This is a genomic window from Actinomadura gamaensis (assembly GCF_042652125.1).
GTDB lineage: Bacteria > Actinomycetota > Actinomycetes > Streptosporangiales > Streptosporangiaceae > Spirillospora > Spirillospora gamaensis.
Genome location: NZ_JBHSIT010000001.1, coordinates 901,604 through 959,274 on the forward strand (window position 1 = coordinate 901,604; position 57,671 = coordinate 959,274).

Annotated in this window: 49 protein-coding genes and 1 pseudogene (2 of these 50 running past the window's edge); 30 read left to right on the plus strand and 20 right to left on the minus strand. The window is 73.2% G+C overall.

Annotated features, from left to right (window positions below):
- Together ACFPCY_RS04185 and ACFPCY_RS04190 are read left to right on the plus strand one after the other, a co-directional pair.
- Positions 1–1,243 carry the 3' portion of a dipeptide ABC transporter ATP-binding protein gene (locus ACFPCY_RS04185; protein ID WP_378252203.1) on the plus strand. 803 nt of this gene lie to the left of the window's left edge, so only the last 1,243 of its 2,046 coding nucleotides appear in the window; its start codon lies off the left edge, out of view; the stop codon is at positions 1,241–1,243.
- Positions 1,244–1,419: 176 nt separating this feature from the next.
- Positions 1,420–3,072, plus strand: coding sequence for an ABC transporter family substrate-binding protein (locus ACFPCY_RS04190; protein WP_378252204.1), 1,653 nt, complete (start codon positions 1,420–1,422; stop codon positions 3,070–3,072).
- 15 nt (positions 3,073–3,087) lie between these two features.
- Here ACFPCY_RS04190 and ACFPCY_RS04195 read toward each other — a convergent pair whose 3' ends face one another.
- The 5 genes from ACFPCY_RS04195 to aceB form a co-directional block, all read right to left on the minus strand.
- On the minus strand, positions 3,088–3,819 hold the full coding sequence (locus ACFPCY_RS04195; RefSeq protein WP_378252205.1) for a hypothetical protein: 732 nt from the start codon (positions 3,817–3,819) through the stop codon (positions 3,088–3,090).
- 156 nt (positions 3,820–3,975) lie between these two features.
- Positions 3,976–5,280, minus strand: a complete 1,305-nt coding sequence (locus tag ACFPCY_RS04200; protein WP_378252206.1) for a (Fe-S)-binding protein — start codon at positions 5,278–5,280, stop codon at positions 3,976–3,978.
- 2 nt (positions 5,281–5,282) lie between these two features.
- Positions 5,283–6,437 carry an FAD-binding oxidoreductase gene (locus ACFPCY_RS04205; RefSeq protein WP_378252207.1) on the minus strand — a complete coding sequence of 385 codons (1,155 nt, stop codon included), beginning with the start codon at positions 6,435–6,437 and terminating at the stop codon, positions 5,283–5,285.
- A complete protein-coding gene (locus ACFPCY_RS04210) occupies positions 6,437–7,933 on the minus strand; it encodes an FAD-linked oxidase C-terminal domain-containing protein (RefSeq protein ID WP_378252208.1) in 1,497 nt (498 codons plus the stop codon). Before ACFPCY_RS04210 ends, ACFPCY_RS04205 begins: the two co-directional genes overlap by 1 nt.
- An 84-nt stretch (positions 7,934–8,017) precedes the next feature.
- A complete protein-coding gene (gene aceB, locus ACFPCY_RS04215) occupies positions 8,018–9,619 on the minus strand; it encodes a malate synthase A (RefSeq protein ID WP_378252209.1) in 1,602 nt (533 codons plus the stop codon).
- Positions 9,620–9,953: 334 nt separating this feature from the next.
- Between aceB and hflX the strand changes: the two genes are divergently transcribed.
- From hflX to ACFPCY_RS04260, 9 genes are all read left to right on the plus strand, one after another.
- Positions 9,954–11,417 (plus strand): GTPase HflX, encoded by a 1,464-nt coding sequence (gene hflX / locus ACFPCY_RS04220; RefSeq protein ID WP_378252210.1) that lies wholly within the window; start codon positions 9,954–9,956, stop codon positions 11,415–11,417.
- A gap of 1,110 nt (positions 11,418–12,527) precedes the next feature.
- Positions 12,528–13,742, plus strand: coding sequence for an imidazolonepropionase (gene hutI / locus ACFPCY_RS04225; protein WP_253877910.1), 1,215 nt, complete (start codon positions 12,528–12,530; stop codon positions 13,740–13,742).
- A 234-nt stretch (positions 13,743–13,976) separates the two neighbouring features.
- A complete protein-coding gene (locus ACFPCY_RS04230; RefSeq protein ID WP_378252211.1) occupies positions 13,977–14,822 on the plus strand; it encodes a DegV family protein in 846 nt (281 codons plus the stop codon).
- 590 nt (positions 14,823–15,412) lie between these two features.
- Positions 15,413–16,090, plus strand: a complete 678-nt coding sequence (locus ACFPCY_RS04235; protein ID WP_378252212.1) for a ComEA family DNA-binding protein — start codon at positions 15,413–15,415, stop codon at positions 16,088–16,090.
- Positions 16,091–16,897: 807 nt separating this feature from the next.
- Complete coding sequence (locus ACFPCY_RS04240; protein WP_378252213.1) at positions 16,898–18,724, plus strand: DNA internalization-related competence protein ComEC/Rec2; 1,827 nt, start codon at positions 16,898–16,900, stop codon at positions 18,722–18,724.
- A gap of 505 nt (positions 18,725–19,229) precedes the next feature.
- Positions 19,230–19,718: a toxin-antitoxin system HicB family antitoxin gene (locus tag ACFPCY_RS04245; protein WP_378252214.1), complete on the plus strand. Its 489-nt coding sequence runs from the start codon at positions 19,230–19,232 to the stop codon at positions 19,716–19,718.
- Between the two features lie 60 nt (positions 19,719–19,778).
- Positions 19,779–20,624: a DUF4097 family beta strand repeat-containing protein gene (locus tag ACFPCY_RS04250; protein ID WP_378252215.1), complete on the plus strand. Its 846-nt coding sequence runs from the start codon at positions 19,779–19,781 to the stop codon at positions 20,622–20,624.
- 21 nt (positions 20,625–20,645) lie between these two features.
- The gene (locus ACFPCY_RS04255; protein WP_378252216.1) at positions 20,646–21,620 is read left to right on the plus strand and encodes an ATP-binding cassette domain-containing protein; all 975 of its coding nucleotides are present in this window, start codon (positions 20,646–20,648) and stop codon (positions 21,618–21,620) included.
- Positions 21,617–22,420 (plus strand): ABC transporter permease, encoded by an 804-nt coding sequence (locus tag ACFPCY_RS04260; RefSeq protein ID WP_378252217.1) that lies wholly within the window; start codon positions 21,617–21,619, stop codon positions 22,418–22,420. The genes ACFPCY_RS04255 and ACFPCY_RS04260 overlap by 4 nt, the downstream gene beginning before the upstream one ends.
- Before the next feature lie 85 nt (positions 22,421–22,505).
- Here ACFPCY_RS04260 and holA read toward each other — a convergent pair whose 3' ends face one another.
- Complete coding sequence (gene holA, locus ACFPCY_RS04265; protein ID WP_378252218.1) at positions 22,506–23,465, minus strand: DNA polymerase III subunit delta; 960 nt, start codon at positions 23,463–23,465, stop codon at positions 22,506–22,508.
- A 53-nt stretch (positions 23,466–23,518) separates the two neighbouring features.
- Positions 23,519–24,382, minus strand: a complete 864-nt coding sequence (locus ACFPCY_RS04270) for a LysR family transcriptional regulator (RefSeq protein WP_378252219.1) — start codon at positions 24,380–24,382, stop codon at positions 23,519–23,521.
- 70 nt (positions 24,383–24,452) lie between these two features.
- Between ACFPCY_RS04270 and ACFPCY_RS04275 the strand changes: the two genes are divergently transcribed.
- Positions 24,453–25,034, plus strand: coding sequence for a hypothetical protein (locus tag ACFPCY_RS04275; protein WP_378252220.1), 582 nt, complete (start codon positions 24,453–24,455; stop codon positions 25,032–25,034).
- On the opposite strand, the pseudogene ACFPCY_RS04280 reads toward ACFPCY_RS04275, so the two are convergent.
- Positions 24,973–25,511 (minus strand): annotated as a pseudogene (locus ACFPCY_RS04280) (RNA 2'-phosphotransferase). The gene ACFPCY_RS04275 and the pseudogene ACFPCY_RS04280 overlap by 62 nt on opposite strands.
- A 124-nt stretch (positions 25,512–25,635) precedes the next feature.
- On the minus strand, positions 25,636–25,902 hold the full coding sequence (rpsT, locus tag ACFPCY_RS04285) for a 30S ribosomal protein S20 (RefSeq protein ID WP_378252221.1): 267 nt from the start codon (positions 25,900–25,902) through the stop codon (positions 25,636–25,638).
- Positions 25,903–26,242: 340 nt separating this feature from the next.
- Between rpsT and lepA the strand changes: the two genes are divergently transcribed.
- Positions 26,243–28,093, plus strand: coding sequence for a translation elongation factor 4 (lepA, locus tag ACFPCY_RS04290; RefSeq protein ID WP_378252222.1), 1,851 nt, complete (start codon positions 26,243–26,245; stop codon positions 28,091–28,093).
- Positions 28,094–28,304: 211 nt separating this feature from the next.
- On the plus strand, positions 28,305–29,225 hold the full coding sequence (locus tag ACFPCY_RS04295; RefSeq protein ID WP_378252223.1) for a Uma2 family endonuclease: 921 nt from the start codon (positions 28,305–28,307) through the stop codon (positions 29,223–29,225).
- On the opposite strand, the gene ACFPCY_RS04300 is transcribed toward ACFPCY_RS04295, so the two are convergent.
- The 3 genes from ACFPCY_RS04300 to ACFPCY_RS04310 form a co-directional block, all read right to left on the minus strand.
- Positions 29,218–29,850 (minus strand): DUF4870 domain-containing protein, encoded by a 633-nt coding sequence (locus tag ACFPCY_RS04300; protein WP_378252224.1) that lies wholly within the window; start codon positions 29,848–29,850, stop codon positions 29,218–29,220. The two genes, ACFPCY_RS04295 and ACFPCY_RS04300, sit on opposite strands and share 8 nt — an antisense overlap.
- Before the next feature lie 128 nt (positions 29,851–29,978).
- Complete coding sequence (locus ACFPCY_RS04305; protein ID WP_378252225.1) at positions 29,979–31,385, minus strand: hypothetical protein; 1,407 nt, start codon at positions 31,383–31,385, stop codon at positions 29,979–29,981.
- A gap of 219 nt (positions 31,386–31,604) precedes the next feature.
- Positions 31,605–32,474, minus strand: coding sequence for a hypothetical protein (locus ACFPCY_RS04310; protein WP_378252226.1), 870 nt, complete (start codon positions 32,472–32,474; stop codon positions 31,605–31,607).
- A gap of 305 nt (positions 32,475–32,779) precedes the next feature.
- Here ACFPCY_RS04310 and ACFPCY_RS04315 point away from each other — a divergent pair, with 305 nt between their 5' ends.
- Positions 32,780–33,235, plus strand: coding sequence for an antitoxin YezG family protein (locus ACFPCY_RS04315; RefSeq protein ID WP_378252227.1), 456 nt, complete (start codon positions 32,780–32,782; stop codon positions 33,233–33,235).
- 68 nt (positions 33,236–33,303) lie between these two features.
- Positions 33,304–34,506, plus strand: a complete 1,203-nt coding sequence (gene hemW / locus ACFPCY_RS04320) for a radical SAM family heme chaperone HemW (RefSeq protein ID WP_378252228.1) — start codon at positions 33,304–33,306, stop codon at positions 34,504–34,506.
- Positions 34,507–34,575: 69 nt separating this feature from the next.
- On the opposite strand, the gene ACFPCY_RS04325 is transcribed toward hemW, so the two are convergent.
- Positions 34,576–35,139 carry a DUF4870 domain-containing protein gene (locus ACFPCY_RS04325; RefSeq protein ID WP_378252229.1) on the minus strand — a complete coding sequence of 188 codons (564 nt, stop codon included), beginning with the start codon at positions 35,137–35,139 and terminating at the stop codon, positions 34,576–34,578.
- Positions 35,140–35,283: 144 nt separating this feature from the next.
- Complete coding sequence (locus ACFPCY_RS04330; RefSeq protein ID WP_378252230.1) at positions 35,284–36,102, minus strand: DUF3097 domain-containing protein; 819 nt, start codon at positions 36,100–36,102, stop codon at positions 35,284–35,286.
- Positions 36,103–36,274: 172 nt separating this feature from the next.
- Here ACFPCY_RS04330 and hrcA point away from each other — a divergent pair, with 172 nt between their 5' ends.
- From hrcA to ACFPCY_RS04345, 3 genes are all read left to right on the plus strand, one after another.
- Entirely contained in the window at positions 36,275–37,288 is a 1,014-nt protein-coding gene (gene hrcA, locus ACFPCY_RS04335; protein WP_378252231.1) for a heat-inducible transcriptional repressor HrcA, read from the plus strand.
- Positions 37,289–38,425 carry a molecular chaperone DnaJ gene (gene dnaJ / locus ACFPCY_RS04340; RefSeq protein WP_378252232.1) on the plus strand — a complete coding sequence of 379 codons (1,137 nt, stop codon included), beginning with the start codon at positions 37,289–37,291 and terminating at the stop codon, positions 38,423–38,425. It abuts the gene before it with no gap.
- Between the two features lie 85 nt (positions 38,426–38,510).
- Positions 38,511–39,242 (plus strand): 16S rRNA (uracil(1498)-N(3))-methyltransferase, encoded by a 732-nt coding sequence (locus tag ACFPCY_RS04345; protein ID WP_378252233.1) that lies wholly within the window; start codon positions 38,511–38,513, stop codon positions 39,240–39,242.
- 226 nt (positions 39,243–39,468) lie between these two features.
- Here ACFPCY_RS04345 and ACFPCY_RS04350 read toward each other — a convergent pair whose 3' ends face one another.
- Together ACFPCY_RS04350 and ACFPCY_RS04355 are read right to left on the minus strand one after the other, a co-directional pair.
- Positions 39,469–40,149 carry a hypothetical protein gene (locus tag ACFPCY_RS04350; protein WP_378252234.1) on the minus strand — a complete coding sequence of 227 codons (681 nt, stop codon included), beginning with the start codon at positions 40,147–40,149 and terminating at the stop codon, positions 39,469–39,471.
- Positions 40,146–40,733, minus strand: coding sequence for a SigE family RNA polymerase sigma factor (locus ACFPCY_RS04355; RefSeq protein ID WP_301323450.1), 588 nt, complete (start codon positions 40,731–40,733; stop codon positions 40,146–40,148). The genes ACFPCY_RS04350 and ACFPCY_RS04355 overlap by 4 nt, the downstream gene beginning before the upstream one ends.
- A gap of 342 nt (positions 40,734–41,075) precedes the next feature.
- On the opposite strand from ACFPCY_RS04355, the gene ACFPCY_RS04360 reads away from it, so the two are divergent.
- From ACFPCY_RS04360 to ACFPCY_RS04380, 5 genes are all read left to right on the plus strand, one after another.
- On the plus strand, positions 41,076–41,432 hold the full coding sequence (locus ACFPCY_RS04360; RefSeq protein WP_378252235.1) for a histidine triad nucleotide-binding protein: 357 nt from the start codon (positions 41,076–41,078) through the stop codon (positions 41,430–41,432).
- A 145-nt stretch (positions 41,433–41,577) separates the two neighbouring features.
- Positions 41,578–42,639 carry a PhoH family protein gene (locus ACFPCY_RS04365; RefSeq protein WP_378252236.1) on the plus strand — a complete coding sequence of 354 codons (1,062 nt, stop codon included), beginning with the start codon at positions 41,578–41,580 and terminating at the stop codon, positions 42,637–42,639.
- 6 nt (positions 42,640–42,645) lie between these two features.
- A complete protein-coding gene (ybeY, locus tag ACFPCY_RS04370; RefSeq protein WP_378252237.1) occupies positions 42,646–43,125 on the plus strand; it encodes an rRNA maturation RNase YbeY in 480 nt (159 codons plus the stop codon).
- A complete protein-coding gene (locus ACFPCY_RS04375) occupies positions 43,122–44,414 on the plus strand; it encodes a hemolysin family protein (RefSeq protein WP_378252238.1) in 1,293 nt (430 codons plus the stop codon). Before ybeY ends, ACFPCY_RS04375 begins: the two co-directional genes overlap by 4 nt.
- Positions 44,415–44,581: 167 nt before the next feature.
- Positions 44,582–45,340, plus strand: coding sequence for a hypothetical protein (locus tag ACFPCY_RS04380; RefSeq protein WP_378252239.1), 759 nt, complete (start codon positions 44,582–44,584; stop codon positions 45,338–45,340).
- 27 nt (positions 45,341–45,367) lie between these two features.
- Here ACFPCY_RS04380 and ACFPCY_RS04385 read toward each other — a convergent pair whose 3' ends face one another.
- A complete protein-coding gene (locus tag ACFPCY_RS04385) occupies positions 45,368–45,700 on the minus strand; it encodes a cytidine deaminase (RefSeq protein WP_378252240.1) in 333 nt (110 codons plus the stop codon).
- Positions 45,701–45,852: 152 nt separating this feature from the next.
- Here ACFPCY_RS04385 and ACFPCY_RS04390 point away from each other — a divergent pair, with 152 nt between their 5' ends.
- The 3 genes from ACFPCY_RS04390 to era all read left to right on the plus strand — a co-directional run bounded on the left by ACFPCY_RS04390 (position 45,853) and on the right by era (position 52,853).
- Positions 45,853–47,970 (plus strand): MMPL family transporter, encoded by a 2,118-nt coding sequence (locus ACFPCY_RS04390; RefSeq protein WP_378252241.1) that lies wholly within the window; start codon positions 45,853–45,855, stop codon positions 47,968–47,970.
- A 138-nt stretch (positions 47,971–48,108) separates the two neighbouring features.
- A complete protein-coding gene (locus ACFPCY_RS04395; protein ID WP_378252242.1) occupies positions 48,109–51,477 on the plus strand; it encodes a BTAD domain-containing putative transcriptional regulator in 3,369 nt (1,122 codons plus the stop codon).
- A 440-nt stretch (positions 51,478–51,917) separates the two neighbouring features.
- Entirely contained in the window at positions 51,918–52,853 is a 936-nt protein-coding gene (gene era / locus ACFPCY_RS04400; protein WP_378252243.1) for a GTPase Era, read from the plus strand.
- A gap of 21 nt (positions 52,854–52,874) precedes the next feature.
- Here the strand turns inward: era and ACFPCY_RS04405 are convergent, their stop codons facing one another.
- On the minus strand, positions 52,875–53,504 hold the full coding sequence (locus ACFPCY_RS04405; protein ID WP_378252244.1) for a hypothetical protein: 630 nt from the start codon (positions 53,502–53,504) through the stop codon (positions 52,875–52,877).
- 99 nt (positions 53,505–53,603) lie between these two features.
- On the opposite strand from ACFPCY_RS04405, the gene ACFPCY_RS04410 reads away from it, so the two are divergent.
- The 3 genes from ACFPCY_RS04410 (at position 53,604) to leuA (ending at position 56,992) form a co-directional block, all read left to right on the plus strand.
- Positions 53,604–54,215: a TerB family tellurite resistance protein gene (locus ACFPCY_RS04410; RefSeq protein ID WP_378252245.1), complete on the plus strand. Its 612-nt coding sequence runs from the start codon at positions 53,604–53,606 to the stop codon at positions 54,213–54,215.
- 59 nt (positions 54,216–54,274) lie between these two features.
- Positions 54,275–55,045: a dimethylargininase gene (gene ddaH / locus ACFPCY_RS04415; RefSeq protein WP_378252246.1), complete on the plus strand. Its 771-nt coding sequence runs from the start codon at positions 54,275–54,277 to the stop codon at positions 55,043–55,045.
- Positions 55,046–55,267: 222 nt separating this feature from the next.
- Positions 55,268–56,992, plus strand: a complete 1,725-nt coding sequence (gene leuA / locus ACFPCY_RS04420; protein ID WP_378252581.1) for a 2-isopropylmalate synthase — start codon at positions 55,268–55,270, stop codon at positions 56,990–56,992.
- A 323-nt stretch (positions 56,993–57,315) separates the two neighbouring features.
- On the opposite strand, the gene ACFPCY_RS04425 is transcribed toward leuA, so the two are convergent.
- The gene (locus ACFPCY_RS04425) at positions 57,316–57,567 is read right to left on the minus strand and encodes a protealysin inhibitor emfourin (protein ID WP_378252247.1); all 252 of its coding nucleotides are present in this window, start codon (positions 57,565–57,567) and stop codon (positions 57,316–57,318) included.
- 62 nt (positions 57,568–57,629) lie between these two features.
- Positions 57,630–57,671: the 3' portion of a M4 family metallopeptidase gene (locus tag ACFPCY_RS04430; RefSeq protein WP_378252248.1), read on the minus strand. The gene runs 987 nt beyond the window's last position; the window shows 42 of its 1,029 coding nt (coding positions 988–1,029); its start codon lies off the right edge, out of view — the gene reads right to left on this strand; the stop codon is at positions 57,630–57,632.

A 57,671-nucleotide genomic window follows, 5' to 3' on the forward strand; every position in this document is an offset into this window, starting at 1 on the left:
GGCGCCGCCGTCGCTCGGCGCGCTCCCGCCCGGCTGCCCGTTCACGCCGCGCTGCCCGATCGCCGTCACCGCCTGCGAGGACGGCGAACCGCCGCTGCTCCCGGTCGGCCGTTCGGGGCACGCGGCGGCCTGCATCAACACTCCGGCTACACGCGATCCCGACGCGGTCTTCCCGATGGCCTCCGCCGAACGTTCCCCGTCGGCCGATCGCGATATGGGCGCGCGCACGAGCCGTCCGGCCGTCCTGGACGTCTCGGATTTGCGCCGCTTCCACGTGGAGCGTCGCGGCCTGCTCGGACGGACGTCCGGCACGCTCCGCGCGGTGGACGGCGTCACGTTCGACGTCCGCGCCGGGGAGACGCTGGGCCTGGTCGGCGAGTCGGGCTGCGGGAAGACGACCGTGCTCATGGAGGTCCTCGCGATGACGCGGCCTCGCAACGGCGGGCGGATCGAGATCCTCGGCCACGACACGGCCGGGCTCAACGCGGCCCGGCGCAAGGCGCTGCGCCGCAACGTCCAGGTCGTGTTCCAGGACCCGTTCAGCTCGCTCGACCCCAGGATGCGCGTCTCGGCCATCCTCGCCGAACCGCTCCGCACGCACGGCTTTCCGGAAGAGCACATCTCGGAGCGCGTCAAGGAACTGCTGGATCTGGTCGGGCTGGAACCCGCGCACGCCGGACGCCACCCGTACGGCCTGTCCGGTGGGCAGAGGCAGCGCGTGGGGATTGCGCGTGCGCTCGCGTTGGAGCCGAGCCTCGTCCTGCTGGACGAGCCCGTCGCCGCACTGGACGTGTCCGTCCAGGCCGGAATCATCGATCTGCTAGAGGAACTCAGGACGCGCCTAGGGCTGGCGTACCTGTTCGTCGCCCATGACCTCGCGGTCGTGCGCCGCGTAGCGGACCGGGTCGCCGTCATGCACCGGGGACGCATCGTCGAGATCGGCGGGGTCGAGCAGATCTACGACGATCCCGCGCACCCGTACACGCGCGCGCTGCTGGACGCCGTCCCGATCCCCGATCCGGTGCTCGAACGGCGGCGGGCCCGCGTCCGCCTGCCGGACGTCCCGCCCGACGCGCCCCGCCTGGAGGGTGGCTGCCGTTTCCGGCAGCGCTGCCCGCGCTTCCTGGCCCTCCCCGAGCAGACGCGGGCCCGCTGCGAGCGGGACGATCCTGTGCCCCGGTCCGCCGCCGGAGGGCCGGGCCGCCTGGTCACCTGCCACTTTCCCCTGGGCGCGAGCGCATGACCGTCCGCCCCCGCAGCGCCCTCGTCCACCCCCGCAACGCGCTCGGGCGGTCTCGGGGACGGTTCGCGGAGGCTCCGGGACGGTTCGCAGAGGCTCGGGGAGGGTTCGCAGAGGCTCGGGGAGGGTTCGCGCAGGCTCGGAAGGCTCGCCTGCGCAGGCGAATCGCGCTCGCGGTCGTGCTGGTGTGCGCGGCGTCGGGATGCAGCGCGCCCGAACTGTCGTCGTCGGTCACGGAGTCCGGCGACGGGCGTCCGCCCGCGTACGACGTGAATCCGCAGCCGCGCGACCGTATCCGCGTAGGCGGGACGTTGCGCTGGCCGCTGCCGGAGTTCCCCGCCCAGTGGAACTTCCATCACGTCAACGGTGGCAAAGGCGTCGTGGACCTCGTCCTCCAGGGCGTGTTGCCGTTCCTCATGCGCGCGGACGAGAAGGCCGTCCCACAGCCGGTGCCCGAATTCGTGACATCGGCGCGCGTCACGGAGACCGAGCCGCACCAGGTCGTCACCTACCGGCTCAACCCGAGCGCCCGCTGGTCGGACGGGAAACGCATCGGGTACGCCGACTTCGTCGCGCAGGCGCGCGCGCTCTCGGGCCGCGATCCGCGGTTCCAGGTGGCGACCGTGACCGGGTACCGGGACATCGCCAAGGTCCGGCGCGGCGCGAGCGACCAGGAGATCAAGGTCACCTTCGCCCGTCCCTACGCGGACTGGCGCAGCCTGTTCAGCCCGCTGTACCCGGCGTCCACCAGCGGGAACCCGCGGATGTTCAACGACGGCTGGGTGAACCGGGTGCCGGTGACGGCGGGGCCGTTCCGGATCCGCCGGATCGACGAGACGGCCAAGACCGTCGAGCTCGTCCGCGACCCGAACTGGTGGGGACGGCCCGCCCGGCTCGACCGGATCGTGTTCCGCGCGATGGACCCGGGCGCGATGCCCGGCGCGTTCGCCAACGGTGAGATCGACCTGATGGACGTCGGCACCGATCCGGCCGCGCTGCGGCGCGCCGCCGACGTCCGGGGCGCGCGGATCCGCCGCGCGGGCGGCCCCGACTGGCGGCACCTGACGTTCAACGCGGCCTCCCCGATGCTCTCGGACGTGCGCGTGCGGCGCGCGCTGTTCATGGCCGTGGACCGGGACGTGATCGTCCGGTCGGACCTGGCCGGGCTCGGCCGCCCGCCGCGCCCGCTCGGGAACCACTTCTACGTCACCACCCAGGCCGGATACCAGGACGACTCGGGCGAGCTCGGCCACTACGACCCCGTCCGCGCCGGGCGGCTGCTGGACGAGGCGGGCTGGAGGCGGCACGGCCGCTACCGGACGAAGGACGGCCGGACGCTCGTGCTGCGCTTCGTCGTGCCGTCGGGTGTGGCGACGAGCAGGCGCGAGGGCGAGCTGACGCGGGCGCTCCTCGCGCGTGTGGGCGTACGCGTCAACATCGTGCCCGTCCCCACCGACGACCTGTTCGACGAGTACGTCACGCCCGGAGATTTCGACATCGTGCCGTTCTCATGGCTCGGCACGGCGTTCCCGCTCTCGCCGCTCCGCTCGGTCTTCGCGCGCCCGCGCGGGGACCACATCCAGCAGAACTACGCGCGCGTGGGCTCCGAAGAAATCGACACGGCGATGGACAGGGCCATAGGCGCGGTGGACACGGCTCGTGCGCGCGGGCTCATCAACGCGGCGGACAAGCTCATCTGGGACGAGGCGACGGTGTTGCCCCTGTACCAGCGTCCGCAGGTCGTCGCCGTCCGGGCGGGTCTCGCCAATCTCGGCGCGTGCGGGTTCTGGGAGCCGGCGTTCGAGGACATCGGGTTCAGCGGAGACGGCTGATCCGGCGCCCGATGGCTAAGGGAGCGGGATCTGCACGCCCTTGCGGTCGCTGGTGAAGCGGGCGTCCCACACGTAGAGGCGCAGGTCGTGCGGCGGGGTGTCGGCGCTCACGGGAAGGTCGGACGCGACGCGCACGATGTAGGAGCCGCCCGCGGGCAGGACGGTGTCGCCGTCCTGCGAGTAGGGCGCCTTGGCGTTGCCGATGCGGGCGGTGACCTCGCTGTGGTTCGGCAGGGTGCACATGCTGTCGGGGATGCCGGGCTGGGGCATGCACCGTTCGCGCGCGGACGAGGGGACCGAGTCGAGCGGCATGAACAGGTCGGCCGGGAAGTCGAGCGGTACGGGACGTCGCTGGTTGTTGGTCAGGACGTAGTCCGCGTAGGCGTAGGTCTCGCCGTCCTTGGGAGGCGTGCTGTTCGACAGGGGCCGCTTGTCGGTGCCCGAGCGGACGGCGGCGAGCGTGTAGCCGTAGCCCTCGGGCGTGGTGAAGCTCAGTTCGTGGCCGGTCTTGGGCTCCGGCGCCGGAGAGGGGCCGCCGGACGGCACGCCGGTGACCGCCGGAGCGCTCCCGGCCGCCTCGCCGCCCGTCCCGCTCATCGAGGGCGAGCCCTGGTGGTCGGGGCGCAGCGCGACGATCGCGACCGCGACCGCGCCGATGCCGAGGGCGCCGGTGAGCGCGCCCGCGAGCCCTAGCTTGCCGGTGCTCGTCTTCTTGCGGCGCCGGTGGGATCGGTAGCTGTTGGACATCTGCCAGCCTCGGGGGATCCGTCCTGGGTTCGGGGGCGAGTCACGATACCGGACGCCCGGTCGTGGGTGACTGGCCGGTCATGCCTCTGACATGGAGCGATACAAGCGGGGGTGATACCTAGCAAGCGTTTGTCATCGAATGAGCACGGCTCAGCGTCACCGGGTGAGCAGCGTTCCGGCGGGGTGACCGCGCAGCGACGCGTCCAGGACTTGGGCGGTGTGCGCGACCGGCAGCGGCGCTCCCCGGCGCTCCAGCGCCTGGGCGATCTGGAGCGAACATCCAGGATTGGCCGCGACGAGGAGGTTTGCGTCGGTGGCCGCGACGTTGGCGGCCTTGCGATCGCCGAGATCGGCCGCCGCACGAGGCTGGAGCAGGTTGTAGGTACCGGCGGAGCCGCAGCAGACGTCCGGATCGGCGATCTCCCTGACGGTCAGCTCGGGAATGCCGTCCAGCAGGGCGCGCGGCTGTGACCGCACCCCCTGCGCGTGCGCGAGGTGGCAGGCGTCGTGGTAAGCGACCGTGAGCGGAAGTGGATGCCGTTCGGCGCGCGGCCCCAACTCGACCAGGTACTCGGCCAGGTCGCGGGTCTTCTCCGCGAGCGCGCGAGCGCGGTCCGCCCAGAGGGGGTCGTCCGCCAGCAGGGTCTCGTACTCCTTCATCGCCGAGCCGCAGCCGGCCGAGTTGACCACGATGACGTCGACGCCCTCGAACGTCTCGACCGTCCGGCGGGCGAACGCGCGGGCCTCGTCGGCGCGTCCGGAGTGCAGCGACAGCGCGCCGCAGCAGCCCTGCCGCCTCGGGATCAGCACGTCGCAGCCCTCCAGGGCCAGCACGCGCGCCGTCGCGGCGTTCACGCCGGGGAAGAACTCCCGCTGGACGCAGCCCGTGAGCATCCCGACCGTCGCCCGGCGTCCGCCGCGCGCCGCGACCCGCTCGGGCAGCTTCGGCGCCTTCTGCGAGGGCGGCGCGAGCCGTTCCATCGCGGCCAGCGTCGGGGACAGCCGCTCCAGGACGCCGGTGCGCCTGACCAGGGCGGGCAGCCCGGAGCGCTGATAGGCGCGTAGCGGGCCGCGCAGGGCGCGGAGGCGGCCCGGGTAGGGGAACAGCCGGAAAATCGCCTCACGGACCGCTCGCTCCGCCGGCGAGCGCGGGTGCTCGGCCTCGACCTCGGCTCGGGTGATCTCGATGAGCTTGTCGTACTGAACTCCGGACGGGCAGGCCGTCACGCACGCCATGCAGCCCAGGCAGGCGTCGAAGTGCTGCACCATCGCGCCGTCGAGCGGCGCGCCGTCCTGGTGCTGCTGCATGAGATGGATGCGTCCGCGCGGCGAGTCCATCTCCTCACCCCAGAGCACGTACGTCGGGCAGGTCGGCAGGCAGAACCCGCAGTGGACGCAGTCGTTCAGCAGGTTCTCGATGCGCGCGCTGGAGCGGTCGGGTAGTTCGTCCGGCCGGGTCACGGTCACACTCCTTCGGCGAACCGACCGGGCGAGAGCCGGTGGTCGGGGTCGAACTGGTCCTTCACGCGCCGCATGATCGGCAGGGTGGGCATCGGGCCCCAGACGTCCACGGATTCCCGGACGGCCTGACGCGCGCGCACGAGGACGACCCGCGCGCCGAGCGGTTTCATGGCCTCGCGTAGCGCTTCGAGGTCGTCGGGCGTGGTGTAGAGGCGTCCGGCACCGGCCGAACCGCGCAGCGGCAGGCCCTTGGCGGCGTCGAGGACGTCCGGGAACCGCGCCGGAAGGCCGCGGATCTCGGCGAGGATCTCGCCTTCGGGGAGCCGGTTCCACCATTCGGGGTCGGGCGCCGGCGTGCCTCCGAGCAGCTCGTGCAGGCGCGCGGACGTCTCGTCCGGGGTTTCGGTCTCCGCCTCCACGGCGACGGTCGTCTCGTCCGATCCGGCCGGACGGTCGATCTCGATCGCGCGCGGGACGACCTGCGAATGCAGGACCGCCTGGACGGCCCGTCCGGGATCGTCGGTGGTCGCGGCCACGCGCACGACGCGCGCGAGCGGATGCATCCGGAAGGTCGCGTCCACGATGAGGCCGAGCGTGCCGAGTGATCCGGTGTAGAGCTTGCCGAGGTCGTATCCGGCGACGTTCTTGACGACCTTGCCGCCCGACCGGGCGATCGTCCCGTCCGCGCGGACGGCGGTGACCCCGATCAGCAGGTCGCGCGCCGTACCGTGCAGCAGGCGGCCCGGACCGGCGACGTCGGCGGCGATCGCACCGCCGATCGTGCCGTCCGTGGGCGGGTGCAGCGCGAGATGCTGCCCCCAGCCGTCCGCCTCGGCGGCGCGAAGCGCTCCGAACGTCAACCCGGCCTCGACGTGCAGGGTCAGGTCGCCCGGCGAGTGCTTGACGATCCGGTCGAGGTTGCGGGTGGTGACGAGCACGTCGCAGCGCTCGACCGGACGGCCGCGGTCGAGCTTCGACCCCGTTCCGGACGGCACGACGGCCAGCCCGTGCTCGGCGGCCGTCCGCATGACCGCCGAAGCCTCCGCCAGGTCGGCGGGCGCGGCGACGACGGCGGGCGTGAGGCCGTCCACGTGATCGGTGTCCTCACCAGGGCGGACGTCGGCGCAGACCTTGGCGAACGCGTCCAAAGGGAGCATCAGAACAGGTCCGCCTTTCCCTCGGCGACCAGCGGGTGCGGGCCTTTCCGGACGCCCGGAACCTCACCGCACAGCCGCGGCGTCGGGAACACCTTGCCCGGATTGCACAATCCGGCCGGGTCGAAGCCGCACCGGACCCTCTGCATCGTGTCGAGGTCCTCGTCGCTGAACATGCGCGGCATGTAGCGCGCCTTGTCCACGCCCACGCCGTGCTCGCCCGTGATGGACCCGCCGTGCTCGATGCACAGATCCAGGATCGCGCCGGAGACCTCTTCGGCGCGCTCGTGCGCGCCCGGTACGGAATCGTCGAAGAGCACCAGCGGATGGAGATTGCCGTCCCCGGCGTGGAAGACGTTCGCGACGCGCACGCCCGACTCGCGGCTCAACGCGTCGATGCGTCCGAGCACCTCGCCCAGGGCGGTGCGCGGGATCACGCCGTCCTGGACGATGTACGCCGGGCTGATCCGGCCCATCGCGGCGAACGCGGACTTGCGGCCCTTCCAGATCAGCGCGCGCTCCGCGTCGTCCGCCGCCACCCGCACCTCGAACGCGCCCGCCTCCCGGCACAACCGTCCGACCTGCGCGAACTGGTGCTCGACGGTCGCCTCCGGGCCGTCCAGCTCGACCACCAGCACCGCGCCGGCGCCGGCCGGATAGCCGCAGGCCACGGCCGCCTCGGCGGCCTCGATCGACAGCGCGTCCATCATCTCGATCGCGGCGGGCACCACCCCGGCCGCGATGATCGCCGACACCGCCTCGCCGCCCTGCCCGATCGTGCCGAACGCGGCCAGCAGCGTCCGCACGGTCTCCGGCAGCCGGGTCAGCCGCACCGTGACGGCGGTGGCGATGCCCAGCGTGCCCTCCGAGCCGACGAACACGCCCAGCAGGTCGAAGCCCGGATCGTCCCGGGTCAGCTCGGTGATCTCGCCGTCCGGCGTGACGATCTCGCAGGCCAGGACGTGGTGCGCGGTGAACCCGTACTTCAGGCAGTGCGCGCCGCCCGAGTTCTCCGCCACGTTCCCGCCGACCGAGCAGATCTGCTGGCTGGACGGGTCGGGCGCGAAGTAGTACCCGTGCGGACGCGCGGCGCGCGACACGTCCAGGTTGATGACGCCCGGCTCGACGGTCGCGCGCTGGTTCGGGATGTCGATGTCCAGGATGCGGCGCATCTTCGACGTCACGATGAGGACGCCGTCCGTCCGGGGAAGCGCGCCACCGGACAGGCCCGTCCCCGAGCCCCGCGCCACGTACGGAATCCCCGCCTCCCCGCACGCGCGCACGATGGCCGCGATCTGCTCGGCGTTCTCCGGTAGGACGACCAGACCGGGAGAGGCCCGGTGGGACGTCAGTCCATCGCACTCGTACGTGCGCAATCGGACGGGATCGGTGATGACCGACTCGGAGCCGAGCAGGCGGACACAGCGCTCGGCCAACGCTCCGAGAGCGCCAGCCGAAGCCGTGGGGGAGTTTGCCGGGGCCGGGACGGTGTCTGCCATGCCGTCTCCCTAGGACGGGGGCGCGGCGGCCCTGCCGAAGCCGCCGCGCCCATGGTGACGCGGGAGTTCCTACGGGACGTGGGCCTACGGGAAGCGGACGTACGCCGGGGTGGTCAGGAACTCGGAGTACTCGTCGGCCAGGGTGACCTGCTTGAACAGGGCCACGGCCTCGTTGTAGCGGGGCTCGTTGTAGGCGTCGCCCAGCTCGGTGCGGATGTTGGCCAGCTCCTCCTCCAGGATGCGCTCGACCAGCTCGCGGGTGACGGTCTCCCCCTCCTTGAGCTTCACGCCGTTGCGGATCCACTGCCACACCTGCGAGCGGGAGATCTCGGCGGTCGCCGCGTCCTCCATGAGGTTGTGGATGGCGACGGCGCCGGCGCCGTCGAGCCAGGTGGCCAGGTAGCGCAGGGCCACATCGATGTTGTTGCGCAGCCCGGCCTCGGTGATGTCGCCGGGGGTGGCCTTGAAGTTCAGCAGGTCGGCGGCGGAGACCTTGACGTCCTCGCGGAGCCGGTCGCGCTGGTTGGGCTTGTCGCCCAGCACCCCGTCGAACACCTCCCGGCAGACCGGGACCAGGTCGGGGTGGGCGACCCAGGACCCGTCGAACCCGTCGGTGGACTCGCGGGTCTTGTCGGCCCGGACCTTCTCCAACGCGACCTTGTTGACCTCGGGGTCCTTGCGCGAGGGGATGAACGCGGCCATGCCGCCGATGGCGTGCGCGCCGCGCTTGTGGCAGGTGCGCACCAACAGCTCGGTGTAGGCGCGCATGAACGGCGCGGTCATGGTGATCGCGTTGCGCTCGGGCAGCACATAGTCGGCGCCCCGGTCGCGGAACTTCTTGATCACGCTGAACAGGTAGTCCCACCGGCCGGCGTTCAACCCCGCCGAGTGATCACGCAGCTCATACAGGATCTCCTCCATCTCGAACGCCGCCGGAATGGTCTCGATCAGCACCGTGGCGCGGATGGTGCCGCGCGGGATCTCCAGAATGTCCTGGGCCAGGTTGAAGGCGTCGTTCCAGAGCCGAGCCTCCCGGTGCGACTCCATCTTGGGCAGGTAGAAGTAGGGGCCCTTGCCCTTGGCCAGCTGCCGGCGCGCCGAGTGGAACATGTACAGCCCGAAGTCGAACAGCGACCCCGACATCGGCTCACCGTCCACCAGCAGGTGCTTCTCCTCCATGTGCCAGCCGCGCGGGCGCACCACGATGGTGGCCAGCTGCGCATCGTCCTTGAGCGCATAGGACTTGCCCGACCTGGGGTCGGTGAAGTCGATGGTGCGGTCCAGCGCGTCGCGCAGGTTCAGCTGCCCCTCGATCATGTTGGCCCACAGCGGGGTGTTGGCGTCCTCGAAATCGGCCAGCCACACCTTGGCGCCCGAGTTCAGCGCGTTGATGGTCATCTTCCGGTCGGTCGGGCCGGTGATCTCCACCCGCCGGTCCTCCAGCCCCGGCGCCGGATCGGCCACCCGCCAGGAGTCATCGGTGCGGATCTCGGCCGTCTCGGGCAGAAAATCCAGCGTCCCGCCCGCCGACAGCCTCTCCTGCCTCTCCTGCCGCGCCCGCAGCAACTCCTTGCGGCGCGCCCCGAACTCACGCTGCAAAGCGGCGAGCAAACCGAGAGCCTCGGGGGTGAGGATCTCGTCGTAGCGCTCGCCCAGAGGTCCCCGGACCTCGACACCGTCGGTCATGGTGCCCGCCCTTTCGTTCGTACGAGAATTTCGCCTGGTGAAATTCCGGTTCTGTTGTGTGGAGAACGCTACTCGCCGGTACGGAGCCGGGTCAAAGCGGGGGCCGTCGCTGGAGACCTCCCCGCGCGCCGCCGGGATAATCGGGTGACCTGCCAGGGCGGCGCATGGGACGATCGCCTCACCCGTCCGGACACATCGCGCGACGTCGCGCGACGGATCGCGGCCTGTGGCGTTCGTGGGAGTGTGGCGGATCCCGCGGGTGCCGCGGCGCGGCGCGGGTACGACGCGGTCGTGGGGAATCGACCGGGCCTCCACGGCGTTTGACAGAGGGCATATGACTGAACCTTTCGCAGAAGACCGCACCGACGACGTCCTGAACGGCCTCGGCGGCCTCGACGCTCACGACGGGGACGAGCCCATGACGGGGGACCTCGACCTCGAGGAGCGCCGTGCGCTGCGCCGCGTCGCGGGACTGTCCACCGAACTCGACGACGTCAGCGAGGTCGAGTACCGCCGGCTCCGGCTGGAACGGGTCGTCCTCGTGGGCGTCTGGACCGAGGGCACCGCCCAGGACGCCGAGAACTCGCTCCGCGAGCTGGCGCTGCTCGCCGAGACCGCCGGATCCCAGGTCCTGGAGGGCCTGACCCAGCGCCGCTCCCGGCCGGACGCCGCCACCTACATCGGCTCCGGCAAGGCCGAGGAGCTGCGCGACGTGGTGATCGCCACCGGCGCCGACACCGTCATCTGCGACGGTGAGCTCGCGCCGAGCCAGCTCCGCCACCTGGAGGAGATCGTCAAGGTCAAGGTCATCGACCGGACGGCCCTGATCCTCGACATCTTCGCCCAGCACGCCAAGAGCCGCGAGGGCAAGGCCCAGGTCGAACTCGCCCAGCTCAACTACCTCCTGCCGCGCCTGCGCGGCTGGGGCGGCAACCTGTCCCGGCAGGTCGGCGGGCGCGCCGCGGGCGGCGTCGGCATCGGCGGCCGCGGCCCCGGCGAGACCAAGATCGAGCTGGACCGGCGCCGGATCCGCACCCGGATGGCCAAGCTGCGCCGCCAGATCGCCGAGATGGGCAAGGCCCGGGACACCAAGCGCGGCGAGCGCCGCCGGAACATGGTCCCCGCCGTCGCCATCGCCGGCTACACCAACGCGGGCAAGTCGTCCCTGCTCAACCGGCTGACCGGCGCGGGCGTGCTGGTGGAGGACGCGCTGTTCGCCACCCTGGACCCGACCGTCCGGCGCGCCACCACCCCGTCCGGGCGGGCCTACACCCTCGCCGACACCGTCGGGTTCGTCCGGCACCTGCCGCACCAGCTCGTCGAGGCGTTCCGGTCCACCCTGGAGGAGGTCACCGACGCGCACCTGGTCGTGCACGTCGTGGACGGCTCCGACCCCGAACCCGAACGGCAGATCGACTCGGTCCGCGAGGTGTTCCGCGAGATCGGCGCGGACTCGCTGCCCGAGCTGATCGTGATCAACAAGGCGGACGCCGCGGACCCGCTGGCCATCGCCCGGCTCCAGCGCCGCGAACCGCACAGCGTCGTCGTCTCCGCCCGCACCGGGCAGGGCCTCGACGAGCTGCGCGCCGCGATCGAGCGCGACCTGCCCACGCTCGCGCGCGAGGTCCGCGTCCTGCTCCCGTACGAGCGCGGCGACCTGGTGACCGCCGTCCACGACCGGGGCGAGGTGCTCAAGCAGGAGCACGAGGCCGCCGGAACCGTCCTGCTGGCCCGCGTGCCGGAGGACCTGGCGGGCGAGCTCGCCAGGTACGAGGACCCGATTCCGGCCGCGTCCTAACCCTTACGGGCACTCGAACCGCCGCGGCAGCCACTTCCGGCTGCCGCGGCGGTTCTGCTTTCCGTCCGCGTCGTCACGAACGAAGCAACCCCGCGTGCGCGCGCGGGCGGCCCGTCCCACTGCCGAGGGTCCTCGCCGCAGCGGGACAGGCTTCCGCAGCGAAGCGCCGCCGCAGCGAAACGTGCCGCCGCAGCGGCAGCCTCCCGCAACGGGACGGGCGCCCGCAGCGAAGGGCCGCCGCAGTGGAACGTGCTGCCGCAGCGAAGAGACGCCGTGCTGCGGCGGGCCACCACAGCGGGAGGCTGCCGCTGCCCCTAGCGAAAGGCCACCGGCAGCGGGACGGGCGCCTGCAGCGAAGGGTTCTTGCTACGAGCAGCGGGGGCCTCGGCGCGTTGCTGCGGGCCGGAGGCGGGGCTGACAGGCGGGGTCAGGTGGGGAGTTGCTGAAGGTTGCGGGAGATAGCTGAACGTTTCCTGGACGTACCAGGAGCTCTCCGGGCTGGTCCGGGCGATGGCGCGGCGACGCGCGGGCGCGCGTCATTGCGACTCGGCGTGCGGCGCGCGAAGCTTTCAGCAGCGACTTTCGGTCAGCGCGGACCTCGGAGGAGAACGGGTGCGGTCGCCATGTGCGCGTCCGCACCCGTTCTCTGATCGTTTCCGGAGGTGCGGTGGTCGCCGTAAGGTGACAGCTTCTCCATTCCGCTTGACGGGTCTGCCGGAATCCGTACGGTCATAGGACTAAGGGTGGGGTGATGGCGTCGATGGGGTGCGTCCCGGTATTCGGTGGTTTATTGGATGTGAGGCGGGTTCTGCCTGCTCGTCGGGTGCGTATGACCTGTGCCGACATCCGTGCCCGCCGTGGCCACCGGGGAACTTTCCGGCGGCGCGCGGCGTTGGGCGGGCGAAGGTTGTCCGCCGGGCCTTCAGTGCACTACCGTGACGAAACCGATATCTCCGGTCTCGTTGCTCAAGGTGATCTTTCGATCATCCCTTCCCCCAGTGGTGGACCGCCGGCACCCAGTCGGCGTCCCGTATCGAGAGCAGGTGGCCCAGTCCATGCCGTCAGGTCGCACGCCGCGCGGCGTTCCCGCCCCCACCGGGCGGTGACCCCGTGACGGTCAGGCTGCTCACCAACATCGGACGTCTCTGGACGGGCACCGACGTCTGCAGCAACGCCGCCGTCCTGATCCACGACGACCGCATCGTGTGGGCGGGCCCGGCCTCCGACCTGCCGCAGAGCGTGCCCGGCATCATCGACGACATCGTCGACGTCGACCACGTGGAGAACCTCGGCGGCGGCCTGGTCACGCCCGGCCTCATCGACGCCCACGCGCACCCGGTCTACGCGGGCAACCGCTGGGCCGAGCTCGCGATGCGCACCAGCGGCTCGTCCCACTCGGCCATCGCGGCGGCCGGCGGCGGCGTGAACTCCACCGTCACCGTGACCCGCGGCACCGATCCCTGGACGCTGTGCAACGGCGTCCGCGAACGGCTCCGCCAGTGGATCCTCGCGGGCACCACCACCGTCGAGGCGAAGACCGGCTACCACCTCACCCGCGACGGCGAGCTCGCCGACATCCGGATGCTGCGGTCGCTGGAGTCCGAGCCGTCCATGCCGCGCATCCACGCGACCTTCCTCGCCGCGCACATCCTGCCGCCCGAGTACTTCGGCCGCCGCCGCGACTACATCGAGGCCGTCCGGCAGTGGGCCGGAGACGCCGCCGTCGCGGGCGCCGACTCGATCGACGTCTACTGCGACGAGGGCCACTTCACCGCCGAAGAGGCGCGCATCCTGCTGCTGACCGGCAAGCGCAGCGGCCTCAAGGCGCGCATGCACGCCTGCGCCAACGAGCGCGTCGGCGCGGCACAGGTCGCCGCCGAGGTCGGCTGCGCGTCCGCCGACCTGCTCACCCAGGCGAACGACGACGACGTGAAGGCCCTCGCGCACGCGGGCGTCACGGCGACGGTCTGCCCGGGCAGCGCCCTGAACTCCTCGCGTCCGGCGGCCCCGGTGCGCTCGATGCTCGACCGCGGCGTCACCGTCGCCCTCGGCACCGACCACAACCCCGGCCAGTGCGGCATCACGTCCATGCCGCTCGTCATCGGCCTCGCCGTCGCGATGTACGGCCTGTCGGTCACCGAGGCCCTCCGCGCCGCCACCCTCGGCGGAGCCGCCGCCCTGCGCGTCGGCGACCGCGGCTCCCTCGCCCCCGGCATGCTCGCCGACATCGTCCTCTGGGACGCCGACCACGAGGGCGCGTTCGCCTGGGCCTTCGGCCTGCGCGCCCTTCGTGTCTGGCGGGGCGGCGTCCCCGTCCAGCCCTGACCGCTCCACCCGCTCTCGCGCGCCTCGGACTGCCCCCGAGGCCGTAGGCGGGTCGCCCGTCGCGCTCGCCGTCGAGCCGCGCGCGGATGTCGTACCGGAGAACGTCGTACCGGAGAACGTCGTACGCGCGACCGCGCGGGGCTGCGAAGGGCTGGCGTGAGGCTTCACGCGCTCGTTACGGATTGACACAACATGGTCACGAATGTTCCGTGCGGGCGGGGTAGCCTCACCCTCATGGGCAGCGCGGTAGCGGTCGTCACGGACTCCACCTCCTACCTTCCCCCGGATCTCGCCGACCGGCACCGGATCACGATCGTCCCGCTGCAACTCGTGGTCGGCGGCGACGTCCGCGACGAGGACGCGATCACCACCGCCGAGACGGCCCGCGCGCTGCGCGAGTGGCATCCGGTGACGACGTCCCGTCCCTCTCCCGAACGCTTCGCCGCCACCTACGCGTGCGCCGCCGACGCCGGCGCGTCGGCCGTCGTCTCGGTGCACCTGTCGGGCTCGATGTCCGGGACGGTCGAGGCGGCGCGCTTCGCCGCCGAGGACTCGCCCGTCCCCGTCCACGTGGTCGACTCCGGCACGATCGGGATGGGCCTGGGTTTCGCCGCGCTGTCGGCCGCCGCAAGGGCCATGGACGGCGCTCCGTTCACCGAAGTGGTCGCCGCCGCGGAGCGCCGGGCCGCGCTGACGCGGTCGCTGTTCTACGTCGACAATCTCGAACATCTCCGGCGCGGCGGACGCATCGGAGCCGCCGCCAACCTCCTCGGCACCGCGCTCTTGGTGAAGCCCTTGCTGGGCATCTCGTCCGGACGCGTCAAGCCCCTCGAAAAGGTGCGCACCGCGTCGCGCGCGCTCGCCCGGCTGGCGGACCTGGCCGTGGCGGAGGCCGCCGACCGGCCGGTGGACCTGGGCGTCCAGCACCTCGCGGCCTCGTCGCGGGCCCAGGCCCTGGCCGCGGATCTCCGCGCCCGCATTCCCACCGTGAAGGACGTCTACGTGGGCGAAGTCGGCCCCGTCATCGGCGCGCACGTGGGACCGGGAATGCTGGGCGTGGTGGTGGCTCCGCAGCTCTGAGCCGCTGCGGCCCGGCGAAGCGGACCGACCGAGAGAATCTCGTTTACTCGCCGTATGTCGGGCAATTCATCGGCAATCGCTGCTGATCTTGATCTGCCTCCGGCAGAATCCTGCTTCACCTGCGGAAACGAGAGTTATCCACAGTTGGCGCCTGCGCTTTCGGATGCGGTACCGACTCTTCTAGCGTCCATTGCATGGACATTCTCAGCGCAGCGGCACCACCGTCCGCTCACCTGCACTCGACTCCCGTGGGTCCCACCTTTCCCACTTTCACCCCCGAACCGGACGGCGGAAACGCCGCTCCGCTTTCCGAAGAGTCGCCACGGAGCGGTCCCTGGGGCCACGATGGCTCGCGTCCTACTCCGGATGTGAGACCGCCTCCCCGCCTCGAACGGCCTTTGGGGGCCACCTTCACGCCGACCCCGCCCTCGAACCAGCGCCGTCCCCGAGCCGAAGGCCTGGGAGAGGTCGGTGTGGTGGAAGGAGCCTCGACACCGAGCCCTGGCCGCGGCGCCAAGCCCGGCGAGCGCGGTTCGCCCCGCTCGGCACTCCCGATCAGCGCGCGCCTCCGCGCCCACGCCCGGAGCCTGGTGGAACGAGACCGGCTGGATCCCGGCATGGGCGGCGCGCGGGCACTGCTGATCGTCGGGGCCATCGCCGTCCTGGTGGCGGTCGGCTACCTCTGGATGGCCCGTCCACGCCCCGAAGCGGTGACGGCATCGGCGGCCACGACACCGTCACTCGCAGCCTCCTTGTCCTCCTCGTCCTCCTCGTCCGGCCGGAGCGCCACGTCGGCCGTGCCGTCCGCCGCGTCGCAACTCGTCGTCCAGGTGATCGGCAAGGTCCGTCGGCCCGGCGTGCTGACCCTGGCCTCCGGTGCCCGAGTGGCGGACGCCCTGAACGCCGCCGGCGGTGTCCGCCCGGGCGCGGACACCGGCGCGCTGAACCTGGCCCGCAAGCTCATGGACGGCGAGCAGATCGCCGTGGGCGTCCACCCACCCGCGCCGCCTCCGGGGCAGAGCCCGGCCCCGCCCTCCAGTACCGTCCCCGGCGCGGCCACGCCACCGGGCACACCGCTGGACCTGAACAGCGCGACGGCCGAGCAACTGGACCAACTCCCCGGAGTCGGCCCCGTCCTGGCCCGCCGTATCACCGACTACCGCACCCAACACGGCGCGTTCCGCACTGTCGATCAACTCCAGGACGTCCCGGGCATAGGAGCCCGCCGCCTGACCGACCTGAAACCCCTCCTCACAACCTCACCCTGAGGCCGCCAGGCCCACTGCCCGGCGCGTCCCCACCCCGGAGACCGAAGGTGCGGTTCCGCGCCGCGTGCGCCGTCACGCACCTCCCGCCCCAGCTAGCCCTACCGAGGAGCGCGCGGCATGAAAGCCCGGCGACCGAGGGGTGGCGACCGAGGGCGTGGCGACTGAGGAGGTGCTCCTGGAGCGGTGCGGTGCTGGATAGGCGCGGTGATGGATGAGGTGCTGATGAGTGGAACGGATGCGAAGGAGCGAGAGATGGAGGTGGGGCCTGCGGACGGACGTCGTGAGGCGGTGGGGGACGTGCGCGAGGAGGGTGGGCATGACCTGCGGTTGGTCGGGCCGGCGTTGGGGGCTTGGGCTGGTGCTTTCGTCTGCTTGGGGCTGGACGCGTGGGTCTGTGGGTTGGTGGGCGGAGCGTGCCTGCTCGGGGCGTGCGTGCTTCTGACCTGGGTCTGGCGCCGTGGCGCGACTGCTTCGTCGTTGGCGCGGCTGAGTGAGCGGAACGGAGGCGGGTGGCTGATGGTCGGGGGAGTCGCGTTGGTGTGCGCCGGGGCTTCGGGCATCGGGGTCGGGGTGCGGACTGCGGCGGTGCGGTCGGGCCCGGTCTACGCGGCGGGACGGGCGCATGGGATTGCGGCGGTCGTGGTCGTCGTCACGGGAGATCCGAAGGTCAAGCAGGTCGGTGGACGGGCGTTGGTGATCCTTCGGGCGCGGGCGGAGCGGTTCGAGGGGCGCGGCCGAGGGGTGCGGACGCGGGTGCCGGTCTTGCTGCTCGCATCGGGGCGGGCGTGGAGCGGGCTGGTCCCGAGCATGAAGGTGCGATGTTCCGGACGCTTCGTCTCCGCGAAGCGGGCGGAACTGCTCGCAGCAGTCGTGCTCGTGCGTGGGCCGCCGTCACGGGTGGACGGGCCGTCCGGAGTGCAGCGGGTCGCGGAGACTGTCCGGGCGAAGCTTCGGCAGGCAGCGGGCGTCCTGCCCTCGGACGCGCGCGGCGTCCTCCCGGCCATGGTCGTCGGTGACACCTCCCGTCTCGACCCGGATCTCGCGGACGACTTCACGACGGCCGGGCTGAGCCATCTGCTCGTCGTTTCGGGGGCGAACCTGGCGATCGTTGTCGGGGCCGTCCTGGCGCTGTGCCGGGTGGCGGGAATCGGCAGGCGCGGCGCGCCGTTGATCGCCGGGCTCGCGGTGGTGGGATTCGTGGTCGTCGCGCGTCCGGACCCGAGCGTTCTCCGGGCGGCGGTCATGGCCGCGGTCAGCCTGCTCGCCCTCTTCAGCGGACGCCCTCGACAGGGCGTGCCCGCGCTGACCGGGGCGGTGCTCCTGCTCGTCCTCGTCGATCCGGAGCTGAGCCGGTCCTACGGGTTCGCGCTCTCGGCCGCCGCGACAGCGGGACTGCTCGTGCTCGCTCCGGCGTGGCGCGAGCGGCTGCGGCGACGGTTGCCCCATCACCTCGCGGACGGCCTCGCCGTCGCCCTCGCCGCGGAGCTGGCGGTGGCGCCGATCCTGGTGATGATGTCAGGGGAGCTCGGCGTCGTCTCGATCGCCGCCAACCTGCTCGCGGATCCGGCCGTGGCGCCCGCGACGCTGTTCGGGGCGGCGGCTGCGGTCACGGCGCCGCTCTCCACCGGGCTGGCACGGCTCATCCTGTGGCCGGCGCAGTACCCCGTCCGGTGGATCATCTGGGTCGCCAGGACAGCCGCGACCTTGCCCTACGCCACCCTGCCCTGGGCCGGCGGCGCGCTGGGCGCGGTCGGGCTGCTCGCGGCGGGCGGGGTCACCGCCGGGATGCTGCGCTCGTCCCGCCTGCGGTGGCTGTTCGCGGCGGCGGTCGTGGGCGTCCTGGCCGGGGTCGTGTGCATGCACGTCCTCGCGCCCGGGTGGCCGCCGCCGGGGTGGCAACTCGTGGCCTGCGACGTCGGCCAGGGGGACGGGCTCGTGCTGTCGGCGGGCTCCGGGCGCGCGGTCGTCGTGGACGCGGGGCCGGACCCGAACGTCATGGACGGTTGCCTGAGCCGACTGCACGTCCGGGAGGTGCCGCTGCTGGTCCTGACGCATCCGCACGCCGACCACATCGACGGGGTTCCGGGAGTCCGCCATGGCCGGCGCGTGGACATGGCGATGGTGACGCCTCTGGGATTCGGACGCGAGGCGCGCTTCACCGGCAGCGTCCCGATCCGTCCGGCGCTGGCGGGGGAGACGTGGCGAGTCGGCGACCTGACCTTGAGCGTCCTCGCGCCTGCCCCGTCCAAGCCACATCTCACCGCGGGCGACGACGGGACGACGATGAACAACGCGAGCGTCGTCCTCGTGGTGACCCGGCCCGGCTTCAGCGCGCTCCTGCCGGGTGACGTGGAGACCGAGGCGCAGCAGGCGCTCGTCTCGGCCGTCCCGCACGTCCAGGTGCTCAAGGTTCCCCATCACGGTTCACGCAGCCAGCACCGCCCCTTCCTGGCCGCCGCTCATGCCTCGATCGCGTTGATCTCGGTGGGCAAGAACAACGACTACGGCCATCCGTCCCCACACACGGTGACGCTGCTCCAGCACCTGGGCCTCCGCGTCCTCCGAACCGACCAGGAAGGAGACATAGCAGTCGTCCGCACCCGCACCGGCCTAGCCACCGTCTCCCGCCACTGACCCGCCCGAGACGCGGCGCGAGACGCGGCAAGAGACACGGCGCGAGACATGGCGCGAGACATGGCGCGAGACATGGCGCGAGACATGGCGCGAGACATGGCGCGAGACACAGCGCGAGACACAGCGCGAGAGACGGCAAGAGACACGGTGCGGGACATGACGCTGGACAGGCCGCGAGACACGGTGCCGGACGAGTCGCGCTCCTTTCTGTGCGTCCCCGCTCACCCAAGCCGAGCCTGCCTCCGCCGGGAGGTTCGGTCGCGCTCTCGCTTGAATGGCGTCCTGTGGCGTCTAGATGACGTCATGCGGGTCAGGGCTGGTCGAGACGTGGGAAGGCGGATTGGGGCTGAAAGGAAGCTTGGTTACGGGAGGGGCCTTGGCCTGGGGCGTTCGGGCGGGTGCGGAGGTCTCGCGGCTCGGCTTGGGAGCAGGTGTGACGGCATGAGAAAAAGTGGTGACGTCATTTCGGGTTGACTTGACGTCATCGTGGCGTCATAGTGGGGGCATGGAGCTTGGGGCGTACGTGGAGAATCTCCGGCGGGAGCTCGTCCTGGCGGCTGAGGCCGGTGGGGACGAGGGGCGGGTGCTGGCCGAGCGGCTTTCGGGGGCGCTGGAGGCGGCTGCTCGGTTGACGCTGCTGGAGGCGCTGTCGGCGGCGGCGGACGAGATCACTCGGGATCTCGCGCCGGGGTCGGTCGATGTGCGCCTGCGGGGTGGGGAGCCCGCGTTCGTGGTGACGCCACCGGACGCCCCGGGCAGCGGCGGCGGGGCGAGTCTCGCGCAGGTCGCCCCCATGGAGGACGGCGGGACGGCCCGGATGACGTTGCGGCTGCCCGAGCAGCTCAAGGCGCGGGTCGAGGACGCCGCGGGCAGGCAGGGAATCTCGGTCAACGCCTGGCTCGTGCGGGCCGTCGCCGGCGCGGCCGAGCCGGGTCCCGGCCAGGTCGCCCTCCGGACCCAGAGCGGACGGGACCACACCGGCTGGGCGCGCTGACCCTCATCATCCGGCCGCCGGGCCGGGAACCGTCACGGACACATCAGGAAGGGCTTTGCCATGCCGACTTTCGAGACGCCTGAAGCGATCACCGCCGACATCCAGATCTACGTCGGGCAGGTCCGCGTCCATGCGAGCGAGCGCGCCGACACCGTGGTGGAGGTGCGGCCGAGCAATCCGTCCGCCGAGGCCGGTGTGCAGGCCGCCGAGCAGACGGTCGTCGAGTTCTCCGGCGGACGGCTGCTGGTCCGCGGGCCGCGTCCCCGGGCGCTGGGGTATCTGCGGCCGTGGCGCGGGTCCGTCGAGGTGAACGTCGAGCTGCCCGCGGGGTCCCGGATCGAGGCCGAGGGCTACGCGGACCTCATCGCCACCGGACGGCTCGGGCAGACCGTCCTGCGCGGGTCGAACGGGGAGATCCGGGTCGAGGAGACCGGGGCGCTGGAGGTCAAGACGTCCGTCGGGGACGTCTCGGTCGAGCGCGTGACCGGGCCGCTCGAAGCGGTCAGCTCCACCGGGACGATCCGGATCGGCGTCCTCGACGGCTCCGGGACGGTCAAGGCGTCCACCGGGTCCATCAGCGTCGGCGAGGTGACCGGCGCGCTGGAGTTGAAGACCGGCACCGGTGACATCACCGTCGACCGCGTGTACGCGGACGTCAGCGCCAAGTCGGCGCACGGGCGGATCCGGATCGGCTCGGCGGTCAGCGGGACCGTCCGGCTGCAGAACGGCCACGGCAAGGTCGGCGTCGGCATCGCCGAGGGCACGGCCGCCTGGCTGGACCTCCACAGCAAGAACGGCGTGGTGCGCAACGCGCTGACCACCGCCGAGAACCCCGACGGCGCCGAGTCGATCGTCGAGCTGTACGCGAACACCGACTACGGGGACATCGAAGTCCACCGTTCCTGACACGCGAGGAGAAAACCCCCCATGAGCGACGCGATCACAGCCGACGGGCTGGTCAAGAGATACGGCGACGTCACCGCGCTGGACGGGCTGAGCTTCTCGGTCCCGGCGGGGACGGTGCTCGCCCTGCTCGGTCCGAACGGCGCCGGGAAGACCACGACCGTCCGCGTCCTGACGACGCTGCTGCGCCCCGACGAGGGCCGCGCCACCGTCGCCGGATGCGACGTCGTCCGCGAGGCCGCGCGGCTGCGCGCGCTGATCGGACTCTCCGGGCAGTATGCCGCCGTCGACGAGCACCTCACGGGCACCGAGAACCTGGAGATGGTCGGGCGCCTGTACCACCTGGGCGCCAGGCGCAGCAAGGCCCGCGCTCGCGAGCTGCTGGAACGGTTCGATCTCGCCGACGCCGCGGACCGTCCGGTGAAGGGCTACTCGGGCGGGATGCGCCGCCGCATCGACCTGGCCGGCGCGCTCGTCGCCGACCCGCCCGTCCTGTTCCTGGACGAGCCGAGCACGGGCCTGGACCCGCGCGCCCGCGCCGCGCTGTGGGACACCGTCTCCGAGATCGTCGCGGGCGGCACCACCCTGCTGCTCACCACGCAGTACATGGAGGAGGCCGACCGCCTCGCCGACCGCGTCCTGGTGGTCGATCACGGCCGCGCCATCGCCGAGGGCACCGCCGACGAGCTCAAGGACCGGGTCGGCGGCAACCGCATCGAGCTGACCGTCGCGGACGCCGCGCAACTGGACGCCGCCGAGGAGGCGCTCGCGTGGGTCGCGGTCGGCGCGCTGCGGACCGCGCCGGAGTCGCAGCGGATCACGGTTCCGGTGACGGACGGCCCGGAGGCGCTCCGCCAGGCCCTCGACCGGCTCGCCGCCGCCGGCGTCCGGGTGCGGGACATCGGCCTGCGCCGCCCCACCCTCGACGACGTCTACCTCACCCTGACCGGACGCCGCGCGTCCGGCGCCGAACGACCGGTCGCGGAGGCCACCCGATGAACGCGCTCACCCTCTCCGTCGTGGACGGCTGGACGATCACCAAGCGCAACGCCCTGAAGATCAGGCGGTCGCCGGACCTGCTCGGCGCCGCGGTCATGTTCCCGATCGTGTTCGTGCTGATGTTCGTCTACGTCTTCGGCAGCGTGATCCACGTGCCGGGGATGTCCTACCGGGAGTTCCTGATCCCCGGGATCTTCGTCCAGGCCGTGATCATGGGCGCGCAGACCACCGGCTACACGCTGACCCTGGACCTGCAGAAGGGCATCTACGACCGGTTCCGCTCGCTGCCCATGGCGCGCTCCGCGGTGCTGATCGGCCAGACGGTCAGCGACCTGCTGATGAACCTCGCCGGACTGGTCGTCATGGCGGTGGTGGGGCTGGTCGTCGGCTGGCGCGTGCACTCCTCGCCCGTCGAGGCCGTCCTCGGGTTCGGGCTGCTGTTGCTGTTCGCCTACGCGTTCTCGTGGGTCACCGCGTCCGTCGCGCTGTCCCTGCGCACGCCCGAGAGCTTCAGCAACATCGCGACAATGGTCTCGTTCCCGCTCATGTTCATCTCCAACGCCTACCTCGACAGCTCGAAGCTGCCGACGCCGCTGCGGGTCGTCGCCGAGTGGAACCCGATCTCGACCTTCACCCAGGCCGCGCGCGAGCTCTTCGGCAACACCAGCCCGGCGCTGAAGACGTCGGACGCGTGGCCCATGCGACACGCCGTCCCGGCTTCGATGCTCTGGATCGCCGTGATCCTGGTCGTGTTCGTCCCGCTGGCGACCCGCCTCTACAAGAAGGCCGTCAGCTCCTGACGGGACGGGGCGGGGACGGGACGCGGGACGGGGCGGGCGCGAGCGTGTCAGCCGGACGGGACGAGATGGGGCGGGCGCGAGCGTGTCAGCGGGACGAGCGGGCCGACACGATCTCCGAGACGGCCTTCTCCAGGGCGTACGCGGGATCGGCGGCGCCGCCCTTCACCTGGGCGTCGGCCTGCGCGACCACGGTCAGCGCGCGGGCCACGCCGTCGCCGGACCAGCCGCGCAGCTGGCGCTGGACGCGGTCGATCTTCCAGGGCGGCATGCCGAGCTCCTTGGCCAGCGAGGCCCCGCGGGCGCCGCGGGGCGCGCCGCCGACCTTGGCCAGGCCGCGGACGCCCTGGGCGAGCGCGCTGACGATCAGGACGGGCGCGACGCCGGTCGCCAGCGCCCAGCGCAGCTGCTCCAGCGCGTCGGCGAGGTGGCCCTCGATGGCCTTGTCCGCGACGGTGAAGCCGCTGACCTCGGCCCGGCCCCGGTAGTAGCGGGCGATCGCGGCGTCGTCCACCTTGCCGCCGGTGTCGGCGACGAGCTGGCTGCAGGCGGCGGCCAGCTCGCGCAGGTCGGTGCCGACCGCGTCCACCAGGGTGCGGGCGCCGTCGGCGGAGATCTTGCCGCCGTGCCGCCGGATCTCGGCGCGGACGAAGTCGATCCGCTCCCCGGCCTTGGTGACCTTCGGGCAGGCGATCTTGCGCGCGCCGGCCTTGGCCAGGCCGTCCGCGACGGCCTTGCCCTTCGCCCCGCCCGCGTGGACGGCGACCAGCGCGACGTCGGGCGCGGGGTTCTTCACGTAGCCGAGGACCTCGGCGGCGAGGTCCTTGTTGAGGTCCTGCGCGGCGCGGAGCACGAGCACCTTGGCGCCGCCGAAGAGCGAGGGGGAGGTGAGCTCGGCCAGGCGTCCCGGCTCCATCCCGGCGGGGACGAGGTCGATCACCTCGGTCTCCGGGTCGTCCGCCCGGGCGGCGGCGACGATGTCGCCCACCGTCCGCTCGATGAGCAGCTCCTCGTCTCCGACGATCAGGGTGATGGCGTCCACTGGCACCCCCCAACAATGCCACACCGTCCTCGCCGTCCCGACCGGGCCGAGCCGGCGCGTCAGGCCCGCACGGCGGCGAGCGCGGCGAGCAGGGCGGTCACGGCCGGTTCGGACGAACGGTCCGGATGGTGGACGGTGTGGTACGCCACGGCGGGAAGGTCGGTGATCTCGCGGTGGACCAGTCCGGCGGGCGCGGGCACGCAGCCGTTCACGACCGCGAGTCCCGCGCCCAGCGCGACCAGGTGCAGGATCAGCGGCCAGCCGGACGCCTCGACCGCGACGGTCCACGGGATCTCGGCGGCGCGGAGGGTCCGTTCCAGGAAGGCGCGGTGGGGGCCGTGCGGCGGCGGGACGATCAGCTCCGTCCCGGCGAGGTCGGCCAGGGTGAGGGACGGGCGCGCCGCCAGCGGATGATCGGCGGGCATCGACAGGACCTGCGGGAACGTCGCCAGCGGGGTGGCCGCGAGGTCACCGGGCAGGACGTCCAGCACGGCGACCCCGACGTCCGCCGCGCCGCTCCGGACGGCCGCGAGCACGCGCGTCCGGTCGCCGTTGACGAGCCGCACGCCCGTGGTCGCGTGCAGGCGGCGGATCGCCGGTCCCAGCAGGTGGAGGTAGGCGCCCTCGCCCGCCGCGAGCGCCGGGACGCGGGGCCGCGCCGACCCGTCGAGGCCGGCCAGGAAGGCCGCCATCCGGTCGTCCAGTTCCCGCGCGAACCGGGCGAGGCGCTCGCCGTCGGGCGTGAGGACGAGCGTCCGGCCCCGCCGCAGGTAGAGCGGGCGGCCCAGGTCGTCCGCGAGCTTGCGGATCTTGGTGTGCAGGGCGGGCTGCGAGATGTGCAGTTTCTCGGCGGCGCGCGTGAAGTTCAGGTGGGCGGCGAACACCGCGAACGACGCGAGCGCGTCCGTCGACAGCCGTTCCATAGCAAGAGGCTATAGGTCGGCGCAGTAATAATAGTTCTGCTGGATCTCTCGGGTTGCGACGCTGCTGGGCATGGAACCGAGACTGGGCGTCGATTTCGGACGCGTCATCCAGGGCGGACCGCTGTCGCCGGGGAACGCCGACACCGCGTTCCTCGGCGGGACACTGCGCGACGCCCTCGCCTCCCCGCCCAACGACGGGGCGTTCGAGGCGCTCGCGGAGCTCGTCGCGCTGTTCGGCGGACGGGTGTGGATCATCTCCAAGTGCGGCGAGCGGGTCGAGCGGAAGACGCGCGCGTGGCTCGACCACCACCGCGTCCCCGCCCGCACCGGGCTGCCGCGCGCCAACGTCCGCTTCTGCCGGAAACGGGCGCAGAAGGCCGTCCACTGCGCCGACCTCGGCATCACCCACATGATCGACGACCGGCCGGCGGTGCATCGGGCGCTGGCGGGCGTCGTCCCGCACCGCTACCTCTTCGGCCCCCGGGACGCCCCGGCGCCCGAAGGGCTGCCCAACCCGCTGAGCTGGGCGGAGACCCTCAGCATGATCAAGGCGGACGTCCTCGCGGCCCCGGTCGGCGGCGCGACTCCGGTCACGGACGCGACAGGTAGCGCGGCGGGACGTGCGGGACGAGCCACACGCCGTTCTCGCTGAGACGGAACTCATGGCCGTCCGCGGCCATCTCGGCGGCGGCCACGGTCAGCACGACCGGGACGCCGCGCCGCGCGCCGACGCGCTCGGCCGTCGCGCGGTCAGGGGAGAGGTGGACGGCGTGCCGCCGCATCGGCAGCAGCCCCTCCGCCATGATCGCGTCCAGCGCCGTCCGGACCGTGCGTGGAAGAGGACGGCGGGCGGCGTCGCGGGCGCCAGGCCGAGGTCGACCGGCACCGAGTGCCCCTGGCTGGCGCGGATCCGGCGGCCGTCGTAGGCGTAGCGCCGCTTGTCGTTGGCGGCGACGACGTGCTCCAGCTCGGCGCGCGTGATCGGGAAGCCGTGCCGCCGCGCCGCCGCGAGCAGCTCGTCCACGTCGGCCCAGCCGTCCTCGGTGAGGGTCAGGCCGATCCGCTCCGGACGGTGCCGCAGGTGCTTGGCGAGGTACTTCGAGATCTTCACCAGGCGCCGCTCGTCCATGAGCGCCACCGTAGCCGCCCGGCGTCGGCCGCCCCCGGGCAGGCAGAGGGCGCTGAACGCACAACGACGAGGCCGCGTCCCCCGAGAGGGACGGCGGCCTCGTCGTGGATGCCGGGAAGTGGCCTTACTTGGCCAGCTCGGCGGCGCGCTTCGCGATGGCCGACTTGCGGTTGGCGGCCTGGTTCTTGTGGATGACGCCCTTGCTGACGGCCTTGTCGAGCTTGCGGGCGGCGTCGCGCTGCGCGGCGATCGCGGCGTCGGTGTCGCCGTTCTCGGCGGCCTCGCGGAACTTGCGGATCGCCGTCTTCAGCTCGGACTTGACGGCCTTGTTCCGCAGGCGAGCCTTCTCGTTCTGCTTGTTCCGCTTGATCTGGGACTTGATGTTAGCCACGTCGTAGTGCCTCAGCCTTGGTTGCGATCCTGGTTCCCGGCGCGCGACGGCCGCGCGCTCGAGATCGTACGAACGTTGAACGGGGCGGACGGTGCCCCTAGGCACGACGCTACGCCACACGCAGTCGCACAGCTTACCAATCCACCGCCACCGCCCAAAACCGAGGCGCCCGAACCCGGGCCGAGAGGCGAACGCCGGCGCCGGAACGCGCGGCCCTCAGGGTGCGCGAACAGGGCCCCGCGACCCGTGCACCGAGCATCCCCGGGGACATGGGACCATGGAGGACGGTAGAGGAAGTCTGCCATGCCCTGTCCACCAGTGAGTTTGCGAACGGATCCCGGTGCCCGCACCTGAGCCTGACAAGACCGACCCCGCGATCATCCGCAACTTCTGCATCATCGCGCACATCGACCACGGCAAGTCGACGCTGGCCGACCGGATGCTGCAGCTCACCGGGGTGGTCGAGGAACGCCAGATGCGCGCGCAGTACCTCGACCGCATGGACATCGAGCGCGAGCGCGGCATCACCATCAAGTCGCAGGCGGTCCGGCTGCCCTGGCGCGGGCCGGACGGCACCGACTACGTCCTGAACCTGATCGACACCCCCGGCCACGTGGACTTCTCCTACGAGGTGTCCCGGTCGCTGGCGGCGTGCGAGGGCGCGATCCTGCTGGTGGACGCGGCGCAGGGCATCGAGGCGCAGACGCTCGCCAACCTGTACCTGGCGCTGGACGCCGACCTGCACCTCATCCCGGTGCTGAACAAGATCGACCTGCCCGCCGCGCAGCCGGAGAAGTACGCCGAGGAGCTGGCCGGGATCATCGGCTGCGACCCGTCCGACGTGCTGAAGGTCTCCGGCAAGACCGGCGAGGGCGTCGCCGAGCTGCTGAACCGGGTGGTCGAGACCGTCCCGGCGCCGGTCGGCGACCCGGACGGCCCGGCCCGCGCGCTGATCTTCGACTCGGTGTACGACACCTACCGCGGCGTGGTCACCTACGTCCGGATCGTGGACGGCCACCTGTCCCGGCGCGAGAAGTCGCTGATGATGTCGACCGGCGCGGCGCACGAGACGCTGGAGGTCGGGGTCATCTCGCCGGAGCCGAAGCCGGTCGGCGGGCTCGGCGTCGGCGAGGTCGGCTACCTGATCACCGGCGTGAAGGACGTCCGGCAGGCGCGCGTCGGCGACACCGTCACGGGCGCGTCGCGGCCCGCCGGCCAGGCGCTCGGCGGCTACCAGGACCCCAAGCCCATGGTGTTCTCGGGCCTCTACCCGGTGGACGGCGACCAGTACCCCGACCTGCGCGACGCGCTGGACAAGCTGCGGCTGAACGACGCGGCGCTGATCTACGAGCCGGAGACGTCGGCGGCGCTCGGCTTCGGGTTCCGCTGCGGCTTCCTCGGCCTGCTGCACATGGAGATCGTCCGGGAGCGGCTGGAGCGCGAGTTCAACCTCTCGCTGATCTCCACCGCGCCGAACGTGGTCTACCGGGTCGTCATGGAGGACGGGAGCGAGCACACCGTCACCAACCCCAGCGAGTTCCCCGAGGGCAAGCTCGACTCGGTGTACGAGCCGGTGGTGAAGGCGACCCTGCTCAGCCCGTCGGACCACATCGGCGCGATCATGGAGCTGTGCCAGTCCCGCCGCGGCGTGCTGCTCGGCATGGACTACCTGTCGGAGGACCGGGTCGAGATCCGGTACACGCTGCCGCTCGCCGAGATCATCTTCGACTTCTTCGACCAGCTGAAGTCGCGGACCCGCGGCTACGCCTCGCTCGACTACGAGCCCGCGGGCGAGCAGGAGGCCGACCTCGTCAAGGTCGACATCCTGCTGCAGGGCGAGTCGGTCGACGCGTTCAGCCAGATCGTCCACAAGGACAAGGCCCGCGAGTACGGCCTGATGATGACCTCCAAGCTGAAGGAGCTCATCCCGAGGCAGCAGTACGAGGTGCCCATCCAGGCCGCGATCGGCGCGCGCATCATCGCGCGCGAGAACATCCGCGCCATCCGCAAGGACGTCCTCGCCAAGTGCTACGGCGGCGACATCTCCCGTAAGCGGAAGCTGCTGGAGAAGCAGAAGGAGGGCAAGAAGCGGATGAAGACGATCGGCCGGGTCGACGTCCCGCAGGAGGCCTTCGTCGCTGCGCTGTCCACCGGGGAGACCTCGTCCACCGACAAGGGCGGCAAGAAGTAGCGGTCGCACGTCCGAGGCCCGGGCCCGCCGAAAGGCGACGCCCGGGCTTCGCCGTTTCGGGGGCGGGGCGGCGTCCGCTCAGGGGGTGGACGGTCGTAATGCTCGTGGCGGACGGACCGTATCCGGCCGGGACGGGGGAGCTGGCCGCCGAGTCAGGCGGTTTTGGCCAATGCGGTGGTAACGCACCGCCGCGAGAGCGACACTGTCCGTCGTGACACACACCCTCCTGCACCAGGTTCTGGTGTCCGATCTGGTGGTCCCGGTCGGCCTGGCCCAGCTCGGCGGCCAGGAGTCCCTCACCGGCTTCGGCGCCCGCCTCTCCGACGCGACCTGGCTGCGCAGCGACCTGATGGTGTTCCGCAAGGAGCAGGCCGAGGGCGACCTGTGGTTCATCCGCGGCGCGCCGCTGCTGGCCGTCGAGGTCGCCTCCGCCGCGTCCCGCGCGGCCGACCTCGGACCCAAGCGCGACCTGTACGAGCGCGCCGGGGTCGCCGCCTACTGGGTCGTCGACCTGCGCGGCGACGAGCCGGAGTTCCAGGTGTTCGAGCTGGACGGGACCGGCCGGTACGCCGAGCGCGCCCTGGTCACCTGGGGCCGCTCGGCCAAGCTGACCGTCCCGTTCGACATCGAGCTCGCCCCCGACCAGATCTTCGACCGGCTGCCCCGCCGGACCGCCCCCCGAAGGAGCCCCGCCGTGCCCGACCCGGCGTCCGCGACCCACGACCCCGCCGCCGCCCGGCGCGTCGGCCCCGACCTCCCGCACGGCGAGGACCCGATCCTCATCGACGCGTTCGGCCACCGCTGGCCGACCGGCGCGGAGAAGGTCGAGCTGTGGGACGGCTGCCCCGTGTTCTACGGCGAGTGGGACGACCGGGACGTCGAGATCGCGCGCCGCGCCTACCCCGACCGGGTCGTCCGGCTGGACCAGGACGCCGGCGAGCCGGGCACGATGACCATCCTCCCCGCCCCGACGGCGGGCGACGACCCGGACGCCGGCCTCGACCTCGGCCGTGCCTCCGACGGCGTCCCGGACGCTGCCCTGAACGGCGGCCTGAACGGCGGCCTGAACGGCGTCCCGGACGGCGGTTTCGGTCCCGCCCGGGACGGCGAGCACGGCCCGGCCGCTACTTGATGAGGGGCCAGGCGATGAACGGCGGCACCTTGCGGAACTCGCCGCGGTTGGCGGCGCGGGCGGCGTAGACGAGGAAGACCATCACGACCGCCGAGAACAGCACGAGCAGCCACAGGATCGCCGGGAGCGCCAGCGAGATCAGGCCCCCGACCGCCCAGACCGCGACGGCCGCGATGCCCATGTTGAGCCCCTGCGCCGCGTGCCGCCGGACGAACGGGTGCCGTGCCCTGCCGAGGTACACGACGGCGGGCGCGATGACGGTGACCAGGAACTGCCCGATGTAGGCCATCAGCGCCCAGGTCATCTCGTCGTAGCTGACGTCCCCGTAGTGCGCGGGTTCGGGAGCGGAGGCGGGTGGGGCGGCGGGCGGAGCGCCCTGCCAGCCGCCCTGCCCGGACCCGGCGGGCGGCTGCTGCCACCCCTGCCCGGCGGGCTGCTGGTAGCCCGGGTTCGGCGGCTGCTGGTACCCGGGGCCGCCCGGAGGCTGGTGGCCCTGCCCGCCGGGCGGCTGCTGCCAGCTCTGCGGGGACGGCTGCTGCCAGTCGCGTCCGCCCTGCTGCCACTGCTGGGCGGGCCGCGGCTGCTGCCAGGGGCCGGGTTGCTGCGGAGGAGGCCCGTAGGCCATGCGGTGCGTCCTCTCCGGGGTGCGGCGAAGGGGTGAGCGAGAAGTGTACGACCCTTACGACGCCGCCGCCCGCGCCCGGGTTCCGGCCGGGCCGTCCGCACGCCCCTCCCGGCCGGACCGTAATCGCGCTAGGGGCGCCAGAGGACGGCGGACGGCGCGGACGGCGAGACGGTCACCGAACCCGTCCACGTGATGCTGGAGTTCTCCTGCGGCAGGTAGTTCCGGTCGAGGAAGAAGCCGCGCCGGATCGCGGTCACGGTCGCGGACGCGCCGTTGTCGCCGGGGCCGGTCGGCTGGCGGAGCGCCTCGACGGACGCGATGTCGGCGAGCGTCGTCCCCGCCGGGAGCTCGACGGTCGTGGCGGGGGAGCCGTCCCGGCTGATCGACCACGACGGCTCGGAGTGGTCGGACCGGTACAGCCGCGACGGGTCCTTCTTCAGCCGGACGCCGATGCTCACGCCCGGCGCGGACCCGGTGCCCGTGGCCGCGCCCGTGGCCTTGGCGAACTCCAGGTAGAGGTAGGTGCGCAGGTCGCCGACCGCCGGGGTGTCCGGCGACGACGGCTTCTCGATCTTGCCCTCGCGGTCCATCTCCTGGGCGGTGATCCGGTACGTCCAGGGGGTGCGGTCCATGAGGTACTCGCGGGCGCGGTCGTCGGGGCGGGTGGCCGTGGTGTCGAGCAGGAACCGCAGCCTGGCGTCCGGCGTGACCGTGTCGCACATGTTGTTGTTCAGCGTGCAGGTCTGCATGACCGGGTGATCGCCCTCGTAGCGTCCGGTGAACTTCAGCGTCTGGTGCTCGGGGGCCTGGTAGACGGCGGTGCCGGCGACGCGCTTCCCCGCGGCGTCGACCTCGACGCGGTACACCCACTCGATGTCGGTGGTGCGGCCCCAGCGCGCCATGAGCGCGGGCGTGTCGGTGCCGCCGTCCTCGTTGCTCCAGATGACCGAGTACTCGAGGACCTTGTGGCCGGGCGTCGCGGCGGGCCGCGTCTCGTGCCAGGCGATCAGCGGGGCGTCGGTGTAGGCGTTCTGGTACGGATCGCCGCCGGGCTTGCCGGACGCGTCGAGCGTGCGCCCCACCACGACGGGCGCGTGCCGCAGCACGAGCTGGTCGTCCTTCGGCTGGCGGACCTTCGGCTTCGCCAGCACGACGCGCCGCGCGGCGGGCGCGGATCCCTTGGCGAACCGGAAGGTCAGTTTGTGCCGGCCGTGCCGGACGGCGCCGAGCCCGAGCGTGCGGGGCGTCGGCTCGGCGGCGGGGACGAGCAGGTCGGTGACGTGCCGTCCGTCCACCGAGACCGCTACCAGGGCGGCCTCCGCGCCCTTGCGCGCCCAGGACACGCCGGGCGCGGCGACGGTGAGGCCGAGCACCGCCTCGCCGTCGCGGGCGGCGGTGAAGGAGACCGAGCGGGCCGGGCCGGACCGCTCGACGACCGGCCCGGCGGTCGCGGACGCCGGGAGCGCGGTGACGAGGGGGACGGCGGCGAGGCCGGCCGCGAGGCCGAGGGTGAGGGGGCGCAGGCGAGTGTCCATGAGCGGCGAAGCTAGGCGCGGCTGATTGCGGGCCGGTGAAAGAAAGGTCCCCGAAGCGTGTCGGGTTCGTGGGGAACCGGAGAATGACCACCCGGTCAGCCGAGCCTGTCGCCGGTGCGGCGGAGCCTGCCGCCCGGTCAGCGGGGCCCGTGGCCCAGGGGGGAGCCTGTGGCTCGGTCGGCAGGGCCTGTCGCCGGGTCAGTGGAACCTGGCGGTCGGTCAGCGGAGCCCGTCGGCGAGGAGCCGGGGGAACTGGAGGGTCGCGCGGCTGAACGCGAACGACTCCGGCGCGTCGTCCGGGCGGGACAGGGTGAGGCCCATCGCGGGCACCTGGACGAACGGCCCGTGCTCGACGACCTCGTGCCCGAGCTCGCGGAACAGGCCGGTGACGTCGTCGGCGGGCTCGTCGAGCAGGTCGATGCCGTCCAGCCGGGGACGCAGCTCGGGGTTGCCGCCCCAGCCGGGCGCGCGCCCGGTGTAGACCTCGCCGAGCCGCTCCACGCCGTCCGAGCCGATCTCGGTGGACACCGCGAGGACGCCGCGTCCGACCTGGATGCTGCGGTGCGCGGACCATCCGCACAGGAAGGAGGCGCGCGGCGCGGCGGTCCCGACGCGCGCGGCGACGGCGGCGAGCGTCGTCCAGGCGTCGGCGGCCTCGGTGGAGAACAGCAGGTGGTCGTCCGGCAGCACGGCGCCGCGGCCCGGCTGGAAGGTGACCACGAACGGCGGGACCTCGCCGGGGAACCGCGCCGGGTCGGGGTCGCGCAGCGTGACCAGGCCCTCCCACTCGACCGGGTCGCGCACCGCGAACCAGGTGATCTCGGTCTCCACGCCCAGCTCGGTGAAGGTCCGGTCGGTGAGGCGGCGGCCGACGATCTCGCGCAGCCCGTCGGCGACCTCGGCGAGGTGCCCGGACCACCACGGCGGCTCGCGGTCCCGGCGCCGGACGCCGGTCTGCCACCGCACGCCGGGGCCGGCGAGCCGCTCGTGGCTCGCCGTCCCGCACTCGGAGACGACCGTGTAGCCCCAGCCGTCCTCGTCGCCGCGCAGCGTCACGCGCGCGGGCACCAGCCCCCGTTCCCGTCCCACGCCGCCGACCCTATCCGCCTCCGCCCCCGTCCCGCCCCCGAGCCGGGACGGTCCTGCGGGCGGTCCCGCGGGCGCGCGGTCGCGGGGCGGGGGAGCCTTCGCGGTGATCAAGGTGGGATGTCCGGGGTGTCCGGCGGGCGGACGGCCCGGGTTGGCCGCGACACGGCGGCCGGAGCTTGGCCTGCGCCGATATGTCGGTACCGTCATGAGGGACGGCTTCGTCGCAGGCCCCGGCCGTCCCGGGGCGACGGTCCGCGTCCGCCACACCGTGCCCGCCGCTCCGTCTCTCGTCCGGAGGTTCCACCGTGACCGACTCCGAGCAGGTTCTCCGCACCCCGCGCGAGCGGGAGGCGGTGAACGCCGCCGTCCGCGCGCTGCGCTCGGCGGCGCCGGAGGGATGGGAGCGGCTGGGCCTGGAGTTCCGCGCGACGATCGGCATCGACAGCGCCACCTTCGAGATCGTCGAGCCGGACGGCCTGACCCGCACCGCGATGCCGCCCGGCCAGGCCGTCGGCCGCATGGACGAGCTGCGCCGCGCGATGTACCGGCGCGACAAGGGCGCGTGGTTCACCGCGAGGCTGTCGGTCGAGCGGTCCGGCCGGTTCAGCGCGGAGTTCGACTACGACGGCGAGCCCGACTTCACCCCGCCGCTCGGGCCGTCCGCCTACCGCGTCGACTTCGACCGCTTCCCCCGCACCGAGGAGCACATTCCGGAGTGGCTCCGCGCCAAGCTCCGCCAGGCCGGCCCGTCCGTGCACTGATTTTGCGCAGGGCGCGGGGCGCGGGCCGGGCGTTCCGAGCAGGCGGACGGGCCGGGCAGACTTGAGGGGTGCCCTCGACCCTTCCCGACGGAGATCCCGTCCCCGCCGACGGGACGCTGCCATGCGGCGCCCTCGCGGGGCTCGGCGAGCGTCCGTTCGCCTTCTACGTCCACGTGCCGTTCTGCGTGACGCGCTGCGGCTACTGCGACTTCAACACCTACACGGCCACCGAGCTGGGCCCCGGCGCGAGCCGCGACTCCTACGCGGAGACGGCGGTCGCCGAGGTCCGGATGGCGCGGCGGGTGCTGGGCGACGCGGACCTGCCCGTCGAGACGGTCTTCGTGGGCGGCGGCACGCCGACGCTGCTCTCGCCGGACGACCTGGGCCGCGTGCTGGAGGCGATCGACAAGGAGTTCGGCCTCGCGCCGGGCGCCGAGGTCACGACCGAGGCCAATCCCGAGTCGGTGGACGAGGCGTACCTCGCGCGCCTGCGCGAGGTCGGTTTCACGCGCGTCTCCTACGGCATGCAAAGCGCGCGCGAGCACGTCCTGAAGGTCCTCGACCGGACGCACACGCCCGGACGCGTCCCGCAGGTCGTCGGGTGGACGCGCGCCGCCGGGTTCGAGCACGTCAACCTGGACCTGATCTACGGGACGCCGGGGGAGAGCGACGACGACTGGCGCGCGTCCCTGGAGGCGGCCCTCGCCTGTGAGCCCGACCACGTCTCGGCGTACGCGCTGATCGTGGAGGACGGCACGCGCCTGGCCGCGCAGGTCAGGCGCGGCGAGCTGGCCGCCCCGGACGACGACGCGATGGCCGACCGGTACCTCATGGCCGACGAGATGCTGTCCGGGAACGGCCTGAACTGGTACGAGATCTCCAACTGGGCGCGCGACGCCGGCGCCGAGTGCCGCCACAACGTCCTGTACTGGACGGGCGCGGACTGGTGGGGCGTCGGGCCGGGCGCGCACAGCCACGTCGGCGGGACGCGCTGGTGGAACGTCAAGCACCCGGCCGCGTACGCGTCGCGCCTCGCCGAGGGCGTCACGCCCGCGCACGCGCGCGAGATCCTCACCGACGACGACCGGCGCATCGAGCGGATCATGCTGGAGCTGCGCCTCGCGGACGGCTGCCCCGTGGACCTGCTGGACGAGCGGACCGTCCGGACCCTCGTCGCGGACGGCCTGCTGGAACCCGTTCGCGACGGCCGCGCCGTCCTGACCCTGCGCGGCCGTCTCCTCGCGGACGCCGTCGTCCGCGACCTCACCTGATCCCGGCCGAGCCCAGCGGCTCGGCCGACACCCCCCGACAGCGGGGCGTGGGATCGGAACAGCGCCGGATCAGCGGACGATCGGCCAGGCCAGGAAGGCCGGGATCGCGTACCAGTCGCCCTCCTCGGCGCGCGTGGTGGCGCGGACCGTGTAGGCGAACTGCGCGAGCCAGAAGATCCCCGTGATCGGGGCCGCGAGCGTCAGGCCCACGCCGAGCGTGGCGGCCGAGAGCGCGATCGCGGTCAGGCCGACCACCAGGCCGGAGATCTGGACGTTGAGCGCCTGCGCGGCGTGGTAGCGGACGAACGCCGAGCGGCCCTTGAACGTCGTGTGGAACACGAGCGGCGCGATCCAGGTCACCAGGCCGAGGGCGCCGAACGTGACGGCGGAGAGGCAGAAGGCGGCGGCCATGCCGACCAGGCCGCTCAGCTCGGCCCAGCCCGCCTTGTCCCGCTCGAAGCGGGTGACGGGCGGCGGGAGCGGCATGCCGGGCTCGTCCCCGGTCAGGGCGGCCGGGTCGGCGCGGTAGGCCGACGGGACGCGCGTCCACGGCTCGTACTCCGCCGCGGGACCGGCCTGGCGTGCGAGAACGGGAGCGCGCTCCCTCGTAGGCGTGCCGGCGCGGTCAGTCATGGTCTCCCCCTCTGGCGCGTGCACGGAAAGCCTCTCGCAACGAGTAACGAACCGGTTGCAGGCTGATATTCCGCCAGCTAAGGAAGAAATGCGTAGCGTCAGTGGCCGGTCACGAAATGCTTCCCACCGCGGTCATGTCCAGGGTCAAGGGACGGTCACGAAGTCGATGAGTTCCTCGACGCGGCCGAGCAGTCCGGGCTCCAGGTCGGCGTAGGAGTTCACTTTGCCGAGGATGCGCCTCCACGCCTCGCCGGTCTCCATCCGCCAGCCCAGGGCGTCCAGCACGCCCTCCTTCCAGGGGATCCCGCGCGGCACGCGCGGCCACTCCCGGATGCCGACCACCGAGGGCTTGACCGCCTCCCAGATGTCGATGAACGGATGGCCCGTGACGAGCACGTGCGGCGACGACACCTGCGCGGCGATCCGGCTCTCCTTGGAGCCCGCCACCAGGTGGTCGACCAGCACGCCCAGCTTCCGGCCCTCGTCCGGGGCGAACTCCTCGACGATCGCGGGCAGGTCGTCCACGCCCTCCAGGAACTCCACGACGACGCCCTCGACGCGCAGGTCGTGCCCCCAGATCTTCTCGACGAGCTCGGCGTCGTGCGCGCCCTCGACGTAGATCCGCGACTCCTTGGCCACCCGCGCCTTCAGGCCCCGCACCGCGATCGAGCCGGACGCCGACCGCACCGGTCCCGCCGGCGCGGCCCGTTCCGGCCGCACCAGCGTCACCGGCCTGCCGTCGATGAGGAAGCCGGCCTTGGCGAGCGGGAAGATCCGCCGCCTGCCGTGCCGGTCCTCCAGCGTCACGCCGAACTTGTCGCAGCCGACGACCGCGCCGCAGAACCCGCTGGCGGGATCCTCGGCGACCAGGCCCGGCTCGGCCGGGACCTCCGGGATGGTGCCCTTCAGGGGCCGTCGCCAGTCGCCCGCCAGAACGTCGTCACCGTAGTCCTTGCTCCGCACGGTGGACGACAATAACGATTCACGGAGCGCGGCAGAACGCCCCGCCGGGCGCGGCGGCGCGCGGCGCGGGGGCCGAACCGGGCTCGGGGCGTATCCGCGACGGCCCCGCCGGGCCGTACACTTGGCACTCGTAAGTATGGAGTGCCAGTACGGGGGCAGGGGAGGTGACCACGTGCTCGACGACCGGAAACTCGCGGTCCTGCGCGCCATAGTCGAGGACTACGTCTCCACCAATGAGCCGGTCGGCTCCAAGGCCTTGGTGGACCGGCACAACCTCGGCGTGTCGCCGGCGACCATCCGCAACGACATGGCCGTCCTGGAGGAGCAGGGTTACATCGCGCAGCCGCACACCAGCGCCGGCCGGATCCCCACCGACAAGGGGTACCGGCTGTTCGTCGACCGGCTGTCCACGATCAAGCCGCTGTCCAAGGCGGAGCGGCGGGCCATCGAGACGTTCCTGTCCGGGGCCTACGACCTCGACGACGTGGTCGGCCGCACCGTCCGGCTGCTCGCCCAGCTCACCCGGCAGGTCGCGGTCGTGCAGTACCCGTCGCTGACCCGCTCGTCGGTCCGGCACGTGGAGCTGGTGCCGGTCGCGACCGGGCGGGTGCTGCTCGTCCTGATCACCAACACCGGGCGGGTGGAGCAGCGGGTGATCGAGACGCCCGCCGAGCTGCCCGAGGAATCGATCGGCCACCTGCGGGCGTTGCTCAACACGTGCCTGGACGGTCTCGCCTTCGGCGACGTCCCGGGCGCGGTCTCGGAACTTCCCGAGCAGGTCTCCCCGGAGGAGCGTCCCGTCGCCGCGGCGGTGCTGTCGGTCCTCCTGGAGACCCTGGTCGAGAAGCACGAGGAGAAGGTCGTCTTCGCGGGCGCCGCCAATCTCGCCGCGATGGACTTCTCGCGCAGCCTCCGGGACGTCCTGGAGGCGCTGGAGGAGCAGGTGGTGCTGATGAGGCTGCTCGGCGAGTCCGCCGACTCCTCTACTGTTACGGTTCGGATCGGCACGGAGAACCCCGACGAGGGGCTCCGTTCGACCTCCGTGGTCGCCGCCGGCTACGGCGTCGGCGACCTCACCCTGGCCCGCCTCGGTGTACTCGGGCCTACTCGGATGGACTACCCCGGCACGATGGGAGCGGTACGGGCAGTGGCACGCTACGTCGGACAGATCCTGGCGGGGTCGTAGGTGGCCAACGACTACTACGCGACCCTCGGCGTCCGCCGCGACGCCGGCGCGGACGAGATCAAGAAGGCGTACCGGAGGCTCGCGCGCGAGCTGCATCCCGACGTCAACCCCGATCCGGAGACGCAGGAGCGGTTCAAGGAGATCACCCAGGCGTACGAGGTGCTCTCCGACCCGAAGAAGCGCGAGATGTACGACCTCGGCGCCGATCCGTTCGCCCCGGGCGGCGGCGCGGGCGCGGGGGCCGGCGGCTTCGGCGCGGGCTTCCCGTTCAGCGACATCATGGACGCCTTCTTCGGCACCGCGTCCGCGCGCGGACCCCGCTCGCGCGCGCGGCGCGGCCGCAACGCCACCCTCCGGGTCGAGCTCGACCTGAACGAGACGGCGTTCGGCACCACCCGCGAGCTGTCGATCGACACCGCGGTGGTCTGCGACACCTGCCACGGCGAGGGCACCGCCCCCGGCTCCCACCCCGAGACCTGCGACATGTGCCAGGGCCGGGGCGAGGTGCAGCAGGTCCAGCGGTCCTTCCTCGGGCAGGTCATGACGTCCCGCCCATGCCCGCAGTGCGGGGGCTTCGGCTCGGTCATCCGGCACCCGTGCCCCGAGTGCTCCGGCGACGGCCGGGTCCGCACCCGGCGGACGGTCAAGGTCAAGATCCCCGCGGGCGTGGAGAACGGCATCCACATCCAGCTCGCGGGCGAGGGCGAGGTCGGCCCCGGCGGCGGCCCGCCCGGCGACCTGTTCCTGGAGATCGTGGAGAAGCCGCACCCGATCTTCGAGCGGGAGGGCGACGACCTGCACTGCACGGTCGGCATCCCGATGACCGCCGCCGCGCTCGGCACCAGCGTCACCGTCGAGACGCTCGACGGCGCGGAGGAGGTCGACATCAAGCCGGGCACGCAGTCCGGCGAGGTGATCCGGCTGTACGGGCGCGGCGTCCGGCACCTGAACGAGTCCGGCCGCGGCGACCTGCACATCCACGTCAACGTCGAGACCCCGACCAAGCTGGACGAGGAGCAGGAGGCGCTGCTGCGCAACCTCGCCGCCCTGCGCGGCGAGGAGCGCCCGCCCGGCAAGTTCGCGCCGGGCCAGCGCGGCGTCTTCTCCCGCCTCCGGGACGTCTTCAACCAGCACTGATGCCCACCACCCGACACCCCGCCCCGGTGACCGTCCGACGCCCCGCGCTTCGGTCGGCGCCGGCGGCGATGCGGGGGGACGGCCGGTGAGCGCGCCGGTCTTCCTCGCCGAGCCGGGCCGCCTGGAGAACGACCGCGTCCTGCTGGACGGCCCGGAGGGGCGGCACGCCGCGGCCGTCCGGCGGCTGCGGCCCGGCGAGCGCGTCGACCTCACCGACGGCGCCGGCCTCGTCGCCGAGTGCGTCGTGGCCACCGCCGACAGGGCGTCCCTCACGCTGGACGTCCGGTTGCGGCGGCGGGTGCCCGCGCCGAGCCCGCGGCTGGTGGTCGTCCAGGCGCTGCCGAAGGGCGACCGGGGCGAGCTGGCCGTCGAGACCATGACCGAGGTCGGCGTGGACGAGATCGTCCCGTGGGCCGCCGCGCGCTGCGTCACCCAGTGGAAGCCGGAGCGGCGCGAGAAGTCACTCGGCCGCTGGCGTTCCACGGCGCGCGAGGCGGCGAAGCAGGCGCGCCGCGCGCACCTCCCGGTCGTGGCGGACCTGGCGTCCACGGCGGACGTGGAGAAGCGCGTCGCCGCCGCGTCCGCCGCGCTCCTGCTGCACGAGGAGGCCGCCGAGCCGCTGACCGCGCTCGCGCCCCCGCCGGACGGCGAGATCGTCGTCGTGGTCGGCCCCGAGGGCGGTCTGACGGACGAGGAGGTCGAGCGGCTCTCCGCCGCCGGGGGACGCCCGACGCTCCTCGGCCCGACCGTCCTGCGCACCTCGACGGCGGGCGTCGCCGCCGCCTCCGTCCTGCTCGCCGCCACCGGACGCTGGTAGCCCCCGGACGCTGGTAGCCACTGGACGCCGGCAGCCACTGGACGTCGGCAGCCACTGGACGTCGGCAGCCACTGGACGTCGGCGGCCCGAGGACTCGCCCTCGCGGCCTGCCGGCCCGTTCGTCAGGTGCAGGTCCTTTGCGGGCCGATGGCCCTCTCGATCGCGTGAACGTGAAAGACCCCCGGACGACGGACCGTCCGGGGGTCTTTCACGTCTGCTCGGGGGCTCAGCCGCTCGTGGTGGGAACCTCGGGCTCGCGGGTCGGGGGCGGCGTGCTCGGCGACGGCGGCGGCGAGTCGGTCGGCTTGGCCGTCGGCGTGCTCGGGACGCTCGGCGTGGGCGTCACGCTCGGCGTCGGCTTGTGGGTCGGGCACTGCGGCGAAGCGGACTTCCCGGCCGGTGCGCGCCTGGCCTGGCCGTGGCTCGGCGAGGTGCCGGGCGCGGGCGTCGAGGACGGCGGGCACGTCGGCGACACCGTGGACGACACCGGGAACTGCGAGCTGGTCGAATGCCCCGTTCCAGACGGGTCCGGGCCGGGCGTGGACGCGCCGGGCGTGGGGGAGCCGGTGTCGATCGAGCCCGTGCCCGAGCCGCCCTGCGAACCGTGGTGGCTCTTGGAGAACGGGCCGTCGTTGCCCATCGGGGACTGGATCAGGTCGAACGTCTGGGGCGCCGACACGCCCAGGCCCGCGATCGCCACCGCCGCGCCGACGGCGAGGACGGGCCGCGTCCAGTTGGCGGTGAACCACTCCCAGCCGGTCCGGCCCGGAAACCGCCGCCGCTCCCGCTCGGCCACGCGGGCGCGGATGCGCTCCAGCCCGTCAGCCGAGGGGGTGACCCGCTCCGCCTCCGCGTGCAGGGCACGGCGCAGGATCTCGCCGTGCTCGTCGTGGGGGCCCGTGGTCATGAGAACTGCTCCAGAACGTTGCGCAACGCGGCCATCCCGCGCGCCGTGTGGCTCTTCACGGCGCCCTTCGAGATGCCCATCGTCGCGGCGATCTCCGCTTCGGACAAATCGGCGTAGTAGCGCAGCACCAGGGCCTCGCGCTGCCGCGCCGGCAGCCGGTGCAGCGCGTCGACCACCGCCGAGCGCTCCAGCTCGCCGATGGCGCCGGCCTCCGCGCTGGGGGCGTCGGGCAGCCCCTTCGGAGCGTACTTCTCCACCACGGCGCGGTGCCGCAACACCGAGCGCGACCGGTTGACCACCGCCTGCCGCAGGTAGGACAGCGCCTTGTCGGGGTCGCGGAGGCGGCGCCAGCCGCCGTGCATCGCGACGAAGGCGTCCTGGACGACCTCCTCTGCCGTTCCCGCGTCCCGGACGAGCATGGCGGCCAGCCTGACCAGCGAGCGGTAGTTGGCGCTGTAGAGCGCGGTCACCGCCTGATCGGCGTCCCAGGCGACGGCGACTGCCCCCGCCGTTCCCCTGGCCACGAGGGTCTCGGTCACGTCTGTGGGACGCGCACCCTCGTCGTCCGGTTTACGAAAGGGCATCTTCTGCTGTGCCTCGGTCACCTATCCGCCGCCTTTGCCGTCCCCCGAACCCACCTTCGGGCGGTCACGGGGGCGGGCCGTGACAGGGCGCACCCGACCGGTCCAGGCGCGGCTCGGAGACCCGGGCCGGGGGGAACGCCTGACATGGAACCCTAGTCCAGTGACACGCCGGAATGCGGCGATCCACCGAAGGTTCCACCGAGGGTCGATCAAGGACCTTACCCGCTGCGGGTGGCGTTGGTCACGGCCTGAGTCGGCTTCGCAGGTCGGGACGGGAAAACTCGTTTTCGGCGAACGCTCGCTAGGATTTGGGACCGGCTTCGCGAGACGGAGGACGTGACGATGGAAGCGAGCACGGCGGACTGCCTGTTCTGCAAGATCGTGGCCAAGGAGGTGCCGGCGACGGTCGTCCGGGAGACCGGGACGGCGCTGGCGTTCCGCGACATCAACCCGCAGGCGCCCACGCACGTGCTGGTGATCCCGAAGGAGCACCACCCGACCGCGGCCGAGCTCGCCGCCGCGTCCCCGGCGCTGCTCGCCGACGTGATCACCCTCGCGGCCGAGGTGGCCGCCGAGGAGGGCGTCGGCGAGTCCGGCTACCGGATCGTGTTCAACACCGGCGCCCACGCCGGCCAGACGGTCTTCCACGTGCACGCCCACCTGCTCGGAGGCCGCGGCCTGGAGTGGCCCCCCGGATGAGGGACGGGCCGTCGGCGGCCGGGGGCAAATGGGGAGACCGTGCCGCGCGTCGGTCGGTACCATGGAGACGTGGCCGCCGCAAGGACGGCCGCGTGATACCCGTGGCGACGAGAAGGCAGGTCCGACAGGCCGCAAGGCCCGGCTGATGGTCGAATCAACACACCAGGGCAGCGACGGCGCCGCGCAGAACGGCGCGCGTTCCCAGATCCGCATCGTGGTGCCGGACGACCACTCCATGGTGAGCCTGCTGGGCTCCCGGGACGAGTTGCTCCACGTGATCGAGACGGCGTTCCGCAGCGACATCCACGTCCGCGGCAACGAGATCACCGTCACCGGCGCCCCCGCCGAGACCGACTTGGTCTCCCGCCTGTTCGCCGAGCTGATCGACCTGCTGAACGGCGGCGCGCAGCTCACCCCGGACGCGGTCGAGCGCAGTCTCGCCATGCTCCGCGCCGGGTCCGCCGAACGGCCGGCCGAGGTCCTGACGCTGGACGTGCTGTCCAGCCGGGGCCGCACGATCCGGCCGAAGACGCTGAACCAGAAGCGCTACGTCGACGCGATCGACAAGCACACCATCGTGTTCGGCATCGGCCCGGCGGGCACCGGCAAGACCTACCTGGCCATGGCCAAGGCGGTCAAGGCGCTGCAGGACAAGAAGGTCAACCGCATCATCCTCACCCGTCCGGCCGTCGAGGCGGGGGAGCGGCTCGGGTTCCTCCCCGGCACCCTCTACGAGAAGATCGACCCCTACCTGCGCCCCCTCTACGACGCGCTGCACGACATGGTCGACCCCGACTCGATCCCGCGGCTGATGGCGGCGGGCACGATCGAGGTCGCCCCGCTGGCGTACATGCGGGGTAGGACGCTGAACGACTCGTTCATCATCCTGGACGAGGCGCAGAACACCTCGCCCGAGCAGATGAAGATGTTCCTCACCCGGCTCGGGTTCGGGTCGAAGGTCGTGGTGACCGGCGACGTCACGCAGGTGGACCTGCCGAACGGGCAGGAGAGCGGGCTCCGGGTCGTCCAGCGCATCCTGGACGGCGTGGACGACATCCACTTCTGCCGGCTGAACAGCCACGACGTCGTCCGGCACAAGCTGGTGACCGACATCGTGGACGCCTACAACCGGTTCGACGAGTCCCGGGTGGCGGAGCTGGGCAAGCAGGCGGCGCGCGGGGGCGCGCCGCGCAAGCGGGGACGGTAGCGACCGGTGAGCATCGAGGTACTGAACGAGTCCGGCGTGCCCGTGGACGAGCACGCCATCTCCGACCTGGCCCGGCACGTGCTGGACGGGATGCGGGTGCACCCGCTGGCGGAGCTGTCGATCCTTCTCGTCGACGAGGAGGCGATGGCCGAGCTGCATGTCAAGTGGATGGACGAGCCGGGCCCGACCGACGTGCTGTCCTTCCCGATGGACGAGCTGCGCCCCGGCCAGCTCGACGGCGGCGCGGGCGACGACGGTGAGCTCGACCCGGGGCTGCTCGGCGACGTGGTGCTGTGCCCGGCGGTGGCCGAGCGGCAGGCCGCGCAGGCCGGGCACTCGACCGAGGCGGAGCTGGAGCTGCTGACCACGCACGGCATCCTGCACCTGCTCGGGTACGACCACGCCGAGCCCGACGAGCACAAGGAGATGTTCGGGCTCCAGGACGAGCTGCTCGGGTCCTGGCGGGAGAAGAACTCCGCGACATGACGGCCGGGCAGGGATGGCTGCTGGGGCTGGCGGTCGTCCTGGTGATCGTGGCGGGTCTGCTGGCGGGCACCGAGGCCGCGCTGGCCCGGATCTCCCGGCACCGGGTGGGCGAGCTGGCCGCGGCGGGCCGCCGGGGCGCGCTGAAGCTGACCGAGATCGTGGCCGATCCGGCGCCGTACGTGAACGTGGTGCTGCTGCTGCGGATCGGCTGCGAGGTCGTCGCGACCGTGATCGTGGCGGACCTGTGCGTGTCCTGGCTGGGCGAGACGTGGCAGGCGTACGTCACCGCGGCGGTCGTGATGATCTTCGTGAGCTTCGTGGCGGTCGGCGTCGGCCCGCGCACGCTGGGGTTGCAGCACGCGGAGCGGTTCGCGCTCGCGGGCGCGACGGTGATCCCGCCGGTGGCGCGGGTGTTCGGGCCGCTGCCGCGGCTGCTGATCCTGCTCGGCAACGCGCTGACGCCGGGCAAGGGGTTCCGCGAGGGTCCGTTCGCGACCGAGGCGGAGCTGCGCGACCTGGTGGACCTGGCCGAGCAGCGCAGCCTGATCGAGCCGGACGAGCGGCAGATGATCCACTCGGTGTTCGAGCTGGGGGACACGCTCGTCCGCGAGGTGATGGTGCCGCGCACCGACATGGTGTTCATCGAGCGGGACAAGTCGCTGCGGCAGGCGATGTCGCTGGCGCTGCGCTCGGGGTTCTCGCGGATCCCGGTGGTCGGCGAGAACGAGGACGACGTCGTCGGGATCGCCTACCTGAAGGACATCGTCCGCGCGACGCACGAGAACCCGGCGCGCGGCGGCGCGTCGGTCGAGTCGGTGATGCGGACCGCGACGTACGTGCCGGACTCCAAGCCGGTGGACGAGCTGCTCCGCGAGATGCAGGCCCGCCGGATCCACGTCGCGATCGTGATCGACGAGTACGGCGGCACCGCCGGGCTGGTCACCATCGAGGACATCCTGGAGGAGATCGTCGGGGAGATCACCGACGAGTACGACGTGGAGATCCCGCCGGTGGCCTGGCTGGACGGCGACACCGCGCGGGTCACCTCCCGGCTCCCGGTGGAGGACCTGGCCGAGCTGTTCGACGTCGAGATCGAGGTGGACGACGTGGACACGGTCGGCGGGCTGCTGGCGTACGCGCTCGGCCGCGTCCCGATCGAGGGCGCGACGGCGACGGTGGCCGGACTGCGGCTGCGGGCCGAGTCGCTGGAGGGCCGCCGCAACCGGATCGGAACGGTCCTGGTGCACCGCGAGAAGCCCGACGACGAGGCCGTCGCCGCCGGCTCCTGAGCGCCGCCGGCTCCTGAGCGAGGCCGGCTCCGGAACGTCGTCGGCCCGCCGCTGACCGTGATCGGGCGGTGTTAAACCTCGGCGGGGCGCGGGCATGATCACCCGTGTCACGCCGGCCGGACGGCCGGCGGCTCCCGGTTCGGGGGCTCGGGGTTCGGGGGGATTCCATGGCGCGCTCGGTGGGGCGTCGTGTGGCGTTCGCGGTGGCCGTCTCGGCGGTGTCGGCGCTGGCCGCGTCCGGCTGCGGGGCGGAGCGCGCGGCGATGCGCGGCGCGGCGGAGGCCGCCCTGGACGCCTCGTCGGCGCGGCTGTCGTCGGCGGCGATCCGGCTGAGCGACGTCCCGGAGGGCTTCATGCCCGCCGAAGATCAGGAGGTCTTCCGGGGGATGCGGCCGTCCGGCCCCGAGTGCGCGCGGTTGCTGCGGATGGTGGACGAGGCGAGCGCCAAGTCGTCGCTCGCGCGGCGGGACGTCCCGCAGACGCACGCGGCGTTCTACCGGGCGGACCCGGCGGTGAGCGTGGTCGAGCACGTGCTGCGGCTGCGGCCCGGTGAGGCCGCGCGGCGCGTCGAGGAGGCCCGCCAGGCGACCGCGGGCTGCCCGTCCCTCGACTTCGCCCTGCCCGGCGACACCGGGTGGGACGGCAGGAAATTCGACAAGCGCGGCCTCTCGCGCACCCCGCTCGACCATCCGGACACGCTGGCGGACGCGGTCGCCGCCCGGTACAGCCACCCGGACGGCGGACGCCGCTACGGCCTGGACGTCATGTTCGCCCGCGCCAAGGACGACCTGGTCGTGTTCGCCGCTCCCGGGGAGTTCGACGGCGACGGAGAGAAGCAGATCCGGTCGGTGCTGGCGCGCGTCATGAGCCGAGCGGCGGCCGCGCCCGAACGCGAGGTCGTCCTGACCCCGACGCCGCAGCCCTAGCGGCCGCAGGAGGGGGCGCCGCGGCGGTCAGAGGGTGGTGCGGAGGGTGCCGTCGGGGGCGGCGACCAGGACGGGGGCCTTGGAGCCGAGGTCGCGCACGGCCGCGACGTCCGCGTCGGACGCGGTGCCGGCGGCGGTGACGAGCGCGGCGGCCTCCAGGTCCTCCGCGCCGCTGGACACGGCCATCGCGACCGCGACCTGGAGCGCCGACAGTTTCAGCGACGGCAGGTCCACGCTGGTCGCGGCGTAGGTGCGGCCGGTCTCGTCGCGCACCGCCGCGCCCTCGGCGGCGCCGGTGCGGGCCCGGGACGAGCGGGCCAGCGTGATGATCTTGGAGTCCTCGGGGTTCAGCTCGGTCACGCCCGCCAGCCTACCGACGTCCGGTCCCGGCGGCCGATCGCAAGTCCCCGGCGAGCGCCCGCAAGTCTCCGGCAAGTGGCTCGCATGTGCCCGGCAAGTGGGGCGGGCCAGCCTGTGGACGTTCACCTGCGACGTCCTTGGGGAGCTCCGGAATGTCCCGTCTGCTGTACCGCCTGGGAAGGGCCGCCGCGCTGCGGCCCTGGCGGATGATCATCGTCTGGCTGGTCGCGGTCGGCGCGTTCGCCGGCCTGGCGGCCGCGTTCGGCGGCGCGACCCATGACAACTACCGGCTGTCGGGCAGCGGCGCGCAGCGCGCGTCCGACCTGCTGGCCGAGCGGTTCCCGGCGCTGTCCGGCGCGGACGCCCGGGTGGTCGTGCACAACCCGTCCGGGCCGGTGGACCAGGCCCGGATCCGGGCCGCCGGGGCGGAGCTGCGCGCGTTGCCGCACGTCGCGGCCGTGGAGCCGACCCCACCGGGCAAGGACGGCGCGACGTCGCTGCTGACCGTCCGGTACGACGTGCCGGTCACCGATCTCGCGCCCGCGGCGTCGCTCGACCGGCTTCGGGACGCCACGGCCGGGCTGAAGGCGGCCGGTTACGCGGTCGAGTTCGGCGGGCAGCTACCGGAGAACGTGGGCGCGCCGGGCGGTGTCGGCGAGGGCGTCGGCGTCGTCGCGGCCCTGGTCATCCTGTTCCTGGCGTTCGGTTCCGTGGTGGCGGCCGGGCTGCCGCTCGCGGTCGCGCTCGCCGGGCTCGGCGTCGGCGTCTCCGGAATCACCCTGCTCGCCGCCGCCACCGACATCGCCACCACCGCGCCGACCCTCGCGATCATGGTCGGGCTCGGCGTCGGGATCGACTACGCGCTGTTCATCCTGACCCGGCACCGCGAGGGCCTCGCCGAGGGGCTGCCCGTGCCGGAGGCGGTCGGCCGCGCGACCGCGACGGCGGGCATGTCCGTGCTGTTCGCCGGGTTCACCGTGCTGCTCGCGCTGTGCGGGCTGCTGCTGTCGGGCGTCCCGGTGTTCATGACCATGGGCTTCGCGACCGGGATCGTCGTCGCCGCGACCGTGCTGAGCGCGCTCACCCTGCTGCCCGCCGTCCTCGGGCTGGCCGGACGCCGGGTGCTGCGCCGCCGCGACCGGGCGTCCGGGGCGGCCGTGCGCACCGACGGGCCGCTCGTCCGCCGCTGGGCCGGGCACGTCGGACGGCACCCGTGGGCGTGGCTCCTCGCGAGCCTGGTGATCCTCCTCGCCCTCGCCGCGCCCGCCGCCGGGATGCGGACGTGGCCGAGCGACGCCAGCAGCGAGCCGTCGTCCAGCACCGTCCGGCGCGCTTACGACCTGCTCGCGGACGGCTACGGCCCCGGCGCGAACGGCCCGCTGCTCATCGCCGTGGACCTCCGCCAAGTGAACCGCGCCGAACTTCCCGCGATCCAGCAGCGCGTCGCGCACACCGAAGGCGTCGTGAACGTCGCGCCGCCGCAGTTCTCCCCCGACGGCGGCGCGGCCGTGCTCGTCGCGACGCCCGCCTACGGCCCTCAGGACGAGCGCGGCCCCGGCGTCGTGGACCGGCTGCGCGCGCACGCCCTCCCGCGCGGCGCGGAGATCACCGGCCTGACCGCGATCTACGTGGACCTGAACCGCCGCCTGGACGACCGGCTCTGGCCCGTGATCGGCGTCGTGGTCGCGACCTCGTTCGTCATGCTCCTGCTGGTGTTCCGGTCGGTGCTCGCGCCGCTGAAGGCCGCCGCGATGAACCTGCTGTCGATCGGGGCCGCCTACGGCGTGCTCGTCGCGGTCTTCCAGTGGGGATGGGGCGCGACGCTGCTCGGTCTGCCGCACAGCGTCCCGGTCTCCAGCTTCATCACGCTGCTGATGTTCGTCGTGCTGTTCGGCGTCTCGATGGACTACGAGGTGTTCCTGCTCTCCCGCGTCCGGGAGGACTGGCTGCGCACCGGTGACGCGCGCGGCTCGGTCGGCTCCGGCCTCGCCGCGACCGGCCGGGTGATCTCCAGCGCGGCGCTGATCATGGTCGCGGTGTTCGCCGGGTTCGCCTCCGATCCCAGCCTGGTGATCAAGCAGATGGGCGTGGGGCTCGCGGTCGCGGTGGCGCTGGACGCCACGCTCGTCCGGCTCGTCCTGGTGCCGGCGACGATGGCGCTGCTGGGCCGGGCGAACTGGTGGCTGCCGAAGCCGCTGGCCCGCGTCCTGCCCGAGTTCGACCCGCACGGGTCCGCCGGGCCCGAGGAGCGGACGCCCGTCCCCGTCTGATTGCGCGGAGCGGGCGCCCGTGCCGGTCTGATCGCGCGGAGCGGGCGCCCGTGCCCGTCTGATCGCGTTGAGTCGGGCTCCGGCCCGGCGTTCCGGGGTGCTGAACGCCCGGAACGCCGGGCCATTAGGCTTTTGACCGTGGCACTGGCGGTGCGGGTTCTGGGGGCTTTCGAGGCCGTGGTGCGCGGCGGGCCGGTGGACCTCGGCGGTCCCCGGCAGCGGTCCGTGCTGGCCCGGCTCGTCGCCGCGCACGGACGCCTCGTCCCGGCCGACCGCCTCGTCGACGATCTGTGGCCTGATGGCGCGCCGCCGAGGGCCGCCGCCGGGCTGCAGTCGTTCGTCTCGCACCTGCGCCGCGCGCTGGAACCGGACCGTCCGCCCCGGACGCCCGCGCGCGTCCTGGTGACGGCCCCGCCCGGTTACGCCCTGCGCCTTCCGGCGTCCGACGTGGACGCGTGGACCTTCGACGACCTCGTGGACCGCGCCCGCGACGCCGACGATCCGGCCGAGGCGCGCGCCCTCGCCGAACGCGCCCTGAAGCTGTGGCGCGGCCCCGCGTACGCGGAGTTCTCCGCCCTGCCGTGGGCCGCCGCCGAGACCGTCCGCCTGGACGAGCTGCACCGCCTCGCCGTCGAGTGCCGCGCCGAGGCGATGCTGCGGCTCGGTGCGGAGGCCGAGGCCGTCCCCGACCTGGAAGCGCACGTCGCCGCGAACCCGCTCCGCGAGGACGCGTGGCGCCTGCTGGCCCTGGCCCTCTACCGCACCGGACGCCAGGGCGACGCGCTCGGCGCCCTGCGGCGGGCCCGCGACGTCCTGACCGAGCAGCTCGGCGTCGATCCGGGCCCCGCCCTTCGCGCCCTGGAATCCGACATCCTCGCCCAAGCGCCGCGTCTCGACGCCGAACCGGGAACCGGAGAACCGAGCGCGGCCCAATCCGCGGCAGCTCGGGTGGGCGGGGTGGAGCGGCGGTTGCGGCTGGTCACGGCCGGTGCGGACGCGTTCGTCGGGCGGGACGCCGAGACGGCGCAGCTCGGGCGCGCGGCCGAGGAGGTCGCGGGCGGACGGTTCCGGGTCGTGCTCGTCGGCGGCGAGGCGGGGATCGGGAAGACGGCGCTGGTCGAACGGGTCGCGGGGACGCTCGCGGCGGACGGATGGCGGGTCGCGTGGGGGCGGTCCGAGGAGGCCGGGGGAGCGCCCGCGGCGTGGCCGTGGGCCGAGATGCTGCGTGCGCTCGCGGCCGGGACTCCTCCGGACGCGTCGCTCGCAGCGCGTCTCGCGCCCCTGCTCGACGACGCCTCCGCCGGGGAAGAGACCGGGACCGCCGCCGACGCGACGACCGGGCGGTTCCGGCTGCGCCTGGCCGTCGGCGACTATCTCGCGGGTCTCGCCGCGGAAGGGCCGCTGCTGCTCGTCCTGGACGACCTGCACTGGGCGGACGAGGAGACGCTCGTCCTGCTGGCGCGGCTGCCCGAGCGGCTGCGCGATCTGCCGGTCCTGGTCGTGGGAACGTTCCGTCCGGACGAGGCGGACGGCATGGCGGGCGCGCTCGCGCGGCTGGCCCGGCACGAACCCGTCCGGATCGATCTCGCCGGTCTCGCGGACAACGAGGTCGCCGTGCTGGTCCGGGCGTCGTGCGCGGCGGAGGTCGGCGCGGGCGAGCTGGCCGCGATCGCAGCGCGGACCGGCGGCAACCCGTTCTTCGCCCGCGAGACCGCGCGGCTGCTCGACGCCGAGGGCCCGGACGCGGCGGCGCGCGGCGTGCCCGCCGGCGTCGGGGACGTGCTGCGCCGCCGCTTCGCCGGACTGCCCGAGTCCGCGCTGACCGTGCTGCGGCACGCCGCGGTCGCCGGGACGGAGACCGACGTGCGGGTGCTCGCCGACCTGTCCGGCGGGGACGAGGACGCCGTCCTCGACGCCGTGGAGGCGGGCCTCGCCGCGGGGCTGGTCACCGAGCCCGCGCCCGGACGGATGCGGTTCGCGCACGCGCTCGTCCGCGACACGCTCAGCGCCGAACTGTCGGCGACGCGCCGGACCCGCCTGCACGGCCGGATCGCCGCCGCGCTGGAACGGCACGCGCCGGGCGAGGTCGGCGCGATCGCCCACCACTACCTGGCGGCCGGCACCGAGCCCGACCGGGCCGTCCGGTTCGCGACGCTCGCCGCGTCCGCCGCCGAGGCCCGGTTCGCGCACGCGTCGGCCGCCGAACTCTGGGACCGCGCCGCCGCCGCGCTCGACGGCGACGGATCGCGGGCGCGCGAGCGGCTGGAACTGGAGATCCGGGCGATCCGGGCGTTCGCGCTGGCCGGGGCGGTCGTGCCGTCGCGGGCCCGGCGCGCCCGGTGCGTCGCCGAGGCGCGGGCGCTGGGCGACGTGGAGCTGCTGGCCCGCGCGATCATCGCGTTCGACGTCCCGACCCTGTGGACGGCCCGCGAGTACGGCACCCTCGACACCGAGCTGCTCGACGCCGCCCGCGAGGCCCTGGACGGCCTGCCGGACTCCGCCGTCGAACTCCGCGCCCGCCTGCTCACCACGCTCGCGATCGAGCAGGAGGGCGAGCTCGGCGACGAGGGCCTGCGGGCGGCGCGGGAGGCGCTCGCGCTCGCGCGCCGCCTGGGCCGTCCCGAGACGCTCGCCGCCGCGCTCAACGGCTGCTACATCAACGGTTTCCGGACCGCCGAGGCCCGCGCCGACCGGTTCGCCGTCGCGACCGAGCTGCTGGAGCTCGCCACCGAGCACGAGCTGGCGGCCTACCAGGTCCTCGCGCACCTCCAGCTCCAGCAGACGCACATGGCGTTCCTCCGGCGGGACGAGGCGTCCCGCCACCGCGACGAGGGGCAGCGCCTCGCCGATCAGTACGGGCTGCCGCTGCTGCGCCGGATCAGCGACTGGCACCGCGCGCTCAGCCACGCGTTCGCCGCCGAGTACGACGACGCCGAGCGCGCCTACCGGGAGGTCGGCGAATCGATCTCCCGGACCGGGATCTGGTCCAGCGAGCTGGGCGTGACGTTCTTCGGGATCTTCTGCCTGCGCCTCATGCGCGGGCGCGCCGCCGAGGTGCTCGACACCGCCGCCTGGATGGCCGAGCGCTGGCCGCACATCGCCGCCACCGCCGACATCTTCGCGCTCGCCCTCGCGTCGGCCGGACGCCTGGACGAGGCGCGCCGGGCGGTCCAGAACGCGGGTCCGGTCCGTCCGGACTACTTCTTCGAGCTGGCCATCGCCCTGCGGGCCCGGCGCGCGATCGTCCTCGGCGACCGCGTCCTGGCCGGACGCTGCCTGGACGATCTGCTGCCGTACGCCGACCACATCGCCGGGGGAGCGAGCGCGGTCGCCACGATCGGCCCGGTCGCGCAGACCCTCGGCGACCTGGCCGCCTTCCTCGGCCGCCCGGACGAGGCCGTCCGGCACTACCGGGACGCGGCGGAGATCGCCGAGCGGCTCGGCGTCGAGCGCTGGTCGCGCGCCGCCGCCGAAGCGCTGCGCGCCCTAGGCGTCCCCGCCGCCTGACCAGGCCCCCGCCCCGCACGAACCCCGCGCGCACAGAAGGCGGAGCGGCGCGCGGACGGGGCGCGAGCGGGGCGCGGACGCCGCGCGAACAGAGGGTGCGCGCGCAAACGCGGCGGGCGGGCGGCGGGCGGGCGGCGCGCGAACGCTGCGTGGGCGGCGCGCGAGCGGGGCGCGGGCGGGGCGCGAGCGGGGCGCGGACGCCGCGCGGGGCGGGGCGCGAACGCCGCGCGAACAGAGGGGGCGGCGCGCACGAACGCAGCGCGGAGCGGGGCGCGGGCGGGGCGCGCACAGAAGGCGGAGCGGCGCGCACGAGCAGCGCGCGGAGCGTGCGCGGGGTGGGGTGTGAAACGGGGCGCTGGCGGTGTGCGGGGGCGGGGGGTGGGGTGGCTTGGGGGCGTCGGTGGACGAGGTGCTGCGCTGCGTCGGCGACAATTGGTCTTGTGACATCGCCAGGATCGCCAGCAGAGACCCCGCAGCCCGAGCCGTTCCGGTCCGGGTTCGCCTGCTTCGTCGGACGGCCCAACGTGGGCAAGTCCACGCTGATGAACGCGCTGGTGGGGACCAAGGTGGCGATCACCAGCAGCCGCCCGCAGACCACGAGGCGGGCGATCCGGGGCATCGTGCACCGGCCGGACGCCCAGCTCGTCGTGGTCGACACGCCCGGCCTGCACAAGCCGCGCACGCTGCTCGGCGAGCGGCTGGACAGCCTGGTCCGCTCCACCCTCACCGAGGTGGACGTGATCGGCTTCTGCGTCCCGGCCGACCAGCCCGTCGGCCCGGGCGACCGGTACATCGCCCGCGAGCTGGCGAACGTGAAGCGGACGCCGGTCGTCGCGATCGTCACCAAGACCGACCTCGCCCCGCCCGAGCGGGTCGCCGAGCAGCTCCTCGCGATCGGGGAGCTGGGGGCGTTCGCCGACATCGTGCCCTGCTCGGCCGAGAACGGCTTCCAGGTGGACGTGGTCGGCGACCTGCTGATCAAGCACCTGCCGGAGGGGTTCCCGCTCTATCCCGAGGGCGACCTGACCGACGAGCCGGAGCAGGTGCTGGTCGCCGAGCTGATCCGGGAGGCGGCGCTGGAGGGCGTCCGGGACGAGCTGCCCCACTCGATCGCCGTGGCGGTGGACGAGATGGCCCCGCGCGAGGGCCGCGAGAACCTCGTCGACATCTACGCCCACCTGTACGTCGAGCGCGACAGCCAGAAGGGCATCATCATCGGGCACAAGGGCGCCCGGCTGAAGGACGTCGGCCAGCGCGCCCGGCGGCAGATCGAGGCCCTGCTCGGCACCAAGGTCTACCTGGACCTGCGGATCAAGGTCCTCAAGGACTGGCAGCGCGACCCCAAGCAGCTCCGCCGGCTGGGCTTCTACGACTGATCGGGCGCCGCCCGGCCGTTCTCACGGATGGTCCGGGGCCTCCGCGGGCTCAGCGGTGGCCTCCGGGCGGGCGCGGCCGCGGCTCCGGGCCCGCACCGCGACCGGGCGGGCCAGGCTGAAGCCCACGACCAGCAGGGACGCCGCCACGCCCAGGTACCAGCCGTAGGCGAGCGAGACGTGCGTGCGGGTCGAGATCAGCGCGCCGTCCTCGCGGAGCCGGTCGCCCGCCCGTCCCAGCCGCAGCGCGAACAGGACGCAGGCGACCAGCGCGAGCGCGCCGGGAAGGGCCGCGAGCGAGGCGATGCGGGCGTCCTTGCCGACCGCGCCCCAGAGCGCGACCACGGCCGCGGCGAGCGCCAGCACGGGGACGACCACGACCGTGCCGTCCATCTCGATGCCCGCGATCGACCCGAGGTCGTCGCTGACCGAGGCGCCGAACAGCTCGGTGACCATCTCCAGCCGCGCCCACGGCAGGAACGCCGACACGAGCAGCGCCCCGGCGGCGAGGACGGTCAGCACGCTCCAGACCGTCCCGGCGCGGGGCCTGCGCGCGGGTCCGGTCGCCGGCGGTTCGGAGCCCGGCTCCGGGACGGGCTCCCGGGGCTCCTCCTCGGGCGGAAGGAACTGGGGTCGGCCCATGTCACCGGTCATGTGCCAAGCGTAAGGGTCGGGTGCGCGGTTGCCCGTGCGGGGCGCGGGAGGCGGCGGGGATCGGTAGTTTGGATGCGTCCGTTATGGGAGGAGAGACCGGTGTTGCTAGTTTTCAGCCTTTCGGTGTTCTTCCGCACGACGGGTGAGGGCACCTTCCACTGTCCGCGCTGCGGCGGCGACCGCGCCTACCGCCGCCGGGCCGCCCGCCGCTGGCTCACCCTCTTCTTCCTTCCGCTCGTCCCGCTGCGCCGCCTCGGCGAGGTCGCGGAGTGCCGCGTCTGCCGGACGCGGTTCGCCCTCTCCGCGCTGCGCACCCCGACCGCCCAGCAGCTCGCCGCCGCCCTGCCCGCCGGGATGCGCGCCGCCGCCGGACTCGTCCTGCGGGCGGGGGACCCCGATGACGAGCGCAGCCGCGCCCGCGCCATCGAGGCCGTCACCGGCTACGGCGAGCCCGACTACGACGACGTCGCCGTGGACACCGACCTCGACCTGCGCGACGCCTTCCTGGAGGAGGAGGTCGCGCGCGCCGGAGCCGGCCTCGCCGTCGAGGCGAAGGAGTGGTTCCTCGCCCGCTGCGTCCGCATCGGCCTCGCCGACGGCCCGCTGGACGAGCCCGAGCGCCGGACCCTGCACCGCGTCGCCCAGCTCCTCGGGATGAGCCGGGCGCACGCCTTGGGCGTCATCACCATGACCGAGGGCGCGGCGCACTAACCTCGCACTGAACGCCGGTTGGCCGCGGCGGCCCGGACGGGCCCGGGAGGGGCGAGAGCATGGCGGACGCAGGGATCGCGCTGGTGCGACGGCCGGGCTCCCGGCTCGCGGAGGGCATCGTCACGCACGTCGAGCGGCGGCCGGTGGACGTGGCGCTCGCCCGGCGGCAGCACGCGGCGTACACCGCGGCGCTGCGCGCGGCGGGGTGGAGCGTCCGGGCCGTCCCCGAGGCGGACGACGCGCCCGACGCGGTCTTCGTCGAGGACACGGTCGTCGTCTGCGGCGAGACGGCCGTGCTGGCCCGGCCGGGCTCGCCCGCCCGCCGCGCCGAGGTCGCCGGGACCGAGACGGTCGTGCGCGACCTCGGCCTCAAGATCGAGCGGATCGCCGAGCCCGGCACCCTCGACGGCGGCGACGTGCTCCAGGCGGGCGACACCGTCTACGTCGGACGCGGCGACCGCACCAACGAGGAGGGCATCTGCCAGCTCGCCCGGCTCGTCGGGGGCCGCCGCGTCGTCCCGGTGGACGTGCGCGGCGCGCTGCACCTGAAGTCGGCGATGACCGCGCTCCCGGACGGCTCGCTGATCGGCGTCCCCGACTGGCTGGACACCTCGGCGCTGCCGGGCATCCGGGTCGCGCCCGAGCCGGCCGGGGCGCACGTGGTCGTGCTCGGCCCGGACCACCTGCTGATCGCCGCGTCCGCGCCCCGCACCGCAGACCTGCTCGCCGCCGACGGCTTCCGCGTCACGGTCGTGGACATCGGGGAGTTCGAGGCGCTGGAGGGCTGTGTGACGTGCCTCTCGGTGCTCATCCCGTCACGCCTTTCCTGAAGGCGCTGGCAGGAGGCCCGGCGAGATTTCCCGTCTCAGACTGCGAGACGTGGTTTCCGGGTTGCGGATGCGATCTGTTAGCTTGACAGACGTGTTCGCTCAGCTGCTTCTCCTTAGCGGCCGCAGCGGGGGCCTGTAGACAGGTCGGCTCCCTCGCTGCGGGATTCTGACGTGACCGTCGGCCGCACGGACCGCAAGCACCGAGCAGAGGGAAGCATCCAGATGTACCCGCAGCAGAACGCCTCCGGCATGCCGTTCCAGCGCTACCAGCCGTTCGCGCCCGTGAAGCTGGCCGACCGCACCTGGCCCGACCAGGTCATCACCGAGGCCCCGCGCTGGTGCGCGGTGGACCTGCGCGACGGCAACCAGGCGCTGATCGACCCGATGGACTCCCACCGCAAGCTCCAGATGTTCGAGCTGCTGGTCCGGATGGGCTACAAGGAGATCGAGGTCGGCTTCCCGGCCGCGAGCCAGACCGACTTCGACTTCGTCCGGCAGATCATCGACGAGGGGCGCGTCCCCGACGACGTGGTGATCCAGGTGCTGACGCAGGCCCGGCCCGAGCTGATCGAGCGGACCTTCGAGGCCGTGCGGGGCGCGAAGCGGGCGATCGTCCACCTGTACAACTCGACGTCCACGCTCCAGCGGCGCGTCGTGTTCGGCCAGGACAAGGACGGCATCACCGCGATCGCGGTCGAGGGCGCCAAGCTGTGCGGGAAGCTCGCCGAGCAGATGGGCGACACCGAGATCTACTTCCAGTACTCGCCGGAGTCGTTCACCGGCACCGAGCTGGAGTACGCGGTCGAGGTCTGCAACGCCGTCAACGAGGTGTGGCAGCCGACCCCCGACCGCAAGGTCATCGTGAACCTGCCCGCCACCGTCGAGATGGCCACCCCGAACGTCTACGCCGACCAGATCGAGTGGATGAACCGGAACCTGGCCTTCCGCGACTCGGTCATCCTGTCGCTGCACCCGCACAACGACCGCGGCACCGCCGTCGCCGCCGCCGAGCTGGGCTACCTGGCCGGGGCCGACCGCATCGAGGGCTGCCTGTTCGGCAACGGCGAGCGCACCGGCAACGTCTGCCTGGTCACCCTCGGCCTGAACCTGTTCACCCAGGGCGTCGACCCGATGATCGACTTCTCCGACATCGACGGGATCCGGCGCACCGTCGAGTACTGCAACCAGCTGCCCGTCCACGAGCGGCACCCGTACGGCGGCGACCTGGTGTACACCGCCTTCTCCGGCTCCCACCAGGACGCCATCAACAAGGGCTTCGACCACCTGAAGCGGGACGCGGAGGCCGCCGGCGTCCCGGTCGAGGAGTTCACCTGGCAGGTCCCGTACCTGCCGATCGACCCGCACGACGTGGGCCGCACCTACGAGGCGGTCATCCGGGTCAACAGCCAGTCCGGCAAGGGCGGCGTCGCCTACGTCATGAAGACCGAGCACTCCCTGGAACTGCCGCGGCGGCTCCAGATCGAGTTCTCCCGGGTCGTCCAGAAGCACACCGACGACCAGGGCGGCGAGGTCACGCCCGAGCGCATGTGGGAGATCTTCGAGGCCGAGTTCCTGGCGAACGGGCCGCGCATCGGGCTGCTGGCGCACCGCGCGGCGTCCCGCGTGGACGAGAAGGACCGCCTCTCCTGCGACGTCCGGGTGCACGGCGAGATCCGCGAGATCGAGGGCGTCGGGAACGGCCCGGTCTCGGCCTTCGAGGACGCCCTGGCCACCGTCGGCGTGCACGTCCGCGTCCTGGACTACGCCGAGCACGCGCTGAGCGCGGGCGGCGACGCGCGCGCCGCGGCCTACGTGGAGTGCGACGTGGACGGACAGACCGTCTGGGGCGTCGGGATCGACGGCAACATCGTGACCGCCTCCCTCAAGGCGATGCTGTCGGCCGTGAACCGCGTGGCCCGCGACTCCGGCGACACCGGCGGCGCCTGATCGGCAACGCTCGCGGCGCCTGATCGGTGATCCCCGCGGTGATTGAGCGGCGATGCCCGCGGCGATTGAACGGCGATGCCCGCGGGGCCTGAGCGGTGATGCCCGCGGCGTTCGTTCGGTGATGCCCGCGGCGCATGATCGGCGCCGGTCGGGTGCGTGACTTTCCGGGTGCCGCCCGCGCGGGGGCGGCACCCGGAAACCGTTCTCCTCTCCGCCCTTCCTGTCTTCTCCGCCCTGTCTCTCCGCCCCTTTCGCGCCGGGACGCCCGGTCCCGGGCCGCTACGAGTGGCCCGGTCCCGGCCGTCCGGCGCGTCCCCGGTGGGTCAGCCCCCGCCGAGGACGTGGTGGACGAGTTCGCGCAACGGTCCGGTCAGCTGCGCCTCTCCGACGACGGCCTCCCTGCCGTCGATGTCGATGTCGTAGACGAACTGGTCCGGGATGCGCCCGGGCGGAGGGACCTGCGCCAGGTCGACACGTCCGACCAGCCCGGCCAGCAGGGGATCGTCGGCGCTGTCGGCCTCGCCGCGCCGCTCGATCCCCGCGAACCCGCCGCTACGGACCACGGTCACCTTCACCAAGGTTCTCCTCCGCTCTCGTCACGGCGTGAGAGTCCCACCCCGCGGTGGGATTCTCACGCTCACACGTGGACGCCTACCCCTCTCCACGCCTGCCGTACCGC

What these genes read in the sequence shown, in the direction of transcription:
- ACFPCY_RS04195 (WP_378252205.1), bottom strand. Translation starts at nt 3,819, where the DNA reads ATGTCCAACAGCTACCGATCCCACCGGCGCCGCAAGAAGACGAGCACC.
- ACFPCY_RS04205 (WP_378252207.1), bottom strand. Translation starts at nt 6,437, where the DNA reads ATGCTCCCTTTGGACGCGTTCGCCAAGGTCTGCGCCGACGTCCGCCCT.
- ACFPCY_RS04210 (WP_378252208.1), bottom strand. Translation starts at nt 7,933, where the DNA reads ATGGCAGACACCGTCCCGGCCCCGGCAAACTCCCCCACGGCTTCGGCT.
- aceB (WP_378252209.1), bottom strand. Translation starts at nt 9,619, where the DNA reads ATGACCGACGGTGTCGAGGTCCGGGGACCTCTGGGCGAGCGCTACGAC.
- hflX (WP_378252210.1), top strand. Translation starts at nt 9,954, where the DNA reads ATGACTGAACCTTTCGCAGAAGACCGCACCGACGACGTCCTGAACGGC.
- ACFPCY_RS04230 (WP_378252211.1), top strand. Translation starts at nt 13,977, where the DNA reads ATGGGCAGCGCGGTAGCGGTCGTCACGGACTCCACCTCCTACCTTCCC.
- ACFPCY_RS04240 (WP_378252213.1), top strand. Translation starts at nt 16,898, where the DNA reads ATGAAGGTGCGATGTTCCGGACGCTTCGTCTCCGCGAAGCGGGCGGAA.
- ACFPCY_RS04245 (WP_378252214.1), top strand. Translation starts at nt 19,230, where the DNA reads ATGGAGCTTGGGGCGTACGTGGAGAATCTCCGGCGGGAGCTCGTCCTG.
- ACFPCY_RS04250 (WP_378252215.1), top strand. Translation starts at nt 19,779, where the DNA reads ATGCCGACTTTCGAGACGCCTGAAGCGATCACCGCCGACATCCAGATC.
- ACFPCY_RS04255 (WP_378252216.1), top strand. Translation starts at nt 20,646, where the DNA reads ATGAGCGACGCGATCACAGCCGACGGGCTGGTCAAGAGATACGGCGAC.
- ACFPCY_RS04260 (WP_378252217.1), top strand. Translation starts at nt 21,617, where the DNA reads ATGAACGCGCTCACCCTCTCCGTCGTGGACGGCTGGACGATCACCAAG.
- ACFPCY_RS04270 (WP_378252219.1), bottom strand. Translation starts at nt 24,382, where the DNA reads ATGGAACGGCTGTCGACGGACGCGCTCGCGTCGTTCGCGGTGTTCGCC.
- ACFPCY_RS04275 (WP_378252220.1), top strand. Translation starts at nt 24,453, where the DNA reads ATGGAACCGAGACTGGGCGTCGATTTCGGACGCGTCATCCAGGGCGGA.
- ACFPCY_RS04300 (WP_378252224.1), bottom strand. Translation starts at nt 29,850, where the DNA reads ATGGCCTACGGGCCTCCTCCGCAGCAACCCGGCCCCTGGCAGCAGCCG.
- ACFPCY_RS04305 (WP_378252225.1), bottom strand. Translation starts at nt 31,385, where the DNA reads ATGGACACTCGCCTGCGCCCCCTCACCCTCGGCCTCGCGGCCGGCCTC.
- ACFPCY_RS04325 (WP_378252229.1), bottom strand. Translation starts at nt 35,139, where the DNA reads ATGACTGACCGCGCCGGCACGCCTACGAGGGAGCGCGCTCCCGTTCTC.
- ACFPCY_RS04350 (WP_378252234.1), bottom strand. Translation starts at nt 40,149, where the DNA reads ATGACCACGGGCCCCCACGACGAGCACGGCGAGATCCTGCGCCGTGCC.
- ACFPCY_RS04355 (WP_301323450.1), bottom strand. Translation starts at nt 40,733, where the DNA reads ATGCCCTTTCGTAAACCGGACGACGAGGGTGCGCGTCCCACAGACGTG.
- ACFPCY_RS04360 (WP_378252235.1), top strand. Translation starts at nt 41,076, where the DNA reads ATGGAAGCGAGCACGGCGGACTGCCTGTTCTGCAAGATCGTGGCCAAG.
- ACFPCY_RS04365 (WP_378252236.1), top strand. Translation starts at nt 41,578, where the DNA reads ATGGTCGAATCAACACACCAGGGCAGCGACGGCGCCGCGCAGAACGGC.
- ACFPCY_RS04375 (WP_378252238.1), top strand. Translation starts at nt 43,122, where the DNA reads ATGACGGCCGGGCAGGGATGGCTGCTGGGGCTGGCGGTCGTCCTGGTG.
- ACFPCY_RS04380 (WP_378252239.1), top strand. Translation starts at nt 44,582, where the DNA reads ATGGCGCGCTCGGTGGGGCGTCGTGTGGCGTTCGCGGTGGCCGTCTCG.
- ACFPCY_RS04390 (WP_378252241.1), top strand. Translation starts at nt 45,853, where the DNA reads ATGTCCCGTCTGCTGTACCGCCTGGGAAGGGCCGCCGCGCTGCGGCCC.
- ACFPCY_RS04405 (WP_378252244.1), bottom strand. Translation starts at nt 53,504, where the DNA reads ATGACCGGTGACATGGGCCGACCCCAGTTCCTTCCGCCCGAGGAGGAG.
- ddaH (WP_378252246.1), top strand. Translation starts at nt 54,275, where the DNA reads ATGGCGGACGCAGGGATCGCGCTGGTGCGACGGCCGGGCTCCCGGCTC.
- leuA (WP_378252581.1), top strand. Translation starts at nt 55,268, where the DNA reads ATGTACCCGCAGCAGAACGCCTCCGGCATGCCGTTCCAGCGCTACCAG.